This is a genomic window from Streptomyces sp. NPDC002104 (genome assembly GCF_053593795.1).
Genome location: NZ_JBSFDF010000009.1, coordinates 108897 through 164601 on the forward strand (window position 1 = coordinate 108897; position 55705 = coordinate 164601).

The 55705-nt window shown below is 73.1% G+C and carries 54 protein-coding genes (2 of these 54 only partly in view); 27 read left to right on the plus strand and 27 right to left on the minus strand.

The annotated features are described in order from the left end of the window. Positions 1–1528, minus strand: partial view of a C1 family peptidase gene (locus ACWCP2_RS11060; RefSeq protein WP_450908295.1) — the 5' portion only. Its footprint begins 425 nt before the window's first position; only the first 1528 of its 1953 coding nucleotides appear in the window; its start codon is at positions 1526–1528; its stop codon lies beyond the left edge, outside the window. Between the two features lie 317 nt (positions 1529–1845). On the opposite strand from ACWCP2_RS11060, the gene ACWCP2_RS11065 reads away from it, so the two are divergent. Then, complete coding sequence (locus ACWCP2_RS11065; RefSeq protein WP_450908296.1) at positions 1846–3534, plus strand: alpha/beta fold hydrolase; 1689 nt, start codon at positions 1846–1848, stop codon at positions 3532–3534. A gap of 67 nt (positions 3535–3601) precedes the next feature. Here the strand turns inward: ACWCP2_RS11065 and ACWCP2_RS11070 are convergent, their stop codons facing one another. The 5 genes from ACWCP2_RS11070 to ACWCP2_RS11090 all read right to left on the minus strand — a co-directional run bounded on the left by ACWCP2_RS11070 (position 3602) and on the right by ACWCP2_RS11090 (position 7455). Further along, positions 3602–4456: a hypothetical protein gene (locus ACWCP2_RS11070; RefSeq protein ID WP_450908297.1), complete on the minus strand. Its 855-nt coding sequence runs from the start codon at positions 4454–4456 to the stop codon at positions 3602–3604. A 242-nt stretch (positions 4457–4698) separates the two neighbouring features. Beyond that, positions 4699–5907, minus strand: coding sequence for an FAD-dependent monooxygenase (locus ACWCP2_RS11075; protein ID WP_450908298.1), 1209 nt, complete (start codon positions 5905–5907; stop codon positions 4699–4701). 9 nt (positions 5908–5916) lie between these two features. After that, a complete protein-coding gene (locus ACWCP2_RS11080; protein ID WP_450908373.1) occupies positions 5917–6348 on the minus strand; it encodes a GNAT family N-acetyltransferase in 432 nt (143 codons plus the stop codon). A gap of 56 nt (positions 6349–6404) precedes the next feature. Continuing rightward, positions 6405–6587, minus strand: coding sequence for a DUF397 domain-containing protein (locus ACWCP2_RS11085; RefSeq protein WP_450908299.1), 183 nt, complete (start codon positions 6585–6587; stop codon positions 6405–6407). Positions 6588–6591: 4 nt separating this feature from the next. Next, positions 6592–7455: a helix-turn-helix domain-containing protein gene (locus ACWCP2_RS11090; RefSeq protein ID WP_450908300.1), complete on the minus strand. Its 864-nt coding sequence runs from the start codon at positions 7453–7455 to the stop codon at positions 6592–6594. 222 nt (positions 7456–7677) lie between these two features. Here ACWCP2_RS11090 and ACWCP2_RS11095 point away from each other — a divergent pair, with 222 nt between their 5' ends. From ACWCP2_RS11095 to ACWCP2_RS11105, 3 genes are read left to right on the plus strand one after another with little or no spacing between them, the layout of a single operon-like run. Next, on the plus strand, positions 7678–8082 hold the full coding sequence (locus tag ACWCP2_RS11095) for an ATP-binding protein (RefSeq protein WP_450908301.1): 405 nt from the start codon (positions 7678–7680) through the stop codon (positions 8080–8082). A gap of 10 nt (positions 8083–8092) precedes the next feature. Further along, complete coding sequence (locus tag ACWCP2_RS11100) at positions 8093–9322, plus strand: DUF1266 domain-containing protein (protein ID WP_450908302.1); 1230 nt, start codon at positions 8093–8095, stop codon at positions 9320–9322. Beyond that, on the plus strand, positions 9319–9891 hold the full coding sequence (locus ACWCP2_RS11105; RefSeq protein ID WP_450908303.1) for a GNAT family N-acetyltransferase: 573 nt from the start codon (positions 9319–9321) through the stop codon (positions 9889–9891). The genes ACWCP2_RS11100 and ACWCP2_RS11105 overlap by 4 nt, the downstream gene beginning before the upstream one ends. Before the next feature lie 26 nt (positions 9892–9917). Here ACWCP2_RS11105 and ACWCP2_RS11110 read toward each other — a convergent pair whose 3' ends face one another. Both ACWCP2_RS11110 and ACWCP2_RS11115 read right to left on the minus strand, forming a co-directional pair. Then, complete coding sequence (locus ACWCP2_RS11110) at positions 9918–11114, minus strand: DUF418 domain-containing protein (RefSeq protein ID WP_450908304.1); 1197 nt, start codon at positions 11112–11114, stop codon at positions 9918–9920. Positions 11115–11142: 28 nt separating this feature from the next. Next, on the minus strand, positions 11143–12123 hold the full coding sequence (locus tag ACWCP2_RS11115; RefSeq protein ID WP_450908305.1) for a DMT family transporter: 981 nt from the start codon (positions 12121–12123) through the stop codon (positions 11143–11145). A gap of 122 nt (positions 12124–12245) precedes the next feature. Here ACWCP2_RS11115 and ACWCP2_RS11120 point away from each other — a divergent pair, with 122 nt between their 5' ends. Beyond that, entirely contained in the window at positions 12246–13280 is a 1035-nt protein-coding gene (locus tag ACWCP2_RS11120; RefSeq protein WP_450908306.1) for a LysR family transcriptional regulator, read from the plus strand. Positions 13281–13317: 37 nt separating this feature from the next. Here ACWCP2_RS11120 and ACWCP2_RS11125 read toward each other — a convergent pair whose 3' ends face one another. Further along, positions 13318–13968 (minus strand): FMN-dependent NADH-azoreductase, encoded by a 651-nt coding sequence (locus ACWCP2_RS11125; RefSeq protein WP_450908307.1) that lies wholly within the window; start codon positions 13966–13968, stop codon positions 13318–13320. Between the two features lie 98 nt (positions 13969–14066). Here ACWCP2_RS11125 and ACWCP2_RS11130 point away from each other — a divergent pair, with 98 nt between their 5' ends. Both ACWCP2_RS11130 and ACWCP2_RS11135 read left to right on the plus strand, forming a co-directional pair. Further along, positions 14067–14462, plus strand: coding sequence for a winged helix-turn-helix transcriptional regulator (locus ACWCP2_RS11130; protein WP_450908308.1), 396 nt, complete (start codon positions 14067–14069; stop codon positions 14460–14462). Between the two features lie 94 nt (positions 14463–14556). Further along, on the plus strand, positions 14557–14967 hold the full coding sequence (locus tag ACWCP2_RS11135) for a PPOX class F420-dependent oxidoreductase (protein WP_450908309.1): 411 nt from the start codon (positions 14557–14559) through the stop codon (positions 14965–14967). A gap of 6 nt (positions 14968–14973) precedes the next feature. On the opposite strand, the gene ACWCP2_RS11140 is transcribed toward ACWCP2_RS11135, so the two are convergent. From ACWCP2_RS11140 to pdhA (ACWCP2_RS11160), 5 genes are all read right to left on the minus strand, one after another. Then, positions 14974–15723 carry a hypothetical protein gene (locus tag ACWCP2_RS11140; protein WP_450908310.1) on the minus strand — a complete coding sequence of 250 codons (750 nt, stop codon included), beginning with the start codon at positions 15721–15723 and terminating at the stop codon, positions 14974–14976. A 130-nt stretch (positions 15724–15853) separates the two neighbouring features. Beyond that, positions 15854–16792, minus strand: a complete 939-nt coding sequence (locus tag ACWCP2_RS11145; RefSeq protein ID WP_450908311.1) for a GNAT family N-acetyltransferase — start codon at positions 16790–16792, stop codon at positions 15854–15856. A gap of 125 nt (positions 16793–16917) precedes the next feature. Then, positions 16918–18372, minus strand: a complete 1455-nt coding sequence (locus ACWCP2_RS11150; protein ID WP_450908312.1) for a dihydrolipoamide acetyltransferase family protein — start codon at positions 18370–18372, stop codon at positions 16918–16920. 13 nt (positions 18373–18385) lie between these two features. Continuing rightward, positions 18386–19366, minus strand: a complete 981-nt coding sequence (locus ACWCP2_RS11155) for an alpha-ketoacid dehydrogenase subunit beta (protein WP_399375922.1) — start codon at positions 19364–19366, stop codon at positions 18386–18388. A gap of 5 nt (positions 19367–19371) precedes the next feature. Continuing rightward, positions 19372–20577 (minus strand): pyruvate dehydrogenase (acetyl-transferring) E1 component subunit alpha, encoded by a 1206-nt coding sequence (gene pdhA, locus ACWCP2_RS11160; RefSeq protein WP_385367010.1) that lies wholly within the window; start codon positions 20575–20577, stop codon positions 19372–19374. Between the two features lie 325 nt (positions 20578–20902). On the opposite strand from pdhA (ACWCP2_RS11160), the gene ACWCP2_RS11165 reads away from it, so the two are divergent. After that, positions 20903–21565 carry a response regulator gene (locus ACWCP2_RS11165; protein WP_250738766.1) on the plus strand — a complete coding sequence of 221 codons (663 nt, stop codon included), beginning with the start codon at positions 20903–20905 and terminating at the stop codon, positions 21563–21565. Between the two features lie 137 nt (positions 21566–21702). After that, positions 21703–22119 (plus strand): pyridoxamine 5'-phosphate oxidase family protein, encoded by a 417-nt coding sequence (locus tag ACWCP2_RS11170; RefSeq protein ID WP_450908313.1) that lies wholly within the window; start codon positions 21703–21705, stop codon positions 22117–22119. A 91-nt stretch (positions 22120–22210) separates the two neighbouring features. Here ACWCP2_RS11170 and ACWCP2_RS11175 read toward each other — a convergent pair whose 3' ends face one another. After that, a complete protein-coding gene (locus tag ACWCP2_RS11175; protein ID WP_450908314.1) occupies positions 22211–23803 on the minus strand; it encodes a protein kinase domain-containing protein in 1593 nt (530 codons plus the stop codon). Between the two features lie 251 nt (positions 23804–24054). On the opposite strand from ACWCP2_RS11175, the gene ACWCP2_RS11180 reads away from it, so the two are divergent. The 10 genes from ACWCP2_RS11180 (at position 24055) to ACWCP2_RS11225 (ending at position 36461) form a co-directional block, all read left to right on the plus strand. After that, a complete protein-coding gene (locus tag ACWCP2_RS11180) occupies positions 24055–25791 on the plus strand; it encodes a protein kinase domain-containing protein (RefSeq protein WP_450908315.1) in 1737 nt (578 codons plus the stop codon). A 123-nt stretch (positions 25792–25914) separates the two neighbouring features. Continuing rightward, on the plus strand, positions 25915–26493 hold the full coding sequence (locus ACWCP2_RS11185) for a hypothetical protein (protein WP_450908316.1): 579 nt from the start codon (positions 25915–25917) through the stop codon (positions 26491–26493). 85 nt (positions 26494–26578) lie between these two features. After that, positions 26579–27283 (plus strand): PadR family transcriptional regulator, encoded by a 705-nt coding sequence (locus ACWCP2_RS11190; protein ID WP_450908317.1) that lies wholly within the window; start codon positions 26579–26581, stop codon positions 27281–27283. Positions 27284–27317: 34 nt separating this feature from the next. Beyond that, complete coding sequence (locus tag ACWCP2_RS11195) at positions 27318–28049, plus strand: ABC transporter ATP-binding protein (protein ID WP_450908318.1); 732 nt, start codon at positions 27318–27320, stop codon at positions 28047–28049. Beyond that, positions 28046–30895, plus strand: coding sequence for an FtsX-like permease family protein (locus ACWCP2_RS11200; protein WP_450908319.1), 2850 nt, complete (start codon positions 28046–28048; stop codon positions 30893–30895). The genes ACWCP2_RS11195 and ACWCP2_RS11200 overlap by 4 nt, the downstream gene beginning before the upstream one ends. Positions 30896–31001: 106 nt before the next feature. Then, entirely contained in the window at positions 31002–31541 is a 540-nt protein-coding gene (locus ACWCP2_RS11205) for a bacterial proteasome activator family protein (protein WP_243330999.1), read from the plus strand. A 372-nt stretch (positions 31542–31913) separates the two neighbouring features. Then, complete coding sequence (locus ACWCP2_RS11210; protein ID WP_450908320.1) at positions 31914–32846, plus strand: NTP transferase domain-containing protein; 933 nt, start codon at positions 31914–31916, stop codon at positions 32844–32846. Further along, positions 32843–34189, plus strand: coding sequence for a molybdopterin molybdotransferase MoeA (locus ACWCP2_RS11215; protein ID WP_450908321.1), 1347 nt, complete (start codon positions 32843–32845; stop codon positions 34187–34189). The genes ACWCP2_RS11210 and ACWCP2_RS11215 overlap by 4 nt, the downstream gene beginning before the upstream one ends. Next, complete coding sequence (locus ACWCP2_RS11220) at positions 34177–35277, plus strand: potassium channel family protein (protein WP_450908322.1); 1101 nt, start codon at positions 34177–34179, stop codon at positions 35275–35277. The genes ACWCP2_RS11215 and ACWCP2_RS11220 overlap by 13 nt, the downstream gene beginning before the upstream one ends. Before the next feature lie 206 nt (positions 35278–35483). After that, positions 35484–36461: an NAD(P)H-quinone oxidoreductase gene (locus tag ACWCP2_RS11225; protein WP_450908323.1), complete on the plus strand. Its 978-nt coding sequence runs from the start codon at positions 35484–35486 to the stop codon at positions 36459–36461. Between the two features lie 180 nt (positions 36462–36641). Here the strand turns inward: ACWCP2_RS11225 and ACWCP2_RS11230 are convergent, their stop codons facing one another. From ACWCP2_RS11230 to pdhA (ACWCP2_RS11240), 3 genes are read right to left on the minus strand one after another with little or no spacing between them, the layout of a single operon-like run. After that, positions 36642–38003: a dihydrolipoamide acetyltransferase family protein gene (locus tag ACWCP2_RS11230; protein ID WP_450908324.1), complete on the minus strand. Its 1362-nt coding sequence runs from the start codon at positions 38001–38003 to the stop codon at positions 36642–36644. Next, the gene (locus ACWCP2_RS11235; RefSeq protein ID WP_450908325.1) at positions 38003–39016 is read right to left on the minus strand and encodes an alpha-ketoacid dehydrogenase subunit beta; all 1014 of its coding nucleotides are present in this window, start codon (positions 39014–39016) and stop codon (positions 38003–38005) included. The genes ACWCP2_RS11230 and ACWCP2_RS11235 overlap by 1 nt, the downstream gene beginning before the upstream one ends. Next, entirely contained in the window at positions 39013–40164 is a 1152-nt protein-coding gene (pdhA, locus tag ACWCP2_RS11240; RefSeq protein WP_450908374.1) for a pyruvate dehydrogenase (acetyl-transferring) E1 component subunit alpha, read from the minus strand. The genes ACWCP2_RS11235 and pdhA (ACWCP2_RS11240) overlap by 4 nt, the downstream gene beginning before the upstream one ends. Before the next feature lie 177 nt (positions 40165–40341). On the opposite strand from pdhA (ACWCP2_RS11240), the gene ACWCP2_RS11245 reads away from it, so the two are divergent. After that, a complete protein-coding gene (locus ACWCP2_RS11245; protein WP_450908326.1) occupies positions 40342–40959 on the plus strand; it encodes an Lrp/AsnC family transcriptional regulator in 618 nt (205 codons plus the stop codon). Positions 40960–40988: 29 nt separating this feature from the next. Here ACWCP2_RS11245 and ACWCP2_RS11250 read toward each other — a convergent pair whose 3' ends face one another. Genes ACWCP2_RS11250 through ACWCP2_RS11260 form a run of 3 tightly spaced genes read right to left on the minus strand, consistent with a single transcriptional unit; the run spans position 40989 to position 43748 of the window. Further along, on the minus strand, positions 40989–41570 hold the full coding sequence (locus ACWCP2_RS11250) for a barstar family protein (protein ID WP_450908327.1): 582 nt from the start codon (positions 41568–41570) through the stop codon (positions 40989–40991). A gap of 40 nt (positions 41571–41610) precedes the next feature. Continuing rightward, positions 41611–42198 (minus strand): TetR/AcrR family transcriptional regulator, encoded by a 588-nt coding sequence (locus ACWCP2_RS11255; RefSeq protein WP_450908328.1) that lies wholly within the window; start codon positions 42196–42198, stop codon positions 41611–41613. Beyond that, positions 42195–43748 carry a 3-hydroxyacyl-CoA dehydrogenase gene (locus ACWCP2_RS11260; RefSeq protein ID WP_450908329.1) on the minus strand — a complete coding sequence of 518 codons (1554 nt, stop codon included), beginning with the start codon at positions 43746–43748 and terminating at the stop codon, positions 42195–42197. The genes ACWCP2_RS11255 and ACWCP2_RS11260 overlap by 4 nt, the downstream gene beginning before the upstream one ends. Before the next feature lie 157 nt (positions 43749–43905). Here ACWCP2_RS11260 and paaN point away from each other — a divergent pair, with 157 nt between their 5' ends. Continuing rightward, the gene (paaN, locus tag ACWCP2_RS11265; RefSeq protein ID WP_450908330.1) at positions 43906–45588 is read left to right on the plus strand and encodes a phenylacetic acid degradation protein PaaN; all 1683 of its coding nucleotides are present in this window, start codon (positions 43906–43908) and stop codon (positions 45586–45588) included. Positions 45589–45611: 23 nt separating this feature from the next. Here the strand turns inward: paaN and ACWCP2_RS11270 are convergent, their stop codons facing one another. The 3 genes from ACWCP2_RS11270 to ACWCP2_RS11280 form a co-directional block, all read right to left on the minus strand. Continuing rightward, entirely contained in the window at positions 45612–46373 is a 762-nt protein-coding gene (locus ACWCP2_RS11270; RefSeq protein WP_450908331.1) for a TrmH family RNA methyltransferase, read from the minus strand. Positions 46374–46525: 152 nt separating this feature from the next. After that, positions 46526–47698 carry an HTTM domain-containing protein gene (locus ACWCP2_RS11275; RefSeq protein WP_450908332.1) on the minus strand — a complete coding sequence of 391 codons (1173 nt, stop codon included), beginning with the start codon at positions 47696–47698 and terminating at the stop codon, positions 46526–46528. Then, positions 47695–48381, minus strand: coding sequence for a DUF5819 family protein (locus ACWCP2_RS11280; protein WP_450908333.1), 687 nt, complete (start codon positions 48379–48381; stop codon positions 47695–47697). The genes ACWCP2_RS11275 and ACWCP2_RS11280 overlap by 4 nt, the downstream gene beginning before the upstream one ends. 145 nt (positions 48382–48526) lie before the next feature. Between ACWCP2_RS11280 and paaA the strand changes: the two genes are divergently transcribed. From paaA to ACWCP2_RS11310, 6 genes are all read left to right on the plus strand, one after another. Then, positions 48527–49585, plus strand: a complete 1059-nt coding sequence (gene paaA, locus ACWCP2_RS11285; RefSeq protein ID WP_450908334.1) for a 1,2-phenylacetyl-CoA epoxidase subunit PaaA — start codon at positions 48527–48529, stop codon at positions 49583–49585. Further along, entirely contained in the window at positions 49582–49866 is a 285-nt protein-coding gene (gene paaB, locus ACWCP2_RS11290; RefSeq protein WP_243331024.1) for a 1,2-phenylacetyl-CoA epoxidase subunit PaaB, read from the plus strand. The genes paaA and paaB overlap by 4 nt, the downstream gene beginning before the upstream one ends. Before the next feature lie 11 nt (positions 49867–49877). Continuing rightward, positions 49878–50645 carry a 1,2-phenylacetyl-CoA epoxidase subunit PaaC gene (gene paaC, locus ACWCP2_RS11295; RefSeq protein ID WP_450908335.1) on the plus strand — a complete coding sequence of 256 codons (768 nt, stop codon included), beginning with the start codon at positions 49878–49880 and terminating at the stop codon, positions 50643–50645. Next, the gene (gene paaD, locus ACWCP2_RS11300) at positions 50642–51154 is read left to right on the plus strand and encodes a 1,2-phenylacetyl-CoA epoxidase subunit PaaD (protein ID WP_450908336.1); all 513 of its coding nucleotides are present in this window, start codon (positions 50642–50644) and stop codon (positions 51152–51154) included. The genes paaC and paaD overlap by 4 nt, the downstream gene beginning before the upstream one ends. Beyond that, positions 51155–52324 carry a 2Fe-2S iron-sulfur cluster-binding protein gene (locus ACWCP2_RS11305; protein WP_450908337.1) on the plus strand — a complete coding sequence of 390 codons (1170 nt, stop codon included), beginning with the start codon at positions 51155–51157 and terminating at the stop codon, positions 52322–52324. It abuts the gene before it with no gap. A 135-nt stretch (positions 52325–52459) separates the two neighbouring features. After that, positions 52460–53602 (plus strand): acyl-CoA dehydrogenase family protein, encoded by a 1143-nt coding sequence (locus ACWCP2_RS11310; RefSeq protein ID WP_450908338.1) that lies wholly within the window; start codon positions 52460–52462, stop codon positions 53600–53602. A 27-nt stretch (positions 53603–53629) separates the two neighbouring features. On the opposite strand, the gene ACWCP2_RS11315 is transcribed toward ACWCP2_RS11310, so the two are convergent. The 3 genes from ACWCP2_RS11315 to ACWCP2_RS11325 all read right to left on the minus strand — a co-directional run. Further along, on the minus strand, positions 53630–53974 hold the full coding sequence (locus ACWCP2_RS11315) for a rhodanese-like domain-containing protein (RefSeq protein ID WP_250738739.1): 345 nt from the start codon (positions 53972–53974) through the stop codon (positions 53630–53632). A 59-nt stretch (positions 53975–54033) separates the two neighbouring features. Then, entirely contained in the window at positions 54034–54879 is an 846-nt protein-coding gene (locus ACWCP2_RS11320) for a J domain-containing protein (protein ID WP_450908339.1), read from the minus strand. A gap of 96 nt (positions 54880–54975) precedes the next feature. Further along, on the minus strand, positions 54976–55705 hold the 3' portion of the coding sequence (locus ACWCP2_RS11325; RefSeq protein WP_450908340.1) for a DUF2252 domain-containing protein. The gene runs 716 nt beyond the window's last position; only the last 730 of its 1446 coding nucleotides appear in the window; its start codon lies off the right edge, out of view; the stop codon is at positions 54976–54978.

Genomic DNA, 55705 nt, shown 5'->3' on the forward strand with positions numbered 1-55705 from the left:
TCTGCACCAGGGCCGGGCCGAAGTGGGCGATGCCGGAGCCGAAGCGGCCGCCGTCGTTCCAGGTCCAGGGGGCGCCGTTGATCCGCCACCAGTGGTTGAGGCGGCCGTCGGCGGTGCGGACGACCACCTCGAAGTTGCCGGGCGCCCCGTAGTCGCTCTGGATGAAGGCCGGGGTCGAGCCGACCGCCGCGTCGCCGGGGCCGAAGGCGCCGCCGTCGCGCCAGGCGCCGCCGAAGTGCTCGTAGTACCAGTGGCGCAGCCGGCCGCCGGTGGTGACGTGCAGCGACTCCATGTTCCGGTTGTACGTGGTCCCCGTGAAGGCGGGCTGGCCCGAGGCGTCGGAGGCGAAGTCCTGGGCCCGGTTCCAGGCGTACGGGGCGTCGCCCTCGCGCCACCAGTGCCGCAGCGGGCCGCCCGCGGAGGCGGGATCGGCGAGCGCCGCCAGCTCGAAGTTGCGGTGGGCGCGGCCGTTGCCGCTCTCGTAGACGTTGCCGGTGTGCAGGCGGCGCTTGCTCCACGGGTCGATGTTGGTGCCCTGGAGCCCGCACTTGGCCCAGTCGTCGATGCGCACCTCGCCGTACGCGATCCGTCCGTGGCCGCCCACGTGGTAGCCGGTGCCCCAGGAGTTCTTGAACAGCCAGCAGCCGGCCGCGTCGTCGTAGCCGGTGATCAGGACGCAGTGCCCGCCCGCCAGGCGGTCGCTGGTGCGGTGGTAGACCCCGGAGCCCAGGCCGAAGAAGTCCTCGTAGACGTCGAAGCAGGCGGTGAGCGGGCCCACGGTGTCCAGCCACACCTTCTGCTGCTCCACGTCGCCGAGCCGGACGTGCTCCGGGATGCGGACCGTGCGCCCGGAGCGGTCCCAGCTCGGCGTGTACTCCGCCCGCCAGGCCTCCCGGCGGTCGACGGGGGTCCCGGGCGGGGGCGGCGAGTACGGCCAGCAGCCCGGGTCGGCGAGTCCGCCGTTGGTCCGGATCCAGTCGAGGGCGGCCTCGGGGCTGCCCGTCTGTCCGCAGGTGGCCCGCAGCCCGTCGTGCACGTCCCCCTCGGACCGCTCGGCCCACACGTGGTGCTCGATGCGGGCCATCGACTCCACCAGGGCGGTCGCCCCGAACGCCCAGCAGGAGCTGCACGGGTTCTGGTCCTTCACCTTGGTGAGCCAGGGCCAGCCCCACCGGCTGCGCCAGTCCACGGCGGACGGCCGGGCGGGCGCGGGCGCGGGGCCGGGGGCGGGCGCTGGGGCGCTCGCGCCGGTGTCCGCCCCCCGGAGGAATCCGTGCGCCGTCCTGCGCCGGGTGAGGTGCGGATTGCCGCTGGCGTGGCCCACGAGGCTGCGCAGATCCACCGCGGGCGCCGCCCCGGCAGGGGTGAGACCGGCTTCCGCCGTGGCCGCACCGAGCCCCAGGGCGGGTCTCGGCACGGGATCCCCGTCGGCCAGGTGCTCGCTCACCGACCACCGCGCCGCGCGCTCCGCGAGCAGGGCCCGCAGCTCTCCCGCCGTCTGGACACGCCCCTCCGACTGCTCCGGCATTCCGGCCCCCCAACGCACCGTACGGATCCGAGCCCGGGGAGCGTCCACCTGCGCGGAGGGCGCGTCAAGGGGGTCCGTACGGTCGCGCGGCGGCACGCGGGTCGCACGGGGCCGCCGCCTCCGGGAGGGGCGGGGTCACACCGGCACGGGGGCCGAACCCGTGGGCCGCAGCAGGTTTGAGAGGGGCCGTTCATTCGTTCGAGTGATGACCCCGGAGTGATCGTCCGGGGTGATCCCGCCGAGGAGAACATGTCCCCGGCACACATCCCCGGCACATCCCGGGCACCATCCACCGCAGACGAAGGGCGGGCACAGCCATGCCAGTTGACAGCACCCCCGAGCAGCCGTTCGCACCCAGCGCCGACTACCTCGCCCAGACCGAGGCGATCGGCCGGGCACTGAACGACCCGTCGCCGCGCTCCATCGGCGCCCTGGACCGGTGGGGTCTGGCCGACACCTACGAGTCGTACACGGAGACCGCCGCGTACGAGGAAGTCAAGATCACCCTGTCGGACGGGATCCAGCTCGACGCCGGGCTGAGCGTCCCGCGCAACCTCGGGGCCGGACAGACCTGTCCCACGATCGTCATGCCCGCCCCGCTGAGCGACCTCGGCCGGCGGGCCTACCTCGGCATGCTCCCGCGCTTAGCCCTGGGCGGCTACGCCGTCCTGGCCTACAGCCAGCGCGGGCTGGCCGGCTCGCAGGGCAAGATCCAGGTCGCCGGGCCGCAGGACGTGACCGACGCGACCGAGGTCATCGACTGGCTGGTCGCCCGGGACGGCGTCGACCCCGAGCGGATCGGCTTCTTCGGCGCCTCCTACGGGGCCGGGACGAGCCTCCTCGCGGCCGCGAAGGACCCCCGGATCAAGGCCGTCGCGGCGACCAGCGCCTGGGGCGACCTGTTCGCCTCGCTGTACGAGAACGGCACCCGCCACCTGAAGGCCTTCGAGGAGCTGGTGCGGCTGTTCAAGGAGGAGAACTGCTCGGAGGAGTTCCTCGGCGTCATCCAGAAGATCCGCGGCGACGTCATCGACGACGAGGTCCGGGAGTTCGCCCGCGTACGGTCGCCCCAGCACTACCTGGAGGCGTACAACGCCTCCGGGACGCCCCTCCTGATGACCACCTCCTGGCACGAGACGATCTTCTCGGTGCCCGCCGTCGTCGACCTGTTCACCGGCCTCCAGGGCGACAAGTCGCTGCTCGTCCAGGTCGGCGACCACGGCAACGCCGAACTTCCCGGCCTGATGGGCCTCATCTCCAAGCCCACCGAGATGACCTACCGCTGGATGGACCACTACCTCGGGGGCACGGCCGGCGACGGTGCGCAGCCGCGGTTCGGCATCCGCTCCGAATACATGCACAACCTCCTGTCCGACGTGCGCCAGCCCGACTGGGAGAGTTACGCACTGCCGCCCCGGCGCTTCCACCTCGGCGACGCACCCGCCGGAGAGCGCGACGCGCGGATGGCCGAGGGTCCGGCGCGGTCGGGCTGGACCCGGGCCATCAAGGTCGCCGAGGAGGACACCGAGGCGATCGTCGCCCCGAAGCTGATCCAGACCGGACTGGCCGAGCGCGCGGGCCTGCCCCACGTCTACCCGACCACCGACATCGACCGCGGGCGCGCGGCGATCTGGACCACCGAGCCGCTGGAGCGGGCGATGCAGGTCCGGGGCGACCTGGAGGCGCGGGTCACCGTGACCCCGCAGGACCGGAGCGCCACCATCGTGGCGTACCTGATGGACTGCGACGCGACCACGGGCAAGGCCGCCATCATCACGCACGCCCCGTACACCCTCACCCACGCGAAGGCGGGGCAGGCCACCACCGTGACCTTCGCCCTGCAACCCGCGCACTACGTCCTGCGCGCGGGGCGGCAGCTCCAGCTGATCATCGACACCCGGGACCCGTTCTTCTCCCACGCCAACAAGCCGGCGTCCGCGATCGAGCTCAGCTCGCCCGAGGGCTCCGAGTCGTACATCGACATTCCGCTCGGCACGGTGGACTGACGGGCACACCGTCGGGGGCGGGGTACCGGGGGATCCCCCGGCGCCCCGCCCTTCCGCGTGCCGGCCCCTACTCGACGGGGAGCGCCGGGGCCGGGACCGGCAGCTCGGGCGCCGGGACCGGGAGTCCGGGCAGCGCGGGCAGACCCGGCAGGCCGAGGCCGGTGAGCAGGGCGACGAGGGCGGCCACCAGGTCGGTCACCACGTCGGTGGCCTTGGCCTTGGCGTCCGTGGAGCAGCCGCAGGGACCGGCGGCCTTGGTGAGCCCGTCGACGGAGCCCTTGAGCTTGTCGATGGCGCCGGTGGCCAGGTCCAGCGGACCGAAGGCGCGCTTCGCCTTGTGGGCGGAGACGGGCAGCTTGGGCGCCGGGGCGGGCAGCGCGGGCGCGGGCAGCGCCGGGGCGGGCAGCGCGGGGGCGGCGACCGGGAGCTTCGGGGCCTCAACGGGCAGCTTCGGCGCCTCGACCGGCAGCGCCGGGGCCTCCACCGGCAGCTTCGGCGCCTCCACCGGCAGCGCCGGCGGGTCCACCGGGAGCTTCGGGGCGTCCACCGGCGGGACGGGGACCGGCAGGGCCGGGGCGGCGGGCAGGCTCTTCTTCAGCTCCGCGATCGCGGCGTCGATCTTCTCCTTGAAGGCGGCCAGGTCCGCGTCCGGGATCTTGCCGTCGGGGGACTTCAGGACGGCCGCCAGCAGATCGGTGACCGGTTTCAGCAGTCCGCCGACCCCTCCCAGGGACTGCACTTGGGCGAGCAGCGCCTCGGTTCCGGGGATGGCCTTCCCGGCGGGGACGGCCATCCCGGCCGGGGCGGAGACGAAGGCCGCGGCGGCCTGCGGCTTCGCGGCTGCCGACGCCAGACCGGGGGACGCGGTCAGCAGGGTCAGGCAGAGGGCGGCGGGGACGGTGTAGCGCGTGATGCGGTGCAACGGAGCTCTCCTGTCGGACTGTCACCTCGCGCCGCGGCAGGGGACGTGCCGCGGCGATGTGACATGGGACCTGTCCCAGCCCACTCACCGCCACCCCGTCGGACCCCGCAACCCGGGCCCCCGCACCGCCCACGGGGACACGCCGCGCAACCGGCCTACGTACGGCCGTGACCTGCACGGACACCGTCACCCTCGGGCGATGCCCCGTCAGGCGGGCGCGCCGCGCCGGGCAGCCTCCCCGGCTACGGGGTCATCGACTGCCCGCCGATCCCCGGCACCCCCGCGAGCTGACCCTGCCACCACGCCGCCACCGCGTCGGGGCTCATGTCCGCCCAGGCCGGGGTCCGCTCGACCTGGGCGCGCCCGAGCCGCCGCGCCAGGGCGACCAGCTCCCGCCCGGTCCCGCCGCGCACCCCCTCGTACCCGCGCAGCAGCTCCTCCACGGAGTCCGCCCGCCGCCAGCCTTCCGCGAAGGCGGTGGCGTCCTGGAGGGCCTTCGCGGCGCCGCTCGTGTTGTGCGGGCGTACGACACTGGCCGCGTCCCCGGCCAGCAGCAGGCGGCCGGCCGTGGTGCGCGCGGTCTCCAGGTCGTAGATGGGCTGGACGAAGGTGTCCCGCGGGTCCGTCGCCGCCAGCGCCCGTCCCCAGTACGGCGGGAACTCCCGCTCCAGCAGCGCCCCGAGGTGCTCCGTCAGCTCCGGGGTCAGCCCGCCGGGCGGGAAGCTCGTCGGGTCGTCGTAGCGGAGCTGCCCGTCCCGCGGCGGCGCGGCGTAGAGGACCCAGTTGACCCGGGGGCCGTCCGGGCCCGGGATGCGGTAGATGACGCAGGTGCCGCCGGGGAAGCAGACGGTGGTGACCGCCGCCGGATGCGGGTCCACGGCGTCCGCCGGCAGCAGTCCCGCGTCGAGGTTGCCGCGCCAGCACACGTACCCGGCGTAGTGCGGCCGGGACTCGGGGCAGACCGCCGCGCGCACCACGGACCGGTAGCCGTCCGCGCCGACGACCAGGTCGTAGCGCTCGGCCCCGCCGCCCGCGAGCCGCACCTCGCCGTCCCCGGTCACGCCGGTCACCGTCTCGCCCTGCCGGTAGACCACCGCGTCCGGGACCGCCTCCCGCAGCCCGCGCCAGAGCTGGCCCCAGTGGTACGAGTGGAACGGGAACGGCTGCTCCCAGATCAGCCGGCCCCCGTCCCCCTTCTCCGGGTCGCGCACCACCCACCGGCGGCGCTCCAGCCGGTGCGCGGGGATCCCTTCGGGGAGAGCGCCGCTCTCCCGCAGTTCGACGGCCCGGTCGTCGTGGACGCACAGGCCGACACCCCGGTCCGCGAGCCGCCCGCGCGTGCGCTCCAGCACCACCACCTCGGCCGCCCCGGCCCGCGCGGCCGCCGTGGCGAACGCACAGCCCGCGATGGAACCACCGACCACCGCGACCGAACCCGTACCGCTCCGCATGGCCGCACCCTACTGGCGTTGCGGGTGCTCCCACCTGACTTCGCCGTCGTGCCACCGGTCGGTGGGGGCGAGGCCGCACGCGCGGGCGACGGCCGCGGAGGCGGTGTGATCGGGGTGCACGTGAGCGATGACGGCGTGGACCGCCGCCTGCGTACGGAGCCACCCGACCAGCCCGGCTGCGGCCTCGGTGGCGATGCCGCGCCGCTGCCAGGGCGTGCCGATCACCCAGGCGACCTCGGCGACGCCGCCCTCGACGGTCGCCTGCACGGTGCCGACCAGGCAGTCCGCCTCGTCGAGCCGCACCACCCAGTTCCACCAGGTGACGGCGGGGTCCGGCGACCCGGCGGCGAGCCGCGCGTAGCGCGTGCGCAGCTCCGGCTCGGTGAGCGGGGCTCCGCCGATGAACCCGTGCAGCTCCGGGTCCCCGAGCACGGTGGCCATCTCCCCCGCATGCGCGGCCTCCAGCGGCAGCAGCGTGAGCCGCGCGGTCCGGATGATCACGCCGCCTGCGCCGCCGCGAAGTCAGCCCATGCGGTGGGGGCGACCCGGATGACCGGCCCGTCCCCCTGCTTGCTGTCCCGGACGGCGACCGTGCCGGCGATGTTGGTGGCCACCTCCACGCACTCCGTGTTGGCTTGGTCGCTGCTGTAGCTGGACTTGACGAACTCGTATTCGTTCACGGGCTTACATACCTTTGCTGATGGCATCTATCAGGCTCACGGAGTCGTGCGGCGCGAGACTCAGCCGTGACACCCGGGCGAAGGCCCGGCCGTACGCCTCGTTCGCCTCCGCCCCTTCTGCCCACAGGGTAGATCCGATGGTCTCGGCATAGCCGACGTCCAGCGCCCCGGGCTCCGAGAACGAGACGATGTTGAACGAGCCGTCGACGCCGTGGTGCCTTCCCGCCCGGAAGGGCAGGACCTGCACGTGGACATGCGGCAGCTTCGCCATCTGCACGAGGTGGTCCAACTGCGCCCGCATCACCTCGACGCCGCCGACCTGGTGGCGCAGAGCGGCTTCCCACAGCACCGCGTGGAACTCCAGTGGCGAGTCGCCCCGCAATCGTGCCTGTCGCTTGATCCGCGAGGTCACCAGGGCCTCGATCTCGTCAGGGTGCGACCAGTTGGACGTCACGCCCAACGCCCTTACGTATTCCGGGGTCTGAAGCAGTCCAGGGACCAGTGCGGGGTGCCAGGTACGGATGCGTGTGGCGACCTCCTCCATCGCGATGTACTCGCCCAGGCCACCCACGATGGGCATGTGATGCCACCAGCCCTTGGCCTTGCGACGCTCACGGTCCAGCTTGGCCAGTGACAGCAGGCTGCGAACCGTCGTCTCGTCCGTCACTCCGTAGAGCGTGCACAGGGCCACGATGTCCGGGTCCCGGAAAGGAACCCAGCCCCGCTCCATCTTGGCGACCTTGGCCGCCGTCGCACTCAGCACCTGAGCCGCCTGCGGCTGCGTGAGGCCCGCGGCGTCCCGCAGGCGCAGCAGTTCCCCGCCCAGCCGGCGCGCCAGCACCGTGGATACCCGATTGTCCGTGGGCACTTGATCCACCTCCTCGTACCCGGTGCAGTCTTCCCCGCCCGGCCCGAACCGCACAACTACTCCCTGGGGAGATATTTCCCCGGTTTAGCTTGCACCCCAAGCTCGACCCGCCCTACGGTCAGTGACGAAGTACTCACCGCACAGAGTCAGTTGGCGGAAGCGCACCGGGCTGTCCACGAGACGGCACCGGCATGCCACCGCCCGTACCGGAGGTGCACAGCCATGGAGCGTCAGGACGTACGGAACTACCCGCCCCGCCAGGACTCCGTGCCGAGGGCCCGCCGGCACTCCGCGTGGCTCGCCGTCGCCTGGGGGCAGCCCGAGCTCGCTTCGGACGTGGCGCTGCTGACGAGCGAGCTGCTGACCAACGCGCTGCTGCACGGCTCGCTGTGGGACCGGTACCTCCGGGTCGCGGTCCGCCTCACGGGAGCAGTGCTCCGCATCGAGGTCACCGATCCAAAAGGCGAGCGCCGCCCCGAACCGCGAGCGGTGTCCGACGACGACCAGTTCGGCCGCGGCCTGCACATCGTGAGCGCGCTCTCCGAGCGCTGGGGCTCCTGCGACCGGGTCGTCGGCAAGACCGTATGGGCCGAGCTGGCCCACGGGGGACACAGCAGCCCCCGTTAGGCTGACCCGCATGGATGGGTGGACGGCGCCGAGTTCCATCGAGCGCGAGCTGTACGAGGCCAAGGCGCGCGGCGACTGGCCGGGGTACCTCGACGCCCTCGCCCGCAGCGAGCTGTTCCTGGCGCAGTCCCGGGCCCAGGTCGACGCCGAGCCGACGCACGCGCGCTTCCACCCCACCCCCGACCGGCGCTGCCTCGTCGTCCACACCCGCGGGATGCTCCCCGTCCCCGACCCGCACACCGTGTACCTGCCCCGGTCCCTCGCCTGGTTCGCGAACGCCTGGGACTCCTCCGACCCCCCGCACCTCGCCGTGAATCCCGGCTCCCCCGCCGAGGCCTACCTCACCACCACCCCCGCCGACCTCGCCCGCTGGCGGGCCCACTGGGACGCCGCCGCCCCGGTGTGGGGGCTCGCCCCCGGAGCCGTGCACGCCCTGCACGTCGGCGGCCCGCTGCACGGGCCGGTCGCGCACGGGCTCGCCGTCGGGGCCCATCTCGCCGTCTCCAACGGGGAGTTCTGGAACGCACTGGCCTACCACGGCAACGGCTACACCCGGGAGCGCGAACGGCTGCGCAAGGGCTGGGGCATCACCACCGCCGCCGAGTGGCACGACACGCTGCGCCGTCTGCTCGACGCCGGGATGGTCAGCCCCGTCTGGGAGTTCGCGCTGCGCGTGCGCCGCCTCCTCGCCTCCGACTTCGCCGGGCCCGTGGACCCGGAGCACTGGCGGCACGCCGCGGCGACCGCCCTGCGCCGCAACGCCGAGCGGGCCGCCGAACCGCAGCTCACCCCCGAGGGGGTCACCCTCGCCGCGCCCCGGCCCAGCGCCGAGGTGGAGGGCGAGGTGGCGGGCGTACAGCGGCTGATCGGCCGCATCGCCCGCTACGAGCAGCGCTTCCGCGCCGACGGGCTGCTCCCCGAGGACGGCTGGGTCCGCTCCGTGGAGGGCTGGGACCACGGCCGGGCCTCGCAGATGGCCCGCTGGGGCCTCGGGACCCGCTACGGAACCCTCGCCGACGCGGAACACGGCGTACGGCAGGCCGGGGAGGCGGCCAGGGCCGCGTACCGCTCGTGGGAGGAGTTCTCCGCCGGGTACGCCCTGGGGCGCTGCCTGCACTTCGACGAGGAGGAGTTCGGCGACTGGTACACGGGCGTACTGGCCAACCACCTCACCCTGACCACCGACCCGGCGAGCCCCTGGCTCAACATCCCCTGGCGGACACCCGGAGGAACCGCATGACGCAGCAGCACAGCCTCACGACGGAGCGCATGGACGGCCCGGCCGCGCTCCGCGCCGCGGACGCCTTCGGCCTGGTCTACGCCGAGGCCTTCGCGGAGGCTCCGCACCACGAGACCGAGGAGGAGCTCGCCGCCGCCCGCCTCCGCTTCCCCGCCCAGACGCGCAGGCCCGCCTTCCGCGCGGCCCTGGCCCGTACCCCGGACGGCGAACCGGCCGGCATGGCCTACGGCTGGGCGCTCCCGCCCGACGCGGTGTGGTGGGACGAGCTCACCGAGCCCGTGTCCGCCGCGATGCGCCGGGAGGACGGCCGCCGCACCTTCGGGCTCATCGAGCTCGCCGTGCGCGGGCCGTGGCGCGGCCGGGGTGTAGCGCGGCGGCTGCACACGGCGCTGCTCGAAGGCATCCCGTCCGAGCGGGTGCTGCTGAAGGTCCACCAGGAGGCCGAAGCGGCCGCGGCCGCCTACCGCGCGTGGGGCTACCGCAAGATCGGCGAGGCCCGCCCCCCGACCACGGACGAAGCCACGGCCCCATACCTCCGCGACGTGATGCTGCTCGACCTGCGGAACTGACGGCGGGGCAGCCCTCGGCCGAGCCCTCAGCGCCTCGGGAGGCGGGCGAGGGTGGCCGTGCGCAGGAGCCATTCCACCGGGCCGTACCGGTGTCTGGCCATCAGGTGCTTGCTGAGGGCCAGTTGGGCGGCGTACAGGACGAGCGCGCCGCAGGCCACGGCGGCCGTGCCGAGGCGGTCGTAGAGGGCGAGGCCGTAGGCGGTGAAGACGAGGGCCATGACGAGGGACTGGCTCAGGTAGTTCGTCAGGGCCATCCGGCCGGCGGGGGCGAGCAGCCCCGCCGCCCGCCCGCCCCGGGGCGTCCCCATGAGGAGGAGCATCCCGCAGACGTACGCGGCGGTGAGCGCGGGCGCCGTGACCATGCCCACGATGGCCCCGAGGAGGCTCCACCGGGGACCGAGTGCGCCGCCTGCGGCCAGGGCCATGAAGAGGCTGCCGGGCAGGCCCGCGGCGACGCCGAGCACGCAGACGCGGCGCATCCGGTCCGCGTACCGCCCCGTGTCGGCGAGGAGGCGGCGCTTCCCGCAGGACATGCCGGTCAGGAAGGCGGCCAGGACGAAGCCACCCGTCATCGGTACGGCGAGGAGCGCGTCGGGCAACTGGCCGAGGTTGGCCCGTACGACGGAGGCCGGATCACCGCGGTAGTCGGCGGCCAGTGCGGCGAGCTCCGGTGGGAGCCGGGTCAGTTCGGCCGCCTCGGCGTCCGACATGAACACGGAGCCCAGCGCCAGCAGGAGCAGGAGGCCGGCCGCGCAGCCGTACACGATCCGGGCGGCGCGCAGGGCCGTCCGCGGCGTGCAGGTGCGTGCGGCGATGAGGATCAGGCCGAGCAGCGCGTAGGTCATGAGGATGTCGCCGGTGTACAGCAGCACGGCGTGCAGGAGGCCCAGGACGAGCAGGCCGAGCGAGCGGCGCAGCATGCGGGGGACGACGCTCGCTCCGTCGCGTGCGGCGGAGTCCTGCTGGAGGGTGAAGCTGTAGCCGAAGAGGAACGAGAACATCAGGTAGGACTTGCCGGCGAACAGGGTCTGCACGATCCCGTCGGCGGCCTTGTCGAGCGCCGTCGCGTCCGGGTCGACGGCGCCGCCGGGGGCGTACGGGCTCGCCATCATCGTCGCGTTGACCAGCAGGATGCCGAGGAGCGCGACACCGCGCAGGGCGTCGACCTCCGGTATCCGTGCGGACCGTTCCGTCCGTTCGTACGCAGCAGCCGTCGCGGGCACCGCTTCCCCCAAGGTGGTCGTGGGTGTGTCAGCCCCCGCACCCCGGCTGCCGGACGGCGGCCCGGGCCTGGAACCCGGCCAGGGCCGGGGCCTCTCGGAGCTCCGGCCGGTCCGGCCGGAGCGGGGAGCTCTTCGTTTCCGTGACGACCGTAGTCCGGCGCCGGGTCAGGGCCACGCCCAGCAGGACGACCGCCATGCCGGCGATCACGCGCGGGCTGAGCTCCTCGCCCAGGACGAGCGCTCCCAGCGCCACCGAGACGACCGGCAGGAGGTAGCCGACGGTGGCGGCGTTCGTCGCGCCCTCGTCGGCGATGATCCGGTACGTGAGGTGGAAGGTGACACCGGTGGCGAAGACGCCGAGGACCACGACGGCCAGCAGCGGCACCGCCTCGAACCGGACCGGGTGCGGGCCGCCGGCGGGCAGGGCCAGCGCCGTGAGCCCGGTGGCCGCCAGGAGCTGGGCGGTGGCGAGCGACAGGGTGGGCACGCCCTTGCCGACGAGGTGGCGGCCCATGTAGGTGAAGGCGAAGGCATAGCTCGCGGCGGCCCCCAGGATGGCGAGGGCTCCCCAGCCCACGTGCCCCGACCGCTGCCACGGGGCGAAGATCAGCGCGGTTCCGGCGAGCCCCACCAGCAGACCGGCCACCCGGATCGCGTGCGGGCGGCGCTCGGCGCGCGTGACGAGCCCGATCAGGAGCGACCAGAGCGGGGTCGTCGCGTTCAGCACCCCGGCGAGTCCCGAGTCGACGGACCGCTGGCCGATGGCGAACAGGGCGAACGGCAGCGCGTTGCAGAAGAAGGCCGCCACCAGAACGTGGCCCCACAACGCCCGCCCGCGCGGCAGGCGTTGCCGCGCGAACCGGCACGCCGACCCCAGGACGAGGGCGCCGAGCGCGCACCGGACCAGGGTGACCTGGACCGGGGTGAGCCCCTCCAGGGCGAGGTCGATCCACAAGAACGTCGAGCCCCACAGGAGGGCGAGCACGCCGACGCGTCCGGCACCGATCACGGTTGGTCTCCTCGGGTATCGGGCCGCCGGCCTGGGGGGCCGCGGTCTCCTCCTCCCACGGTGCGGGACCCGATACGACAGGACAAGCAAAGGGTTCTGCACCGACCGTTAACGTGTACTACATGCTCGATGTGCGAAGGATGCAGGTCCTGAGGGCGGTCGTCACCAGCGGATCGGTGACGGCCGCGGCGGCCCACCTGGGGTACACCCCCTCCGCGGTCAGCCAGCAGGTGGCGGCCCTGGAGCGGCAGGCCGGAATCCCCCTGCTCGAACGGGTCGGGAGGGGCGTACGGCCCACGGCGGCGGGCCGGCTGCTCGCCGAGCACGCCGCCGTCATCAGCCGCAACGTCGCCGAGGCGGAGACCGCGCTGGCCGACCTGCGGGCCGGCCGCACCGGGCGGCTCGCGGTCCGCTACTTCGCCACGGCCGGCGCGGCCCTGGTGGCCCCCGCCCTGGCGGGGCTGCGCCGCGAACACCCGGGCGTGCGGATCGACTTGCGGATGACCGACCCCGAGGATCCGCTGCTGGAGGTGGAGCAGGGCCGCGCGGACCTCGCCCTGGTCATCGCGCCCCGGACCCGGCCGCGCGAGGACGTGGAACTGATCCACCTGCTCGACGACGCGTACGACGCCGTGCTCCCGGCCGGGCACCGGCTCGCGTCCAGGGAGACGATCGCCCTCGTGGAACTCGCGGACGAGCAGTGGGTCGGCAGCGAGCCGCCCGGCCCCTGCCTGGAGCCGGTCCTCGACGCCTGCGCGGCGGCGGGCTTCAGCCCCGACTTCGTGGTGCAGAGCGAGGACTACCCGACGGCGCAGGGGTTCGTCGCGGCCGGGCTCGGCATCGGCCTGATGCCGCGCATGGGGCTGGGCCTGACCTCCGAGCCGGGCCCCGGGTCGGGTTCCGCGCCGGGATCCGAGCCGGGTTCCGCGCCGGGTTCCGAGCCGGGATCCGCGCCGGGATCCGCGCCGGGGCCGGGGACGGCGGCCGTGGCGGTCGGGCGCCATCCGGGGGTCGTCGTACGCCCGGTCCGCGATCCGCGCCCGGTCCGGGCGGTGTACGCGGCGGTCCGCAAGGTCTCCCTGGGCCGCCCGCCCGTACGCGCCCTGCTCGAAGCACTCCGGCAGGGCACGGCGCCGGCGGGGGAGGCTCCGGCCTGAGGCCTCAGGACACCTCGGGTCCGGGTACCGAGCCGTCTCAGGCGGCCGAACCGACGCGCACCGCGAGGGACTTGCCCTTGGACTCCGCGTCCGCGAGCGCCTGGGCGTACGAGGCCTCCGCGAGCGGGATCAGCCCGGCCATCGCCGGGACGGAGGAGGCCAGGGTCAGCTCGGGGACGATGAGGTCGACCTCGGCGCCGAACATCTCGGTCAGCACCCCGGTCAGGTAGTTCGTCGCGTACTCCATGCCCTCGCGCGGGGTGCCCGGCGCGTACGAGCCGCCGCGGCTGGCGACGACGGTGACCGGCAGGCCCTTGAGCGGCGACTCGGGGCCCGCGTTGCGGCCCATCACGATGACCTGGTCGAGCCAGGCCTTCAGCGTGGACGGAATCGTGAAGTTGTACATCGGGGCGCCGATCAGCACGGCGTCCGCATCCTCCAGCTCCTGCGCCAGCTTCAGCCGCGCGGCGAGGGCCGCGGCCTGCTCGGGGCTGTGGGTGGCGGGGTCGGCGTAGGCCGCGGACAGGGTGAGGCCGTCGAGGTGCGGGACGGGCTCGGCGGCCAGGTCGCGGTAGACGACGGCGCCCTCGGGGTGCTGCTCCTCCCAGGCCTTGCGGAACGCGGCGGTCACCGCACGCGAGGTACCGGCGGGGTTCAGGGACGTGTCCAGGTGCAGAAGGGTGACCATGGGAGCCTCCAAGGCGAGTGCATTTTCGTACGTCACTATTATTAGCACAGTCACTTACTTTTTCTCACCCCCTAAGTCGAGGGTAGTACCCTGATGCCATGGCGGAAGAGGCGGGCAAGGTCGGCAGGGCTGACAAGGCCGACAAGGCGAAGCAGCACGACACCGGGGTCTGCAGCCGGGTGAGCGACGGCATCACCCAGGTCTTCGGGCTCCTCGGGAAGCGCTGGACCGGCGTGATCGTGGCCTCGCTCATGGAGGGCCCCGTGCACTTCGCGGACCTGCGCAGGTCCATCGCCGGCATCAGCGAGCGCATGCTGTCCGACCGCCTGGTCGAGCTCGCCGCGGCCGGGCTCGTCCTGCGCGAGGTCGACGAGGGACCGCCCCTGCGGGTGGCCTACCGGCTGACGGACCGGGGCGCCGCGCTGAAGCCCGCGCTCACGGAGCTGGGCCAGTGGGCGGAGAAGTGCCTGGTCAAGGGCGAGGAAACCTGCTGATCAGCGGGGCCGAACCGGCCGACCTGCCCTAGTCGCGACGCCTCCGCGCGAAATCGACGGCGGGCCGGCGCCGGGCCCAACTACCGTTCCCCCCATGACTCCTGTGCTGAACGACACCGTACGCAAGCTCCTCGACGCCCCTCACCCGGCGGTGCTCGCCACGCTCAACCCCGATGGCAGCCCGCAGAGTTCGGTGGTCTGGGTGACCCGGGACGGGGACGAGGTCCTGATCTCCACCGAGCGCGGCCGCCGCAAGGAGCGCAACATCGTCCGCGACCCCCGGATCGGCCTCACCGTCTTCGATCTGGCCAACCCCTTCCTCTACGCCGAAATCCGCGGCACCGCCACCGTCACCGAGGACACCGGCCGGGCCGTGGCCGTCCGCATCGCGGAGGAGTACCAGGGTCCGGGCGCGGGAGAGGAGTACGCGAACGCCCCGGCCGAGGACGTACGGGTCGTCGTACGCCTCACCCCCACCAAGGTCGCGGGCAACGCGGCCCGCTGACCCCTCCTACGGCAGGCCCGGCCGCACCGCGGTCCAGGCGTCCACCGCCGCGGCCAGGGGGTCGGTCGCCGCGAGGTACGGCCGGGCCGGTTCCATACAGCAGATCAGCCCCTTGATGCGGCGCAGCCGCAGGATCTCGGGGCGCGGCAGCTCCCGCCAGACCCGGGCCCGCGCCGCCGCCCGGGCCGGGGTCAGCTCGAAGCCGGCCAGCACCTCCCGGCACAGGGCGGCGGGATCCCGGTCCGGGTCCCCGGCCTCACCGGGGCCCAGGTAACGGATCAAGTAGGCGTGCACGTACGGCCGTTCCTCCGGCCGGCCCAGCCGGTCGAGGGCGGCCAGCGCGATCCGGGCCCAGCGCAGCCGCACCGCTTCGGGCAGTTCCCCGTTCTGCATCCCGAACGTGGCCAGGCAGCGCAGCGTCTCCGAGTGCGGCTCCTCCGCCAAGGGCGGATCACCGGCCAGCCAGTCCTCCAGCTCGGCCAGCGCGTGCCCGTCCGGCGGCACGTAGGTCAGCACCTGCCCACCGGCGAGCAGCCCGACCACCGGTCCGGTGAGCCGCACCTTCGCCACGTGCCCCGCGGCGAAGGACCCGACCGGGCGCCCGTGCTGCTCTATTCCCCGCAGCCTGGTCCGCAGCCCGCCGGCCGCGAACACCTGCCCGGACCGGGCCACGCCGCCGATGCACCGCACCACGCACACGCCGCCCGTGACATCGGCCGCCTCGACGGCACACACCTGCAACTCCGCGAAGGACACCGCGTCCCCCCTCTCCCGGCGGGGAGGCTACCGCCCGGAAGGCGGGTGCGACACGGAGTCCGGTCACTTCCGCCTTCGGGCCGCCTCCGGCCGGGAAGGAGTCGCGGGCCGCCCGCACGGCCCCTCGCCCTCATGCCCCCGGCGCCGCCTCCAGGATCACGCGGTTCTCGGTGACCTCGTAGCCCGCGCGGGTGAAGGCGGCGGCCATCGGGGTGTTCACGGTGTCCGTGGTGGCGGTGATGCGGTCGGCGCCCTCTCCCGCGTGGAAGCGGGTGATCTCGGCGAGGATCTCGTCGATCAGCCCCTTGCCGCGCTGCTCGGGGACCACGCCGAGGTAGCCGACGTTGCGGTGGTACGGAGTCGCGGACGGGATCGCGAGGCCCGCGAGGGTGCCGTCGGGAAGGTGTGCCAGCCGCCACCAGGAGCGCTCTCCGGGGCAGTCGGTGTAGAACTCGATGTCGTCGCGCGCCAGCTCCTCGGCGTCCATCGTGCGGAGCTCGCTCTGCGTGTGCACGTCCAGGCTGCCCTGCGAGAGCCGGACGAAGGCGTCGAGGAACTCCTCGTCGGTGCCCTCCCGGAATACCAGCCGGCCCGTGGGTTCAACGGTCCCGGCGGCCGGGGTCCACTCGAAGCGCAGCCGCTCGATCTCGCGGGTCAGACCGGTCCTGGCCGCGGCCTCCTGCCGCCAGGCGACCGCGGCGGCCACATCGGGGGTGGTGCGCCAGTCGCGCGGCAGCATGATGTTGTAGTCGGGGACCTTGCCGAAGGCCTCGTGCCCGGCGGCGAGCAGCCCGGCGGCGACGGAGGCCGGGTCGGCCACCGCCTCGCGGACCTGGAGGCAGTCCAGGACGCCCGGGCGCTCGCTGTCGGCGCGGCCCCACCACAGGGCGCGGGCGAGGATCTCGCCGTTCTCGTCCTCGGCGATCCACGTCCACTCGGGACGCATCTGGTGCGCCGCGAGTTCCTCGCGGATCTTCTCGGGGGTGAGGGCGGGGACGGGGCCGTCGGCCGGGTAGGCGACGGCGCGGTCCAGGACGGTGGGGTCTGCTGTGGCAGCGCGGAAGTGCATGGACCGATGATCACACCGGCCGGATCCGTTCCCCAAGGCATTTCTGCACGTCAGGGGCGCATAGCTGCGGATGGATGCGGAAATCCGGCCTCCGGGTGGGACACCCGGAGGCCGGAACCGGGCCGTCAGGACCAGGTGATCAGACGGCGGGGGTGCTCCAGGACGGCGGCGATGTCCGCGAGGAAGCGGGAGCCGAGTTCGCCGTCGATGAGGCGGTGGTCGAAGGACAGCGCCAGGGTGGTGACGTGGCGGGCCTTGACCTTGCCCTTGTGGACCCACGGCTGGAGCTTGATCGCGCCGACCGCGAGGATCGCGGACTCTCCGGGGTTCAGGATGGGCGTGCCGGTGTCGACGCCGAAGACGCCGACGTTGGTGATGGTGATGGTGCCCTGCTGCATGTCGGCCGGGGAGGTCTTGCCCTCGCGGGCCGTGGCGACCAGTCCGGACAGGGCCTGCGACAGCTCGCCGAGCGTCTTGGCGTGGGCGTCCTTGATGTTCGGGACGATCAGCCCGCGCGGGGTGGCCGCCGCGATGCCCAGGTTGACGTAGTGCTTGAGCACGATCTCCTGGGCCGCCTCGTCCCAGGACGCGTTCACGTCCGGGTTGCGGCGGATCGCCACCAGCACGGCCTTCGCGATCAGGAGCAGCGGGTTGATCCGGAGCCCCGCGAGGTCCGGGTCGTCCTTGAGCTCCTGGACCAGCTTCATCGTGCGGGTCACGTCGAAGGTGATGAACTCGGTGACGTGCGGCGCGGTGAAGGCGGAGCCGACCATGGCCTGGGCGGTGACCTTGCGGACGCCCTTGACCGGGATACGGGTCTCGCGGGCGGACCCGGCCACCTCGGCCGGGGCCGGGGCGGAGACCGAGGCCGCAGCCTGGGCCTCCGCGGGAGCCGCCGCAGCCGCCTGGGCCACCGGGACCGCCGGGGACACGGCCTGCGGGGTGATGGCCGCCGCGGCCGCCGCGTGCACGTCCTCGCGGGTCACGACCCCGCCGTCGCCGGTGGGGACCACCGCCGCCAGGTCGATCCCGAGGTCCTTGGCGAGCTTGCGCACCGGCGGCTTCGCCAGCGCCCTGCCCGCGCCGCCCTGGGCGGGGACCGCGGCGGGGGCGGCCGGAGCCACCGGGGCCGGAGCCGCCGCGGCGGCCGCGGCCCGGGCCACGCCGGTGCCGTTCTGCGCGGCGACCGCGGGCTGCGGAGCCTTGCGCGGGCGGCGCTTCGTAGAGGCGGTGGAAACTCCGTAGCCCACCAGAACGGGCTGGCGGGCCGCCGGGGCCTCGGGCTCCGCCGCGACGGCGGCCGGTGCGGCGACGGCCGCGGCCGGGGCCTCGTCGCCGGGGGCGGTCTGCACCGAGATGATGACCTGGCCGACGTCGACCGTGACGCCCTCCTCGAAGAGGAGCGCGTGCACGACCCCGTCGAAGGGGATCGGCAGCTCGACGGCCGCCTTCGCCGTCTCCACCTCGCACACGACCTGGCCGTCGGTGACGGTGTCACCCGGCTGGACGTACCACTTGAGGATCTCGGCCTCGGTGAGGCCCTCGCCCACATCGGGCATCTTGAATTCGCGGATCGTCATCGCAGGGCTCTCCTCAGTACGCCAGCGAGCGGTCGACTGCGTCGAGCACCCTGTCCAGGCCCGGCAGGTACTCGTCCTCCAGGCGGGCCGGCGGGTACGGGGCGTGGTAGCCGCCCACGCGCAGCACGGGCGCCTCCAGGTGGTAGAAGCACCGCTCCGTGATGCGAGCGGCGATCTCCGAACCCACACCGAGGAACACCGGTGCCTCGTGGACCACCACGAGCCGGCGGGTCTTCTCCACCGACGCCTGGATCCCGTCGAAGTCGACCGGGGACATCGAGCGCAGGTCGACGACCTCCACCGACTTGCCCTCCTCGGCGGCGGCCGCCGCGGCCTCCAGACAGACCTTCACCATGGGCCCGTAGGCCGCGAGGGTGATGTCGGTGCCGCTGCGGGCCACCCGGGAGCCGTGCAGGGCGTCGGGGATGGCCTCGGTGTCGACCTCGCCCTTGTCCCAGTAGCGGCGCTTCGGCTCGAAGAAGATCACCGGGTCGTCGCTGAGGATCGCCTGCTGGAGCATCCAGTAGGCATCGCTCGCGTTGGACGGCGAGACCACCTTCAGGCCCGGGACGTGCGCGAACAGCGTCTCCGGGGACTCCGAGTGGTGCTCGACCGCGCCGATGCCGCCCGCGTACGGGATCCGGATGACGACCGGCATCTTGATGGTGCCGAGCGAGCGCGCGTGCATCTTGGCGAGCTGCGTGACGATCTGGTCGTACGCGGGGAAGACGAACCCGTCGAACTGGATCTCCACGACGGGCCGGTACCCGCGCAGGGCCAGGCCGATGGCGGTGCCGACGATGCCGGACTCGGCCAGCGGGGTGTCGATGACCCGCTCCTCGCCGAAGTCCTTCTGCAGTCCGTCGGTGATGCGGAAGACGCCGCCGAGCTTGCCGACGTCCTCGCCCATGATCAGGACCTTGGGGTCCTCTTCCAGGGCCTTGCGCAGGGAGTCGTTGAGCGCCTTGGCGATGGTGAGCTTCTGTACGGCCATGACGGTCACTCCCCGCCTTCGAAGGACGCGAGGTAGGCGGCGAACTGCGCGCGCTCCTCGTCGACGAGCGCGTGCCCGTCCGCGTAGACGTTCTCGAAGATCGCCATGGTGTCGGGGTCGGGCATCGAGCGCACGACCTCGCGCACCCGCTTGCCGAGCGCCTCGCTCTCCACCTCCAGCTGCTCGAAGTACGCCTCGTCGGCGCCTCCGGTGGCCAGCAGGTGGGCCTTCAGGCGCAGGATCGGGTCCTTGGCCTCCCAGGCCGCCGTCTCCTCGTCGCGCCGGTACTTCGTCGGGTCGTCGGAGGTGGTGTGCGCACCCATCCGGTACGTGAAGGCCTCCACCAGGGTGGGCCCCTCTCCCCGGCGGGCCCGCTCCAGTGCCCAGCGGGTGACCGCGAGGCAGGCCAGTACGTCGTTGCCGTCCACCCGGACGCCCGGGAAGCCGAAGCCCTGCGCGCGCTGGTAGAGCGGTACGCGCATCTGGCGCTCGGTGGGCTCGGAGATCGCCCACTGGTTGTTCTGGCAGAAGAACACCACGGGCGAGTTGTAGACCGCCGAGAAGGTGAAGGCCTCCGCCACGTCGCCCTGGCTGGACGCGCCGTCGCCGAAGTAGGCGATGACGGCCGAGTCGGCGCCGTCCTTGGCCACGCCCATGGCGTACCCGGTCGCGTGCAGCGTCTGGGAGCCGATGACGATCGTGTACAGGTGGAAGTTGTTGGTGGTCGGGTCCCAGCCACCGTGGTTCACGCCGCGGAACATGCCGAGGAGGTTGGTCGGGTCGACCCCGCGGCACCAGGCCACTCCGTGCTCGCGGTAGGTCGGGAAGACGTAGTCGTCGTCGCGCAGGGCCCGGCCGGAGCCGATCTGGGCGGCCTCCTGGCCGAGCAGCGAGGCCCACAGGCCCAGCTCGCCCTGGCGCTGGAGGGCGGTCGCCTCGCCGTCGAAACGGCGGGTCATGACCATGTCGCGGTAGAGACCGCGCAGGTCATCGGTGGTGATGTCGGCGACGAAGGGTGCGAATTCCGCGACGTCGGGATTTTCCGCGACGTCGACGCGCACCCCCTCGGGCGTCAGCAGCTGTACGAGCTGGGGCTCGGCGTCATGCGTCTTCGCGGTGGCAGCGGCGGGCTTGGCGGCGCTTGCCGCGCCGGCCGGCCGCTTGGTGCCGCTGCGGCGCGGCTTGCGCGCGGCAGTGCTCTCCACGGTCACGATTGCTCCTCCGTCGGTCCGGCACCCGGGTTCTCCGGGGACCAGTGCGGCTCACCTGGATCTCTGCCCGCGCACGGGGTGGGTGCGCTTCGGGTCTGGGATTCAGGCGTGACAGGTGCCCCGGCGAGTGCCCTGCGCAATGCACGTTACCCAGTGCGCCGCATAACTGCGAAACCCCGTTTGACCTGCGATTTTGCTTGGATTTCCAAGTAAATCGGCGGAACCGGGAACAACCACTGGTCACAGCCTTGCAGGGGGCCGGAACAACGGCACGTTATCCCGGCCGTCCCCGGCAGGGAAGGGGTGAGTGTGTGAAACTGAGTTCGTGCGCGAAAACGGAAAAATCAAGGTATTCCTCCTGGACGACCACGAAGTGGTACGCAGGGGTGTTCACGAGCTGTTGTCGATGGAATCGGACATCGAGGTCGTGGGTGAGGCCGGTACGGCCGCCGACGCACTGGTCCGGATCCCCGCCACCCGCCCCGACGTGGCCGTTCTCGACGTCCGGCTGCCCGACGGCAGCGGCGTGGAGGTGTGCCGCGAGGTGCGCTCCCAGAACGAGGACATCAAGTGCCTGATGCTGACCTCGTTCGCCGATGACGAGGCGCTGTTCGACGCGATCATGGCCGGCGCCTCGGGCTACGTGCTGAAGGCGATCCGCGGGAACGAGCTGCTCAACGCGGTGCGCGACGTGGCCGCCGGCAAGTCCCTGCTGGACCCCGTCGCCACCGCCCGGGTACTGGAGCGGCTGCGCGACGGCAAGAACGGCAAGGGCGACGACCGGCTGTCGAACCTCACCGAGCAGGAACGCAAGATCCTCGACCTGATCGGCGAGGGCCTGACGAACCGCGTGATCGGCGAGCGGCTGCACCTGGCCGAGAAGACCATCAAGAACTACGTCTCCAGCCTGCTGTCGAAGCTCGGCATGGAGCGCCGGTCCCAGGCCGCGGCGTACGTGGCCCGCCTGCAGGCCGAGAAGCGGAACTGACGTTTTCGTGACGCAGTGTGACGCCCCGTGGTCGCACGATTCCACGGGGCACACTGTTTAATTCGGGACCAACGTCCTTCATGTGCGGGGCAGGCTCCTCTTTTCCGGCACGGTGTCGGTACGCGACAGTGGATGACATGTCCCCTGAGGAACTCCACGCCATCGAACTGCTGCGCCGCGTGCCCTACGGCCGAGCCGCCACCAGCATGCGCGCGCTGCCCTTCCTCGCGATCGCGCGCCACATCGTGGTGAACGGCAGAGTCGTCCTGAGAATGCATTCCGGTTTCGGCTACCACCAGGCCTGCAACGGCAGTGTGGTCTCGTACGGGGCCGACAACTTCAATTCCGGTGAGTCCGAGCTGTGGTCGGTGCAGTTCACCGGTACGGCGAACCTCGTCGAACCCACCACGGCCGAACTGGAACTGTTCGGACCCGCTCCGCACTTCGTGGACGGCGCGGTCTTCGACCCCGTCTACATGCGCATCGAGCCGCACCTGGTCACCGTCCACACCTTCGCGGGCACCATGGACCGGCAGTACCAGCACGCGCTCTGAGCAGCGCCCTCCGGGACTTTGGTCCCGAAAGGAACGGCCCGGCGGCCACCTCGTCACGAGGGGCCGCCGGGCCGTTCTTCGTCACTCGGGGCTACTCCCCCACTTCCCCGCCGCCCTCTTCCTCGGGCGACTTCGACGGGCTCACCGGCGGCGACGGCTTCGACGGGGTCGGCGACGGCGTCGGGGTCGGGGTGGGCGTCGGCGTCGGCGACGGGGAGTACGACGGCGACGGGGAGTACGACGGCGAGTACGAGTAGCTCGGCGTCGAGGACCTGCTGCGGCTCGGGCCCGGCGTGTACGACTTCGACGGCGCCGACTCGGAGAAGGAGGTCTCCGGCGCCGGGGTGTTCTGCTCCGAGTTCCCCGACGAGGGCGGCGGGGTCACCGGCGAGCTGGTGCTCGTACCGGGGTCCTTCTTGTCGCCGCCGAAGTTGTTGACCGCGTACGCCACACCGCCCGCGACCGCGAGGACCGCGAGGAGGGCGAACAGCAGCATCTTCCAGCGGCCGCCGCCGGAGCGGTCGTCGTACCCGTCGTAGCCGCCGTTCCCGCCCTGGCCGTGGCCGTTGCCGCCGCCGCCCGGGTAGGCGGAGCCGTCGTCCGGGTTCAGCGGCGGCACCATCGGCTGCTGGAACTGCGAGGTGTTCGAGTGCGAGCCGTACGGCGGCTGGCCCTGGCCGGGCGCCGCCATCGCCGTGGTCTGCGCCGGGCCGCGCCCGTGCGGCAGCGCCATGGTGACGGGACCGGTGTTCCAGGTGCCGGTGTTGGCCCCCTGGTCGTGCAGCATCTGCAGGGCGTACTGGACCAGCCCGCGCATCTCCTCGGCGCTCTGGAACCGGTCGTCCGGGTCCTTGGCGAGGGAGCGCATGACGAGCCCGTCGAGCTCCTGCGGGATCTGGCCGCCCTCGGGCAACTGCGAGGGCGGGATCGGCGCGTCCTGCACGTGCTGGTAGACCACCGACAGCGGGGTCTCCCCGGTGAACGGGGGACGCAGCGAGAGGAGTTCGTAGAGCAGGCAGCCCGTCGCGTACAGGTCGGAGCGGTGGTCCACGGCCTTGCCGAGGGCCTGTTCGGGCGAGAGGTACTGCGGCGTGCCCATGACCATGCCGGTCTGGGTCATCGTCGACTGCGCGCCGTGCAGGGCGCGCGCGATGCCGAAGTCCATCACCTTGACCGCGCCGGTGTCCGTGATGATCACGTTGGCGGGCTTGATGTCACGGTGCACGATGCCGTGCTGGTGCGAGTACGCGAGCGCTTCGAGCACGCCGGAGGTGATGATCAGCGCCTGGTCGGGGCCCGGGGCCTCGGCGCTGATCAGCAGGTCGCGGATGGTGCGGCCCTCGACCAGTTCCATGACGATGTAGGGGACGACGTTCGGGCCGACCCGGTCCTCGCCCGAGTCGTACACGGCCACCACGGCATGGTGGTTGAGGCCGGCGACCGACTGCGCCTCGCGCGTGAAGCGGGCCTTGGACACCGGGTCCTCGGCCAGGTCGGGGCGCAGCAGCTTGACGGCGACGGTCCGGCCCAGCCGGACGTCCTCCGCCGCGAAGACCTCGGCCATGCCGCCCCGGCCCAGACGATGGGTCAGCCGGTAACGGCCGTCGCCCACCAGGCCGCCCGCGCCCCAGTGCTCAGGACCCTCTGCCATCCCGGCGCCGCTTCCCTCGGGTTCGGGTGCCATCAGTCCTCACCGTCGTCTGTCTCGGCCGCCGCTCAGCGGATGTGTCCTCATCGTGTGCTCCGACGAACGCTACAGCCTCGCAACCGGTCACCGTTCGGACAAGGACGCCCCGTGCGTCGGCTGTGGACCCCCTGTGGCCTTGTGGTCACGGAACGGGAACCTGGCTTGACGTGTGCTTGCCCTCCGGCAGACTGAGCCCGACATGCGCTCAGCCAGGGGCGTGGGGACCATCCCGAGGGGAAGCAACAGTCATGAGCCAGGACGGCACTCAGGGCCAGTACGCGGGCGGCTCTCTGGCCGGTGGCCGTTACCAGCTGCGGGACTTGCTCGGCGAGGGAGGCATGGCCTCCGTTTACCTGGCCTACGACTCGGCGCTCGACCGCCAGGTCGCCATCAAGACCCTGCACAGCGAGCTCGGGCGCGAACAGTCCTTCCGCGAACGGTTCCGGCGCGAGGCGCAGGCTGTAGCAAAACTGTCGCACACCAACATCGTCTCGGTCTTCGACACCGGTGAGGGAGTCGTCTCCTTCGCGGATCCCTCCGCCGCCGACGGCGCGGTCATGCCGTACATCGTCATGGAGTACGTCGAGGGACAGCCGCTCGGCTCCGTCCTGGACGGCGACATCAGGCAGTACGGGGCCATGCCGGCCGACAAGGCGCTGAAGGTGACGGCCGACGTGCTGGCGGCTCTGGAGAGCAGCCACGAGATGGGGCTGGTCCACCGCGACATCAAGCCGGGCAACGTCATGATGACGCGGCGCGGAGTGGTGAAGGTCATGGACTTCGGCATCGCGCGGGCCATGCAGTCGGGGGTCACCTCGATGACGCAGACCGGCATGGTCGTCGGCACCCCGCAGTACCTCTCCCCCGAGCAGGCGCTCGGGCGGGCCGTGGACGCCCGCTCCGACCTGTACTCGGTGGGCATCATGCTCTTCGAGCTGCTGACCGGGCGGGTCCCCTTCGTCGCCGACTCGGCGCTGGGCATGGCGTACGCGCACGTGCAGGAGGAGCCGGTCGCCCCGTCCTCCATCAACCGGTCGGTCACCCCGGCGATGGACGCGCTGGTGGCGCGCGCACTGAAGAAGAACCCGAACGAGCGTTTCCCCACCGCCGCCGCCATGCTCGACGAGGTCGCGCGGGTGGCGGGCGCCGGGCACACCGGGGCCCCGGTCATCGTCCCGGGTTCGCACCCGACCAACAGCGGCGCCGGCCTCGGCTCGGCCGTGTTCCCGCCGGTGGACTCCGCCCTGCAGGCGCCGCCGCACTCGGTGCAGCAGCCGTACCAGGCACCGCACACCCCGGTGCCCTCCGCGTACGCGCCGACGCCGCCTCCGGCGCCGCAGTCCGGGGCGTACGGGTACCCGCAGCAGCACCAGCCGCTGCACCAGCAGGCGCAGCACCCCCAGGCGCAGCACCAGCACCAGCAACCGCAGACCCCGGCTCCGTACTCGGCCTCGACCCCGCCGCCGTACGCGCTCTCGCCGCAGGGCGGGCACGGCGGTACGGGCGGCAGCGGCGCTTCCGGCGGGAGCGGCCGCAAGAAGAACAACGCGGTCGTGGTGGGGGCCGTCGTGGTGGCGCTGGTCGCCATCGGCGGGCTGATCGCCGTACTGAACATGGGCGGCGACAAGGACAAGGACAAGGCCGGGCCGTCGGCCCCCGGGACCTCCACCTCGGCGTCCTCCCCGGCGAAGCCCGGGCACAAGGGTCCGGACTCCTCGCGGACGATCGACCCGGTCAGGTGCACGAAGGCCACGAAGGACGACAAGGACCCGTCCAAGGTGATGGCACCGGACTTCCGGACCATCGACCAGGTCTCGGCGAAGGCGTGCATCCGGGCCGCCGGCTGGAAGTACGACCCCAAGCCCAAGGACGAGGCGGTCTACGGCGAGGGGACCGTGGTCCAGCAGTCGCCCGAGCCCCGCATCGCCTTCGACCCGAACACGACCACCATCACCCTGTGGATCTCGACGGGCGACCCGGAGTAGAGGCGGCGCAGTACCGGACCATCCGGCCTCCGAGCAACGGAGCATCCGGCCTTCCGGGCGGGACGGCATCGCGAACGGCCCGTACGGGATGCCGGTTTTGTCCGGTTATGTAAATCTGAGTCCGTGACCTACGCCCGCGCGCTGCGCTGGACCGCCGGGGCAGCGATGGCAACAGCCGCGCTGCTGGTCACGGCGCCCGCGCACGCCGCGGCGGCCACGGCGGCCACGGCGGTCCACGGCTTCGCCGCCTTCTCCGTCACCCCTGCCGTCACTCCTGCCGTCACCTCCGCCGTCACCCCTGCCTCGCCCTCCGCTCCTGCCTCACCCTCCGCCTCCACCCCTGTCTCCGCCTCGCCCTCCGCCTCGCCGTCGGGCGCAGCGGACCGGGCCTTCGAGGATCTCGCCGGAAGTTCCGCCGGCGCCGGGCGGGAGCGGCCCGGGCGGCCGGTGGGCGAACCCGCCAATCCCGAGACCGTGGTCGCCGCGCGCCCCGTCCCGGCGCGCCCGCGCACCGAGCCGGTACCGCAGCCGCCCGCGCTCCCGGCCGAGCCCACGGCGACCCCGCTGGTCGACGCCCTCGGCACCGAGCCGAACGAGCGGGCCGCCGATCTGGCCGCGCACATACTGCCGCTCGGAACGGGATTCGCCCTGATGGGACTGGGTCTCGGGTTCATGGGAATGCGGCTGCGCCGGGGCGTTTAGGCCCTGGTCCGAGGGGCGGGTCCCCCTTGGGACGTAGGCCTCAGGATGGTTGCGCAGACGTACATACTCGGTATACATACTGAGTATGTCGATCCGCCACGGCCTTCTCGCCCTCCTGGAACGGGGCCCCAGGTACGGCTCTCAGCTCCGCACCGAATTCGAATCCCGCACCGGTTCCACCTGGCCCCTCAACGTCGGGCAGGTGTACACGACGCTCGCCCGCCTGGAGCGTGACGGCCTCGTCGCCCCCGGCGGCGAAGACACCGCCGGGCACACCCTGTACGCCATCACCGAGACCGGCCGGGGCGAACTGCACGCCTGGTACGAGCGTCCCGTCGACCGGGCCAACCCGCCCCGGGACGAGCTCGCCATCAAGCTCGCCATGGCCGTCGGCGCACCCGGCGTGGACATCCGCGCCGTCATCCAGTCCCAGCGGCACGCCACCGTCCAGGCCATGCAGGACTACACCCGGCTGAAGGCCCAGGCGCTCGCCGCCATCGAGAGCGGGCGCTCCGGCGAGCGTGACGACATCGCCTGGCTGCTGGTCCTGGAACAGCTCATCTTCCAGACCGAGGCCGAGGCGCGCTGGCTCGACCACTGCGAGTCCCGGCTCGTCCGGCTGTCCGCGCGCGGGGAGCGCGCACCGGCCGAGGCCGAGCCGCCCGAGGGGCGCGGTACGGCCCCCGGCGACACGACCGCCCCGACCACACCCACGACGGCGTCCACGGCCGCACCCACGACCCACACCGACCGGTCTCTGTCCCGTACCGCCCGTACGCGGCGGGTCTGAAACCACCGCTCCACGTCCCAGGGGGGAACCCTTCATGCCCGACCAGCCCGTATTGCAGCTGGACCAGCTCGTCCGCATCCACGGCAGCGGCGCCACCGAGGTGCACGCCCTGCGCGGAATCGACCTCTCCGTGTACCCCGGCGAACTCGTCGCCGTCATGGGCCCCTCCGGGTCCGGCAAGTCCACGCTGCTCACCCTCGCCGGCGGACTCGACACCCCGAGCGGCGGCCGGGTGATCGTCGAGGGCACCGACATCACCACCGCGAGCCGCAAGCAACTGGCCGCCCTGCGCCGCCGCAGCATCGGGTACGTCTTCCAGGACTACAACCTCATCCCGGCGCTCACCGCCGCCGAGAACGTCTCCCTGCCGCTCGAACTCGACGGCGTCTCCGCCCGCAAGGCCCGCGTCTCGGCGCTCGCGGCCCTGGAGGAGATGAACCTCGGGCAGCTCGCCGACCGCTTCCCCGACGAGATGTCAGGCGGCCAGCAGCAGCGCGTGGCCATCGCCCGCGCGCTGGTCGGAGACCGCCGCCTGGTCCTCGCCGACGAGCCGACCGGCGCCCTCGACTCCGAGACCGGTGAGTCCGTACTCGCCCTGCTGCGCTCGCGCTGCGACGCCGGCGCGGCCGGAATCCTGGTCACCCACGAGCCGCGCTTCGCCGCGTGGGCCGACCGCGTGGTGTTCCTGCGCGACGGCAGCGTCGTCGACGAGACCCTGCGCAGCCACGCCGACTCCCTGCTCTCCGGGCAGGCGGCCGCTCAGTGATCTCCACGTACCACTCCTGGATCGCGGCGATCCGCATAGCCCGCCGCGACGCCTGGCGCTCCAAGGGCCGCAGCGCCCTCGTCCTGGCCATGATCGCCCTGCCGATCGTCGGTGTGAGCGCCGTCGACCTCACCATCCGCAGCTCGGAGCTCTCCGCCGAGCAGCGCGTCGACCGGGTGCTCGGCGCCGCCGACGCCAAGGTGACCTCGCCGCACATGGACGCGGCCATCTACCAGAGCCCCGACGCGCAGAACTACGCCCCGGTCGGCGGCTACGACAAGTACAACCAGGGCCTGGGCGGCCGGGACGAGCCCGCCGCCGCGCCGGAGTTCCCGGCCGGAGCCCAGTCCGTCAAGGACAGCAAGTCCTACGCCAAGGTCCGCACCCGCTACGGGATCCTGGACACCGAGCTCCGCGAGGTGGACCCGGCGAGCCCACTGGTCAAGGGCCTGTGGACGCTGGAGCGCGGCCAACTGCCGCGGGCGCCCGGCGAGATCCTCGCCACCGGCGCCTTCCTGAAGGAGTCCGGGTACTTCCTCGGCTCCAGCGTGACCCCGCGCGACGCGACCACCTCGTACAAGATCGTCGGCGTCTACGAGATGCCCGACGACCTGCACAACGCGCAGCTCCTGGCCCCTCCGGGAACCCTGCTGGCCCCGCTCGACCGGGACCGCAAGGCCGCCGGCGACACGGCCGTGGAACCCCAGGTCGAGTACCTGGTGAAGGTCGGCGGCGAAGGTTTCACGTGGAACATGGTCAAGGAGGCCAACGCCAAGCAGCACCTCCTCGTCGAATCGCGCGTCGTCCTGCTCGACCCGCCGGCCGACTCCGAAGTGCCGCTCTACACACAGGAACCCAAGAACCTTTGGCAGCCCGGGGCCGTCCTCGGCGCCACCGAACTCGCCATCGTCTCCACCGTCGTGGGCCTCGCCATGCTGGAGATCTGCCTGCTGGCCGGCCCCGCCTTCGCGGTCGGCGCCCGGCGCTCGCGCCGCCAGCTCGGCCTGGTCGGCGCCAACGGCGGTGACCGGCGGCACATCCGGGCCATCGTGCTCTCCGGCGGCCTCGTCATCGGCGCCGCGGCGGCCGTCATCGGCACCGCCATCGGCATCGCCCTCACCCTGGGGCTCCAGCCGGTGCTGGAGGACACGATCGGCAAGCGGTTCGGCAGCTTCGACGTCCGCCCGCTGGAACTCCTCGGCATCGGCCTGCTCGCCGTCCTGACCGGGCTGCTGGCCGCCATCGTGCCGGCCGTCAACGCCTCCCGGCAGTCCGTGCTGGCCTCCCTCACCGGCCGTCGCGGCGTGCGCCGTGCCAACCGGGTGCTGCCCGTCCTCGGCCTGATCGCCATCGCGGGCGGGGCCGCCATCGCCCTGTTCGGCTCCGTCTCCAAGATGGGCGCCACCGTCGTCGCGGGCGGCAGCGCCCTCGCCGAACTCGGCGTCGTCGCCCTCACCCCCACCCTGGTCGGCCTGTTCGGCCGGGCCGGCCGATGGCTGCCGCTGTCGCCCCGCCTCGCGCTGCGCGACGCCGTCCGCAACCGGGGGCGTACGGCGCCCGCCGTGGCCGCCGTCCTGGCCGCCGTCGCCGGCACCGTCGCCGTGGCCACGTACCAGCACAGCCGGGAGATCGAGGCGCGGCACGACTACGTCGCCCAGCTCCCGTACGGCGCGGGCCTGATCGAGAGCAACGAGTTCACCGCGTTCCGGGACGTGCCCGCGATGCGCGAGACCCTGTCGAAGGAACTCCCGGTGGCCGTACGGGCCGACGTGAACCGGCTCGTCGTCGGCAAGCCGGGCTGCTCCCCGTACGGGGACGACGCGGAGTGCGGGCAGGCCGAGGTCGTCATCCCGAAGGAACAGCGCTGCCCCCTCTACGCGACCGAGAAGGGACCGGAATCCTTCTCGCTGGACGAGCGCAAGAAGCTGCGGGCCGACTGGCGGTGCCAGTACGACCGCTTCGGCGTCCAGTACTCCCTGGTCGTCGCCGACGAGAAGCTGATGTCCGTCCTGGCCGTCGACGACCCGGGCGCCGCGGCCGCCCTGAAGGCGGGCAAGGCCGTCTCCTTCAAGAAGCAGAACGTGCGCGACGGCAAGGTCACGGTCCGGCTCATCAAGGGCAGCGGCGAACGCGCACCCGGCGCCGCGCCCGATGAGCCGGCGCCGGGCAAGGACAAGGTCTTCGCCGCCTACCAGGTGCCCGAGTCGGTGAAGGGCTACGGGCTGCACCTGGTGCTGCCGCCGGCGGCGGCGAAGAGCGCCGGCATCGCCACCGTCCCCTTCGGCTCGTACTTCACCCTCGACGGGGGCGCGAGCTCCGAGCAGCGCCAGCGCCTCGACGGGGCCCTGGACAAGCTGGGCCTGGACACGAACGTACGGATCGAGAAGGGCTACGAGGGCAACGACAGCCTGGTCATGCTCGTCCTGACCGTCTTCGCCGGCCTGGTCACCATCGGCGCGGCCGGCATCGCGACCGGCCTGGCCCAGGCGGACGCCGAGGGCGACCTGAAGACCCTGGCCGCGGTCGGCGCACCGCCGCGGGTGCGGCGCACGCTCAGCGGCTTCCAGTGCGGGGTGGTCGCCTTCATGGGCGTGGTCCTCGGCTCGGCGGCCGGCATCCTGCCCGCTGTCGGGCTCCGGCTCACCGAACGGCGGGCCGCGGCCGACATGGTCCGCGCCGGCATCGAGAACGGCTACGAGGCGGCCGGCGAAGCCCTCCCGTACATCCCGATCGCGGTGCCGTGGACCACGCTGGCCGGCCTGCTGATCGTCGTTCCGGTGGGCGCGGCGCTGCTGGCGGCCCTGGTGACCCGTTCGAGCGGAGCACTGGCCCGCCGCGAGGCCTGAGGCATCCGGAGCCCATCCGGTGCCATCTGGTGCCCCCGCGCAGGGTGGATCACGCCCGTGCGGGGGCACACCGTGTGAATACGAAGGTGTGCGAGACAATGACGGCATGGAGATGCCGAGGAGTGAACGGTCGCAGGACAGCCCCCCGCACGGCCTGATCGTGGGGCAGGACGGGATGCCGGTCGGCGGCGCCGATGACGAGTCGCGCGAGGTCCCGGTGACGGAGATGGTCGAACAGCCCGCCAAGGTCATGCGGATCGGCAGCATGATCAAGCAACTCCTGGAAGAGGTACGCGCCGCACCTCTGGACGAGGCCAGCCGGGTCCGTCTCAAGGACATTCACGCGGCGTCCGTGAAGGAGCTGGAAGACGGCCTGGCTCCCGAGCTGGTGGAGGAACTGGAGCGGCTCTCCCTTCCCTTCACGGAGGAGGCCATCCCCTCCGAGGCGGAACTGCGGATCGCCCAGGCCCAGTTGGTGGGCTGGCTGGAGGGCCTGTTCCACGGCATCCAGACGGCCCTGTTCGCGCAGCAGATGGCGGCGCGGGCCCAGCTGGAGCAGATGCGGCGCGCCCTCCCGCCGGGCTCCTCGCACGAGGACGACGAGGACGGCCCCCACGGCGCGATCCGCTCGGGCCCGTACCTCTAACCCACCCCGCCCCACCCCACCGGGGCCGCCATCCGGCGGCCCCGCAGCCATACCCACCCGCGCCCGTCCAACTACCAGGCACTCGAGAACCGAGGTCCGGGGCGCAGCCCCAGGGGGTCCGGGGCGCAGCCCCGAGGGGGGCCGGGGCGCAGCCCCGCGGGGGTCCGGGGCGGGCCCCGGGGCTCTTTGCTTCTCAGCCCGTCCGGCGTTTGAGGACCGGGGTCCGGGCAGCGCCCGGGGAACGGTGGAAGGGCGGGTAGGGGACTTTGCCCCGCAGGGCCCACCCACCCGCAGCCACACCGCGGACAACCGGGTTAAGAACCGGATAAGCGCCCCCGCCCATCCAGCCCCTGACCCCCTCATACTCGGGGAATGATCTATGACGCCATCGTCCTGGCAGGCGGCGCCGCACGGCGACTGGGCGGAGCCGACAAGCCCGGCCTCCTCGTCGGCGGCCGCCCCCTCCTCGACCGCGTCCTCGACGCCTGCGCCGACGCCGCCACCACCGTCGTCGTAGCCGGCCGCAGGCCCACCGCCCGGCCCGTGACCTGGGCCCGCGAGGATCCCCCCGGCGGCGGCCCCCTCGCCGCGCTGGACGCCGGGCTGCGGCACACCACCGCCCCGCTGGTCCTCGTACTCTCCGCCGATCTGCCGTTCCTGGACCGGGACACCGTCGGCTCCCTCCTGCGGGCCCTCGTCGCGCCCGGGCGGCCCGCCCGGGACGGAGCCCTGCTCCGGGACCCCGGCGGCCGCGACCAGCCCCTGGTCGCCGCGTACCGCGCCGAGCCCCTGCGCAGGGAAATCGCCCTGCTGGCCACCGAACACGGCTCGGTGAACGGCCTCCCGCTGCGCGCCCTCACCGCCGAACTCGACCTCGCCCCGGTCACCGCGGCTGCGCCACTCGCCTCCTTCGACTGCGACACCTGGGACGATCTCGCCACCGCCCGCGCCCGAATCAGAGAGCATGGAACCGTGCTGGAGCAATGGATCACCGCCGTCAAGAACGAGCTGGGCATCGACGTCGCCGTCGACACCAAGACCCTGCTCGACCTCGCCCGTGACGCCGCGCACGGCGTCGCCCGGCCCGCCGCCCCGCTGACGACCTTCCTCGTCGGCTACGCGGCGGCCCACGCCGAAGCCACCGGCGCCGACCCCGCGCAGGCCGTCGCCGAGGCCTCCCGCAAGGCCGCCGCACTGGCCCTGCGCTGGGCCGCCGAGGGCGAGGGGGCCGAGGCCCCGGGGGCGACCGGCGCCGAAGCCACGGGCCCCGAAGCCACCGGCCCCGAAGCGACCGGCTCCGGATGACCGCCAACCCCGCCGCCGACGCCGACCGCGACCTCGACCAGGCCCTCGCACTGGTCAGCCGCGCACCGCGGGCCGACGCCGCCGGAACCACCTCGGGCGGTGGCGGTGGCGGCGGCGGTGGCCACCGCGCCGCGACCTGGCTCCGGGCCCGGGAGACCGCCACCCGCGCCGGCTCGGCCGTCCGCGGCCGGACCCACCGGGTCCCCCTGGCGGCCGCCCTCGGCGAGGTACTGGCCGCCCCCCTCGACGCCCTGGGCGACCTGCCGTCCTTCGACACCTCCGCGATGGACGGCTGGGCCGTGGCCGGGCCCGGCCCCTGGACCGTCCGCCCCGGCGAGAGCGCGCTGGCCGGCAGCGAGCGCCCCGCGCCCCTCGCGGACGGCGAGGCCGTACGGATCGCCACCGGCGCCCGGATCCCTGCGGACACCACCGCCGTGATCCGCAGCGAGCACTCCCGCGAGGCCGGCACCCTGCTGTACGCCGAGCGGCCCGTCGCCACCGGGCAGGACATCCGGCCGCGCGGCCAGGAGTGCCGCTCCGGGGACCTGCTGCTGCCCGCCGGATCCCTGGTGACCCCGGCCGTCCTCGGCCTCGCCGCGGCCGCCGGGTACGACGAGCTCACCACCCGGCCCCGGCCACGCGTGGAGATCCTGGTCCTCGGCGACGAGCTGCTCACCGAAGGCCTCCCGCACGACGGCCTCATCCGCGACGCCCTGAGCCCCATGCTGGGGCCCTGGCTGACCCGGCTCGGCGCCGAGGTCGTCTCCGTCCGGCGGCTCGGCGACGACCCGGCGGGCGCCGCAGCACTGCTGGCGGCCGTCACCGGCTCCGCCGCCGACGTGGTCATCACCACCGGCGGCACCGCCTCCGGCCCCGTCGACCACGTCCACCCCGTGCTCGCCAAGGCCGGCGCCGAACTGCTCGTCGACGGGGTGGCCGTACGCCCCGGGCACCCGATGCTGCTGGCCCGCACCGGCGGCGCCGCTGCCGGCCAGGACCCGGTCCGCCACCTGGTGGGGCTGCCCGGCAACCCGCTGGCCGCCGTCTCGGGGCTGCTCACCCTCGCCGATCCGCTGCTGCGCGCCCTCGCCGGGCGGCGCCCGCGCCCCCGGTACGCGGTGCCCGTGGAGGGCGACGTACCGGGTCACCCGCACGACACCCGGCTCGTACCGGTCCTGCTGACCGAGGACATCGCCGTACCGCTGCGCTACAACGGGCCGGCGATGCTGCGCGGGGTGGCCGCCGCGGACGCGCTGGCCGTCGTACCCCCGAACGGGGCCCGTTCCGGGCAGGAGTTGGAGATCCTCGATCTCCCGTGGGCCTCTGGGGGATGTTTCACGTGAAACTTCACGGATCCGACGCGATGGCACGCGGCGCGGACGAGAAACTCGTCTCGCGCCGCATCAAACTACCCAAGCGCGTCATCGAGAAGCCGCTCCGCCAGGTCACGCGCCGTCTGCTGATGGCGCTGTTCGTCATGGCGCTGACGGTCCTGATCGTGTGGATCGACCGCGAGGGCTACCACGACAACGCCAACAACAAGGTCGACTTCCTCGACTGCGTCTACTACGCGACCGTCACCCTGTCGACGACCGGCTACGGCGACATCGTCCCGTACAGCGACAGTGCGCGGCTGGTCAACGTCCTGCTGATCACCCCGCTGCGCGTGCTGTTCCTGATCATCCTGGTCGGCACCACCCTGGAGGTGCTCACCGAACGCACCCGGGAAGAGTGGCGGCTCAGCCGCTGGAGGAAGAACTTGCGAGACCACACGGTCGTCGTCGGCTTCGGCACGAAGGGCCGCTCCGCCCTGCAGACCCTGCTGTCGACCGGCCTCAGCAAGGAGCAGGTCGTCATCGTCGACCCCAGCGCCAAGGTGATCGACATCGCCAACGCGGAGGGGTTCACCGGGGTCGTCGGCGATGCCACGCGCTCCGACGTCCTGCTGCGGGCCGAGATCCAGAAGGCCCGTCAGATCGTCATCGCCACCCAGCGCGACGACACGGCGGTCCTGGTCACCCTGACGGCCCGCCAGCTCAACCGGGGCGCGAAGATCGTGGCGGCCGTCCGGGAAGAGGAGAACGCCCCGCTGCTGAAGCAGTCGGGCGCGGACGCGGTCATCACCAGCGCGAGCGCGGCGGGCCGGCTGCTCGGGCTCTCGGTGCTCAGCCCCAGCGCGGGCACGGTGATGGAGGACCTCATCCAGCAGGGCAGCGGCCTCGATCTGATCGAGCGTCCGGTCAACCGCGGGGAGGTCGGCAAATCCGTCCGGGACACCGACGACCTGGTCGTCAGCGTCCTGCGCGGCCACCGCCTGCTCCCGTACGACGATCCGCACGCGAGCCCGCTCCAGCTGACGGACCGGGTGATCACCATCGTCCGCGCGTCCCCGTCGGCCACGCCCCCGGTGGTCCTGGGCTCGGCCGACTAGGTCGTCTCTTTCGGTGCCCCCTAGGCCGTCTCTTTCGGATCTTGCCGGGCCCGCGACGCCTGGCACCACGCCTGGCCGCACTGCCGAGGCGACCACGTACGCCCAGTACGCGAACGCCCCGACAGCACGCCCAGGAACGGCACCAGACGCCGCGGGCTTACGCCGACAAGATCCGAAAGAGACGGCCTAGGCGATAGCCTCCGGCCATGCATGCGATCACGATCGAACAGCCCGGCGGCCCCGAGGCCCTGGTGTGGGCCGAGGCACCCGACCCGGTGGCCGGCGACGGCGAGGTCCTCGTCGAGGTCGCGGCGAGCGCCGTGAACCGCGCCGACGTCCTGCAGCGGCAGGGTTTCTACAACCCGCCGCCCGGCGCCTCGCCCCATCCCGGCCTGGAGTGCTCCGGGCGGATCTCCGCGATCGGGGCCGGGGTCTCCGGCTGGTCGGTCGGCGACGAGGTGTGCGCGCTGCTCTCCGGCGGCGGCTACGCGCAACGGGTGGCCGTCCCGGCGGGCCAGCTGCTGCCGGTCCCGGCGGGCGTGGACCTGGTGACCGCGGCGGCCCTCCCGGAGGTCGTCGCGACGGTCTGGTCGAACGTGTTCATGGTGGCCGGCCTGCGCCCGGGCGAGACCCTGCTGGTGCACGGCGGATCGAGCGGCATCGGGACGATGGCGATCCAGCTCGCGAAGGCCGTGGGCGCGCGGGTCGCGGTCACGGCGGGCGGCAAGGAGAAGCTGGCGCGCTGCGCCGAGCTCGGCGCCGACATCCTGATCGACTACCGCGAGCAGGACTTCGTGGAGGAGGTCCGTGCGGCCACGGGCGGCGCCGGGGCGGACGTGATCCTGGACATCATGGGCGCGAAGTACCTGACCCGGAACGTGGATGCGCTGGCCGTGAACGGCCGCCTCGCGATCATCGGGCTCCAGGGCGGGGTCAAGGCGGAGCTCAACCTGTCCGCCCTACTGGCGAAGCGCGCGGCCATCACCGCCACCACGCTGCGCGCACGCCCCCTGGAGGAGAAGGCGGCGATCGTCGCGGCCGTACGCGAACACGTGTGGCCCCTGGTCGCCTCGGGCCGCATCCACCCGGTGGTGCACGGCACGTTCCCGATGCACGAGGCCGCCCAGGCCCACCGAGTCCTGGAATCCAGCACCCACGTGGGCAAACTCCTCCTGACCACCTGAGCCGGTGCCCCGGGGCACCGCTGCGCGGGAGAATTTGCCGCGCGCGGCGCCGTTCCCGGGGCGCAGCCCCGGGGGGTCCGGGGCGCAGCCCCGGGGAACGGGCGAAGGGTGGGTAGGGGACTCCGCCCCGCAGGGCCACCCACCCACCCACCCACCCGCACCCGCCCGCCCACCCGGGAGCTACAGGCTGCGCAGCAGCACCGAGGGCGACTCGACGCAGTCGGCGACGTAGCGCAGGAAACCGCCCGCGGTCCCCCCATCGCACACCCGGTGATCGAACGTCAGAGACAACTGCACGACCTGCCGAACCGCCAGCTCCCCCCGATGCACCCAGGGCTTCGCGATGATCCGCCCCACCCCGAGCATCGCCGCCTCCGGATGGTTGATGATCGGCGTGGAGCCGTCGACCCCGAACACCCCGTAGTTGTTCAGGGTGAAGGTGCCGCCGGTCAGATCGGCCGGGGCCAGCTTCCCCGCCCGGGCCAGCTCGGTGAGCCGGGCGAACTCCGCGGACAGCGACTCCGCGCTGCGCGCCTGCGCGTCCCGGACCACCGGAACCATCAGCCCCCGCTCCGTCTGCGCGGCGAAGCCCAGGTGGACGGCCGGCAGCCGGACGATCTCGTTCGCCGCGAGGTCCACCGTGGAGTTGAGCTCCGGGTGGCGGGCCAGCGCGGCCGTGCAGATCCGGGCGAGCAGCGCGAGCACCGAGATCTTGGGACCGCCCGCGGCGTTCATCGCGGCCCGGGCCGCCATCAGTTCGGTGGCGTCCGCGTCCACCCAGCAGGTGGCGTCCGGAATCTCGCGCCGGCTGCGCGACAGCTTCTCCGCGACCGCCCCGCGCACTCCCTTGAGGGGAATCCGCGTGGCACCCTCCGGCGTGGCCGCGACGGCGGATGCAACGGCCGGGGCCACTGCTTCCGGTGCGCGCAGGGCCGTCTCGACGTCCGCGCGCAGGATCAGGCCCTCGGGCCCCGATCCGCGCAGGGCCCGCAGGTCCACCCCGTGGTCCCGGGCGAGCTTGCGCACCAGCGGCGAGATGACCGGCACCGGCCCGGCGACGACGGCCGGTGCGGCGGCCGCCGGTGCCCGGACGGCAGATGCCGTGGCGGCAGGTGCCGTGACCGCCGCAGGGGCGGCCCCCGGCGCGGCGGAGCCGGGTCGCACCCGCCTCCGACGCGCCGGACGTGAATCGTCCGAGCCGTAACCGATCAACGGCCGGGGTGCGTTCGCGGAGCCCTGGGCCCCCTCGGAGGCGACGGCGCCGGCGCCGGCAACGGCGTCGGCCGGCGCGCACTTCGCGCCCACCGCCACCGTGATCAGCGGAGCGCCGACGGGAAGTTCCGTCCCCTCCTCGCCGAAGCGGGCGGTGACCACGCCCCCGTACGGGCAGGGGACCTCCACCATCGCCTTGGCCGTCTCGACCTCGACGACGGGCTGGTCGATGGCGACGACGTCGCCGACCGCCACCAGCCAGCGGACGATCTCCGCCTCGGTCAGCCCCTCGCCCAGGTCCGGCAGCTTGAACTCCATGACCTGCGGCATCAGTTCTCCCACTGCAGACGGGCCACGGTGTCCAGGATCCGGTCCACGCCGGGCAGGTGGTGCTTCTCCAGCATCGGCGGCGGATACGGGATGTCGAAGCCGGTGACGCGCAGCACGGGCGCCTCCAGGTGGTGGAAGCACCGCTCCGTGATCCGGGCGGCTATCTCCGCGCCCGGTCCGCCGAAGCCGCCGGACTCGTGGACCACCACCGCGCGCCCGGTCCGGCGTACGGAGGCCACGACGGTCTCCTCGTCGAAGGGGACCAGCGAGCGCAGGTCCACGACCTCCAGGTCCCAGCCCTCCTCGCGGGCCGCCTCGGCCGCCTCCAGGCACACCGGCAGGGAGGGCCCGTAGGTGATCAGGGTCGCGCTCGTGCCGGTACGCCGGACGAGTGCCTCGCCGATGCCGGGGACCGCCGCGGGCGTCTCGGGCGACCAGTCGGCCTTGGACCAGTACAGCCGCTTGGGCTCCAGGAAGATCACCGGGTCGTCGCTGGCTATGGAGGCGCGCAGCAGTCCGTAGGCGTCCTCGACCGTCGCCGGGGTGACCACGGTGAGGCCGGGCGTGGCCACGTAGTACGCCTCGGAGGAGTCGCAGTGGTGCTCCACGCCGCCGATCCCGCCGCCGTACGGCACCCGGATGGTGATCGGGAGCGGCATCGCGCCGCGGGTGCGGTTGCGCATCTTCGCCACGTGCGAGATGAGCTGCTCGAAGGCGGGGTACGCGAAGGCGTCGAACTGCATCTCCACGACCGGCCGCAGCCCGTACATGGCCATGCCGACGGCCGCGCCGAGTATCCCGGCCTCGGCGAGCGGGGTGTCCGTGCAGCGGTCCTCGCCGAACTCCTTCGCGAGGCCGTCGGTGATGCGGAAGACCCCGCCGAGCGCCCCGACGTCCTCGCCCATGACGTGGACCGTCGGGTCCTCGGCCATCGCGTCGCGCATCGCGCGGTTCAGGGCCTGCGCCATGGTCGCCGGCTTCACGGCCGCCGGCTTCACCGCCACCGTGGTCATGATCCGTCCCCCTCTTCCTGCTCGGCCGCGTCCAGCTCGGCACGGAGCATGGCCGCCTGTTCGCGCAGCCGGCCGGTCTGCTGCGCGTAGACGTTTTCGAAGAGGTCCATCGGGTCGAGGACGGGCTCGGCGTTCATCCCGTCGCGGAGCGCCGCGGCCATCGCCTCGGCGGCGTCCTTGGCGGCCTGGATGCCCGCCCCGTCCAGCAGTCCGCGTCCGGTCAGCTCGCGCTCCAGCAGCTCGATGGGGTCGTGCGCCTTCCAGGCCTCGACCTCGGCGTCGCCCCGGTAGCGGGTGGCGTCGTCGGCGTTGGTGTGGGCCTCTATGCGGTACGTGACGGCCTCGATCATGGTCGGTCCGCCGCCGGACCGGGCCCGCCGCACGGCCTCGGAGAGCACCTCGTGCATGGCGGCGATGTCGTTCCCGTCGACGAGACGGCCGGGCATCCCGTACCCCACGGCCTTGTGGGCCAGGGTCGGGGCGGCGGTCTGCTTGGCGAGGGGGACGGAGATCGCGAAGCCGTTGTTCTGGACGAGGAAGACCACCGGCGCCTGCCAGACGGCGGCGAAGTTCATGGCCTCGTGGAAGTCTCCCTCGCTGGTGCCGCCGTCGCCGACCATGGCGAGGGCGACCACGTCGTCCCCGCGCAGCCGGGCGGCGTGCGCCAGGCCGACGGCGTGCGGGAGCTGGGTGGCCAGCGGGGTCGAGAGGGGCGCTATCCGGTGCTCGCGCGGATCGTACCCGGTGTGCCAGTCCCCGCGCAGCAGGGTCAGGGCCTGTACGGGATCCAGTCCGCGCGCCACGGCCGCGAGGGTGTCGCGGTAGCTCGGGAAGAGCCAGTCCCGCTCCTCCAGGACCATGGCTGCGGCGATCTCGCACGCCTCCTGCCCGACGGTGGAGGGGTATACGGCCAGACGGCCCTGCCGGGTGAGGGCGGTGGCCTGGGCGTTGTAGCGGCGGCCGCGCACCAGCTCGGCGTAGCACCGGCGCATCAGCTCGGGGTCGAGCCGGTCGGCGGCCGGGGTGCCCAGCACCCGGTACGGCTCGGGGTCCGGGAGCAGCGGGGCGGCATCCGTACGGGGCCTCCAGGCGGGCGGCGGGGTGGAGCGGTGGGACGCACCGGCACCGGGCAGCTCTTGGACCGTCATGGCGGCGTACACCTCCTCGTGGGAAGCGGGCAGGGAGGCCTCGGGTGTGAGGCCCCTCACCTACCGATTGTTCGGTTGCCCGGGCAATTTGGCTACAGGCGGCGCCAGGCTGTGGACAAAGTGGCGCCGACGCCCTGGTATGGGTGCAGGACGTCCAGGAGAGGCAGGCATCGGGCGATGACGGATGAACAAATGGCCGGAGCGGGTTCCGGGGCGGCCCCGGGGGCGGCCACCCCGGCGGGGGGCGCACCCGGGGGCGCGCCCGTACCGCCGGTATCCCCCGGGACGCCGGTATCCCCCGGACCGCCCGCGGCGCCGCCCCGCCCCCTCGACCCGATCGACCGGTCGATCGTCCGGCTGCTCCAGGCGGACGGCCGCGCCTCCATACGCTCCGTCGCCGAGCAGGTCCACGTCTCCCGGGCCAATGCCTACGCCCGGATCAACCGGCTCATCGACGACGGGGTGATCCGCGGCTTCACCGCCCGCGTCAATCACGAACGCGCGGGCCAGGGCGCCTCCGCCTACATCACCCTGAAGATCGTCCAGAACTCCTGGCGCACGGTCCGCGAACAGCTCCGCGAACTCCCCGGCGCGGCCCACATCGCCCTGGTCAGCGGCGATTTCGACGTCCTGCTCCTGGTCCACACCCCGGACAACCGCACCCTGCGCGAACTGGTCCTGACCCGCCTCCAGTCCATCCCGGAGGTCCTCTCCACCCGCACCCTGCTGGTCTTCGAGGAAACGGACCTCCTGGCCCGCGACCAGCCCGCCGGCCCGACGATCACGGAGGACTGAAGCGGGACTGGGCACCCGCCCCAGGAGCTCTAGGCGGCCCCGGCCGGCGGCCAGACCGCGTCCCCGCCCCAGGTGTCGTCGGCGTTCAGCGTCAGGAGCAGCCTCCCGCCTACCACCGCCCCGGACACATCGGCGTGCCCGGCCGCCCGCTCCGCGAACGCGGCGGCCGGTGCGTGGTCGAGGAGGAGGACGAAGTGCAGCCCGAAGGGCGTCCAGCCCTCGTGCGGGTCGCCATCGGCGTCGACCATGAAGTTGGCCCGCCACGCCCCCGCGCACAGGGCCCAGACGAGCACCGCCAGGAAGTCGGCACGCAGCAGCGGATCGGCGCCGTCGATGACGACGGCGACGTCCTGGTCGCCGTCACCCTGTCCGAACCAGTCGCCCAGGCAGTCCACGAGGGCGTCCCAGTTGTAGCCGAAGTATCCGCCGCCCAGGTCCCGCGCGAAGGTCCGGAACAGGCGGGCTTCCGTGTCCAGCTCCGCCCCGGCCACCCGGAACACCAGCCCGCCCCGCGCCCGCAGTTCGGCCTCGGCCGCCCACGGGTCCTCACGGGAGGTGAAGGTGACCCAGGGGGACCGCCGCTCGGTCAGGGTGGGGAGGAAGTCGCTCAAGCGGCATGCTCGCACCCGCCCCGGCCCGCGCGCACGGAATTCAGCGCTGCGTGCGCAGGCCGTCCAGAGCCATGGTGACCACCGCGTCCGCGAGCTGGTCGGGGGTGGTGCCGGGGTGCGGGCGGTACCACTCGACCAGGGAGTTGACCATGCCGAAGAGGAGGCGGGTGGCCAGGCGGATGTCCACGTCCGCCCGCAGGTCGCCCTCGGCCGCCGCGGCCTTCAGGAGCTCCGCGACCTGGTGGTCGAACTCGCGGCGGCGCTCCAGGGCCCAGCGCTCGGTGCGGGTGTTGCCCCGGACCCGCAGCAGCAGGGTCACGTAGGGCAGCTCCGCGACCAGGACCTCGACCGTGCGGCGCGTGACGTACTCGACGCGTTCGACCGCGCGGCCCCGTATCGCCCCCGGCTCCGCCAGGACGGCGAAGAGCTCGTCCAGGGCCCGGCTGACGGCGCGGTGGAGCAGTTCCTCCTTGCCGGCGACGTGGTGGTAGATCGAGGACTTCGAGATGCCGGCCGCCTTGGAGAGGTGCTCCATCGAGGTGCCGTCGTAGCCGCGCTCGTTGAAGACCTGGACGGCGACGGACAGGAGCGTCTCGGGCGTGTACGTGTCCCGCTTGGCCGTGGTCATTGCGACTCCCCCTCGTCCTCGGCGTCCCCGCCGTCCTCGGCGTCCCCGCCGTCCTCGTCGTCCGCCGCGTAGCCCAGCTTGTACAGGGCCAGCGACGGCGCGTACCGGCCGCCGGGACACCGCTCGTCGAGGTGGTGCAGCAGGTCGTACGCCCAGTCGCGGCCGAGCCGCTCGTGCCATGCGGACGGGCCCACCGGGTAGTTGACCCCGAGCCGCATCGCCGTGTCGATGTCCTCGGCCCCCGCCACCCCGCGCGCGACGGCGTCGGCCGTGAGGTCGATCAGCATCGCGACCGTCCGGGCGACGATCATGCCCGGGACGTCGCCGATGACGGAGACGTTCTTGCCGAGCTTCTGGAACAGCCCGACGGCCTCCGAGAGCGTCCGCTCGCTGGTGTCCTCGCTGACGGAGAGCGCGATCCGGGTGGCGTCGCGGTAGTCGAAGGCGAGGTCGAAGTAGACGACGTCGGCGAACTCGATCGCCGTCTTGCCGTCGGCGAGCACGAGCTGTCCCTCGCCGGGCAGCTGGATGTACGGCCCCCCGTGCTCCACGGCCGTGACCGCGATCCCCGACTCCTCGAAGAGGTCGAGGAGCCCGGCCGCCGGTCCGAGGTCACCGACGACGGTCACCTTCGCGGGCGCCTCCTCGGGGCTGGCCGTGTGCGGGGCCGGGACCTGCGCGTCCGGGCCGTACGGGTACCAGCCGTGGCCCGACTTGCGGCCGAGGCGGCCCGACTGGACCAGCCGGCGCTGCGCGAGGGACGGGGTGAACTTGGGGCTGCGGAAGAAGGACTCCCACACGGAGCGGGTGACGGCCTCGTTGACGTCCTGGCCGATCAGGTCGGTCAGCGCGAAGGGGCCCATCTTGAAGCCGCCGCTCTCGCGGAGCACGGCGTCGATGGTGGCCGGGTCGGCGCCCTGCTCCTCGTACACCGCGAAGGCCTCGGCGTAGAAGGGGCGGGCGATCCGGTTGACGATGAACCCCGGGGTGTCGGCGCAGCGCACCGGCGTCTTGCCCCAGTCCCGGACGGTGGCGTACGCGCGGTCCGCGGCGGCCGGGTCGGTGGCGAACCCGGAGACCACCTCGACCAGCGGGAGCAGCGGGGCCGGGTTGAAGAAGTGCAGGCCCAGGAAACGGCCCGGGTGGGCGAGTCCGGCGGCGAGCTCGGTGACGGAGAGGGACGAGGTGTTGGTGGCCAGCAGTGCGTCCGGCGAAACCACCTCTTCGAGCGCCGCGAACAGCGCCCGCTTGACGGTGACGTCCTCGACGACCGCCTCCACGACGAGGGCGGCCCCGGCCAGCTCGGAGAGACCGGCCGCGGCGCCGATCCGGCCGATCGCGGCCTCGGCCCCGGCCCGGTCCAGCCGGCCCTTCGCGGCCATCCGCTCGACCCGGTCCTGGACGAACCCGACCGCGTCGGAGGCGAGCGCGGCGTTGATGTCGTAGATCAGCACGCGGTGACCTGCAAGGAGGGCGACCTGGGCGATGCCCTGCCCCATGGTGCCGGCGCCGACGACCGCCACTGTGCGGGACCGCTCGATTGCTGTCATGCCCAGATCCTCCCGCACCGACTTGTCCACAGGTCTGCCGGGCCCTCTTGTCCCGACCGATCGTTCGGTTACTCTAACTCCAGTCTGCTCTTGTTCATCCCTTCTTGCCTGCCCCGATCGCCTGATCCCGCCCGGCTCAAAGAGGAGTTGGTCCCTGATGGCCGCCGAGCTCACCGTCCCCCAGCTGTCCGCCAAGCACCGGCCCACTCTGGACCAGGCGCTGGCCACCATCCGCAGCCGCGCCTACTGGTCCCCGCACCCCGAGCACCCCAAGGCGTACGGCGAGACCGCGCCGGCCGACGGCCTCGCCGCCTTCGAGGCGCTGCGCGGGACCCGGCTCGACCTCGGACAGCCCGGCACCGACGGCTGGACGGGCGCGGAGACCTCCCCGTACGGCGTGGAGCTCGGCGTCGAGTACCCGCACGTGGACCCGGAGGTGCTGCTGCCCGCGATGCGGGCCGGCATGGGCGCCTGGCGGGACGCCGGGCCCGAGGTGCGCGCCCTGGTCTGCATCGAGATCCTGGCCCGGATCTCGGCGCGGACGCACGAGTTCGCGCACGCCGTCATGCACACCAGTGGCCAGGCCTTCATGATGGCGTTCCAGGCGGGCGGCCCGCACGCGCAGGACCGCGGTCTGGAAGCGGTGGCCTACGCCTACGAGGAGCAGACCCGCGTCCCGGGGCAGGCCGACTGGTCGAAGCCGCAGGGCAAGAAGGACCCCCTGGAGCTGGGCAAGACCTTCACGGCCGTCCCGCGCGGCATCTCCCTGATGATCGGCTGCAACACCTTCCCCACCTGGAACGGCTACCCGGGCATCTTCGCCTCCCTGGCCACGGGCAACCCGGTGCTGGTCAAGCCGCACCCGCGCGCCGTGCTCCCGCTGGCGCTGACCGTCCAGGTGGCCCGCGAGGTGCTCGCCGACGCCGGTTTCGACCCGAACCTGGTCGCGCTGGCCGTCGAGCGGCCCGGCGAGGGCATCGCCAAGGAGCTCGCCGTCCGGCCCGAGATCAAGGTCATCGACTACACCGGGTCCACCGAGTTCGGCGACTGGCTGGAGACCAACGCCCGCCAGGCGCAGGTCTACACGGAGAAGGCCGGCGTCAACACCGTCGTCCTGGACTCCACCGACAACTACAAGGGCATGCTGTCCAACCTGGCGTTCTCCCTCTCGCTCTACAGCGGCCAGATGTGCACCACCCCGCAGAACCTGCTGATCCCGCGCGACGGCATCGAGACCGACGCCGGGCACAAGTCCTACGACGAGGTCGTCTCCGACCTCGCGGGCGCGGTCGGCGGCCTCCTCGGCGACGACGCGCGGGCCAACGCCCTGCTCGGCGCCCTGGTCAACCCGGACGTGAAGGCCCGCCTGGAGGCCGCCGCCGGGCTCGGCGAGGTCGCGCTGGCCTCGCGCGAGGTCGCGCACCCCGACTTCCCCGGAGCGGTCGTGCGCACGCCGGTGATGGTGAAGCTGGACTCGGCCAAGCCGGACGACTCCGCCCCCTACCTCTCGGAGTGCTTCGGCCCGGTCTCCTTCGCGGTGGCCGTCGACTCCACGCAGGGCGCCCTCGACCTGCTGCGGCGCACGGTCCGCGAGAAGGGCGCCATGACGGTCGGCGCCTACACCACGTCCGCGGACACCGAGCGGGCCATCGAGGAGGTCTGCCTGGAGGAGTCGGCGCAGCTCTCGCTGAACCTGACGGGCGGGGTCTATGTGAACCAGACCGCGGCCTTCTCCGACTTCCACGGCTCCGGCGGCAACCCGGCGGCGAACGCCGCGCTGTGCGACGGGGCGTTCGTGTCGAACCGCTTCCGCGTGGTGGAGGTCCGCCGCCAGGGCTAGGCCGTCCGGGCCGTCCGGGCCGTCTAGGCCGTCCTGGGGCCGCCCCAGTGGAAGAGGGCCATGGCCACGCTGGTGGCCAGGTTGTAGCTGGAGACCTGCGGCCGCATCGGCAGGGACACCAGGTGATCGGCGCGGGCGCGCAGCTCGGGCGAGATCCCGTGGCGTTCCGAGCCGAAGGCGAGCAGGGCCTCGTCCGGGAGGGTGAGGGCGCGGATGTCCTCGCCCTCCGGGTCGAGGGCGTACAGCGGGCCGGACGGCAGCTCGGCCAGCTCCACCCGGTCGACGGTCGTGGCGTAGTGCAGACCCGCCCCGGCCCGGACCACGTTGGGGTGCCAGGGGTCCAGGTCGCCCCGGGTGAGCACGCCGGTGGCGCCGAAGCCGGCGGCGAGCCGGACGACGGCTCCGACGTTGCCCAGGTTGCGCGGGTTGTCGAGGAGCACGATCGGGGCCGTCCTGGGCCGCGCGTCGAGCCGGGCCCGCCCCTCGGCCCGGCTCGGCCGGACCGCGAGGGCCGCCACTCCGGTGGGGTGCACCCGCGCCAGCAGCCCCTTGAGCGGAGCCTGCCGCACGAGCCGCACGACGTCCGCCTCCACGTCCCCGGCCAGCTCGCGCGCGAGGCCCCGTACGGCTTCGGGGTCGTCGGCGACGGCCATCCGCACGTCCGCCCCGAAGCGCAGGGCGTGCTTCAGCGCGTGGAACCCGTCGAGGAGGACCAGGTCCTCCCGCGCGGCAGCCTCCCGCCACTCCCGCTCGGTGTCGTCGAACGTCCCGGTCTGCTCACTCATACCCGCGACCCTACGGCCCGGGCACCGCCGCCCGAATCCAGCCCCTCCGGCCCGATCCAGCCTCGCCGGCGTGTGAGGCGCGGGGTCTTGGGCGGAGCCCCGGGGAACGGAGGAAGTGCGGGTGGGGGACAGCCCCGCAGGGCGCCCGGGCCTCAGCGGGGGACGGAGCCGGGGAGCGCGGGCTCCGGGTCCGCGAAAGGCTCCGGATCCGGCCCCGGGGCCACAACGGCCCGCCGCGCGGCGACCCGCGCGCCGAGCCAGACCAGGAACCCGGTCGGCAGGAACACCGCGTCGGCGGCGATCATCGCCAGCGAGAAGAACGGCAACCCCAGCAGCACCGCGATCCCCGCGTGCTCCAGCATCATCAGCGCCAGCAGCACGTTCTTGATCCGCCGGTTGAACAGCGTGAACGGAAAGGCCACCTGGACCGCGACCGTCCCGTAGGACAGCAGCATGACCAGCGTGCCGCTGCTCCCGAGGAAGGCCGAGAGCCCGGGCCACGGGGTGAAGTAGTCCAGGTTCAGCGGGTAGTACAGCGCGGTGCCGTCCTGCCAGCGCGAACCCTGGATCTTGTACCACCCGGCCGTCGCGTAGATCAGGCAGACCTCCGCCATGATCACCAGCATCCCGGCGTTGTGCAGCAGGTTGGCCAGGACGTCGAGGACGGCCCGCCCGTCCCCCTCGGGTTCGTAGCGGTCGACCATCCACCACAGCGCGGTGAGCACCCACAGGGCCGCGAAGATCACCAGCCAGTTGGTGCTGAACCCCCCGGTCACGGCCCCGTACGCGAACACCGCGCCGAGCACGCCCCACAGCACCGGCCCCGCCCGCCCGGCGGTGGCCGCGCCGAGGCGGCGGGCGCGGCGGGCGTCCAGCGACCAGACCTGCGCGCAGCGGGTCAGCACGAGGTAGATCGCCATCAGGTGGATGACGTTGTCCCCGCCGTCGCCCATGAAGACGCTGCGGTTCTGCAGGGACAGCACGCCGACCATGAACACCACGGAGGTCGCCCGGGTGCGCCAGCCCAGCACGAGCAGGGCGGACGACAGCACGGCGACGGCGTAGACGATCTCGAACCAGAGCGCCGAGTCCGACCACATCAGCACCGTGAAGGCGTGGTTCGAGTCGATCAGGCGCCGCGCCAGCTCCCAGCTCCACGGTCCGTCCGGCCCGTACAGCTCGTGGCGGTGGGGGAACTCCCGCAGCAGGAAGAACAGCCAGGTCGCGCTGAATCCGATGCGCACCACGGCGCTCTGGTACGGCCCCAGCGCCTGCCCGCTGACCCGGGCCAGCGCCCGCCCGGCGGAGGCCCGGAGCCCCCTCACGCCGTCCACCACGGCAGCTCCCGGTAGGAGGTCCGGGTGTCGGCCTTCTCGTCGGACCACGGGGGCGCGGCGACCTCCGTCGTGGCTCCGCGCAGCTGGATCCGTACGATCCGGCTCTCCGCCGGCCGGCCGGCCCCGTGGGCCCCGTCAGTCGTCTTCAGCCGGTCCAGGGCGATCCGCCGCAGGTACTGCTCGGCGAGTTCGCCGCGATCGCCGGTGGACTTGTTGTCCTCGTCGTGGGAGCCGGTGAAGAAGTCCCAGGCCCGGCGGAGCTCGTTCTGCTCGGTGTGGCTCGGCAGCAGGCTGTGGCGGATGGCCGCTCCGTCCTCGGCGGACAGGTCGCGCCAGTCGCCCGTCACCAGCCGGCCGTCGTCCGTCCGCATTTCCGCTCGGACCTCCACGGCGATGTTCTGCTGGAGCGGGTTGGGGGCGAAGAGCTTCCAGTTCTGTTCGAGCTCGGGATAGATCCACCGGTCGATCACGCGCGCGTGCCGCTTGCTGACCGTGTTGGAGGGGGCCACGTGCAGGAAGACGAAGGCCAGGTGTCCGCAGGCCGCCACCGCCATCGCCCCCAGGGCCAGAGCCGTCACGACGCGGTACGGGGCGGGCAGACCGGCGATTCCCGGGGCCCTGGGCGGGGGCGGAGCCGCTTCTGCGAGCGGTTCGCGCGCGTTCGAATCCATCCCGCCCCGATCATCCGGTGTCCACAGGGTTGACCACAGAGGTTGACACCCTACGGGCCCTCGTCCCACCATTGAAGAGCATGAACCGAACGATCGGTCGGTCGGGCGGGACGAGGCGGGAAAAGACCTCTGACAGGGGGCCGTGATGGTGGCAGTGACCCCGGCAGCGACATCGGGGACCGGGGGCCTGGACGCGCAGGACGCCGTGCGGGACGCGGGGATCGGCGTGAGCGCCGACCTCGGTGCGCAGCTCGCGGCCGCCTTCGACGCGGCCGTGGCGGCCGACGAGCGGGTGGAACCGCGCGACTGGATGCCCGACGAGTACCGCGCCTCCCTGGTCCGCCAGATGGCCCAGCACGCCCATTCCGAGATCATCGGCATGCAGCCCGAGGCGAACTGGATCACCCGCGCGCCCTCGCTGCGCCGCAAGGCCATCCTGATGGCGAAGGTCCAGGACGAGGCCGGCCACGGCCTGTACCTGTACAGCGCCGCCGAGACCCTGGGCACCAGCCGCGACGAGCTCCTCGACAAGCTCCACGCCGGGAAGCAGAAGTACTCCTCGATCTTCAACTACCCCACGCTGACCTGGGCCGACGTCGGCGCGATCGGCTGGCTCGTGGACGGCGCGGCGATCACCAACCAGGTCCCGATCTGCCGCTGCTCGTACGGGCCGTACGCGCGGGCCATGGTCCGGATCTGCAAGGAGGAGTCCTTCCACCAGCGCCAGGGGTACGAGCTGCTCCTCGCCCTCTCCCGGGGCACCGAGGCCCAGCACGCGATGGCGCAGGACGCCGTGGACCGCTGGTGGTGGCCCTCGCTGATGATGTTCGGCCCGCCGGACGGCGAGTCGGCCCACTCCGCGCAGTCGATGGCCTGGCGGATCAAGCGCCACACCAATGACGACCTGCGCCAGCGCTTCGTGGACATCGCCGTCCCGCAGGCCGAGTCGCTGGGGCTGACCCTGCCCGACCCGGACCTGAAGTGGAACGAGGAGCGCGGGCACCACGACTTCGGCGCCATCGACTGGACGGAGTTCTGGGAGGTCCTCAAGGGCAACGGCCCGTGCAACGAGGAGCGGATAGGACAGCGCCGCGCGGCGCACGAGGAAGGCGCCTGGGTGCGCGACGCGGCCGCGGCGTACGCGGAGAAGCAGGCGGCGGCCACGGCCGCTGCGGCGACCATCGGAAGCGAGGCTCGGGTATGACGCAGAACTGGCCCCTGTGGGAGGTGTTCGTCCGCTCGCGGCGCGGCCTCTCGCACACGCACGCGGGCAGCCTGCACGCCCCCGACGCGGAGATGGCCCTGCGCAACGCCCGCGATCTCTACACCCGGCGCGGCGAGGGCATCTCCATCTGGGTGGTGCCCTCCACGGAGATCACCGCCTCCTCCCCGGACGAGCGGGACCCGTTCTTCGCCCCGTCCGCCGACAAGCCCTACCGCCACCCCACCTTCTACGAGATCCCCGAGGGGGTGCAGCACCTGTGACGAGCACCGAGATGAGCGCTGGGACGAGCGCCGGCACGAGCGCCGGGACGGACACCGCACCGGGGAGCGCCGCCGTGGTGGCCGCGCTGGCCCTCGGCGACGACGCGCTGATCCTTTCGCACCGCCTCGCCGAGTGGGCGGGCCACGCGCCCGTCCTGGAGGAGGAGGTCGCCCTGGCCAACATCGCCCTCGACCTGCTCGGCCAGGCCCGCGTCCTGCTGTCGACCGCCGGCGACGAGGACGAGCTGGCCTACCTCCGCGAGGAGCGGTCCTTCCGCAACCTCCAGCTGGTCGAGCAGCCGAACGGCGACTTCGCCCACACCATCGCGCGCCAGCTCTACTTCTCGCTCTACCAGCACGAGCTCTACGGGGAACTGGCCCTCGGCGACGGCCCGTTCGCGCCGCTCGCCGCCAAGGCGGTCAAGGAGACCGCCTACCACCGCGACCACGCCGAGCAGTGGACACTGCGGCTCGGCGACGGCACCGAGGAGAGCCGGCGCCGGATGCGGGCCGGCCTGGACGGTCTGTGGAAGTACACCGGGGAGATGTTCCGCCCGGTGGACGGGATCGACGGGCTCGACTGGGCCGCCCTGGAAGGCCGTTGGCTGGCCGCGCTGGGCGGCGTACTGGAGCGGGCCGGACTGGAGCTGCCCCAGGGGCCGCGGTACGGCGCCTGGACGGCCGGAGCCGGCCGGCAGGGACTGCACACGGAGTCCTTCGGCCGGCTGCTCGCGGAGATGCAGCACCTGCACCGCAGCCATCCGGGGGCATCGTGGTGACCGGCGCCGGTGCCTGCACCGAGCAGACCCGGCTGGAGGTGGAGCTGGCCGAGCTGGCCGGCTCCGTCCCCGACCCCGAACTGCCCGTGCTCACCCTCGCGGAGCTCGGCGTGATGCGCGGGGTGCGGATGCACGAGGACGGCCACGTGGAGGTCACCCTGACCCCCACCTACACCGGCTGCCCGGCCATCGAGGCCATGTCCGCCGACATCGAGCGGATCCTGACCGACCACGGCATACGGGAGGTCCGGGTGCGGACCGTACTGGCCCCCGCCTGGTCCACCGACGACATCAGCGCCGAAGGCCGCCGCAAGCTCGCGGAGTTCGGCATCGCCCCGCCGCGGCCGCACGCCGCCGGCGGACCGGTCCCGCTCACCCTGTCCGTCCGCTGCCCGAACTGCGGATCGACCGACACCGAGCTGCTCAGCCGGTTCTCCTCCACCGCATGCAAGGCGCTGCGCCGCTGCACCGCCTGCCGCGAACCGTTCGACCACTTCAAGGAGCTCTAGATGGCCGTGTCACCGCCGTCGCCCACACCGGTGGTGCCCGCCGGCCCGGCGGGCACCGCGCCGGCGCGCCCCGCGCGCCACGGCGCGTTCCACACCTTGACGGTGACGGCGGTCGACCGGCTCACCGAGGACTCCGTGGCCCTGACCCTGGCCGTCCCGCCGGAGCTGCGCGCGGAGTACCGGCACTCCCCCGGCCAGCACCTCACCCTGCGCCGCGCCGGCTCCGCCGCGGCCGGGACGGGCGAGGTGCGGCGCACCTACTCGATCTGCTCCCCGGCCCCGGCCGCGGACGGGCCCGGTCCCGCCGCGCTGCGGGTCGGGGTGCGGCTGGTGGAGGGCGGGGAGTTCTCCTCCTTCGCCCACAAGGAGATCTCCGCCGGGGACGCCCTGGACGTGATGGTCCCGGCCGGCCGGTTCGTCCTGGACCCCGCGGCGGCGCCGCCCGCCGCGCACTACGCCGCGATCGTCGGCGGCAGCGGCATCACCCCGGTGCTGTCGATCGCCGCCACCCTCCTCGCCGCCCGCCCCGACGCCCGGTTCTGCCTGGTGCGCAGCGACCGCAGCGCGGCCTCGACGATGTTCCTGGAGGAGGTCGCCGACCTCAAGGACCGCCATCCCGACCGGTTCCAGCTCGTCACCGTGCTGTCCCGGGAGGAGCAGGAGGCCGGACTGCCCTCCGGCCGGCTCGGCGAGGAGCGCCTGACGGAGCTGCTGCCCGCCCTGCTGCCGGTCACCGAGGTGACGGGCTGGTTCCTGTGCGGGCCGTACGGACTGGTGACGGGAGCGGAGCGGGCGCTGGCCGCGCTCGGTGTGCTGCGGACCCGGGTCCACGAGGAGGTCTTCCACGTCGAGGACACCGCCGCCCCCGCGCGCACCGCTTCGGCCGAGGTCACCCGCGGCCGGGTCACCGCGCGCCTCGACGGCCGCTCGGGCACCTGGCCGGTGCGCGACGGGGAGTCCCTGCTGGAGGCGGTGCTCAGGGCCCGGGCGGACGCCCCGTACGCCTGCAAGGGCGGGGTGTGCGGCACCTGCCGGGCGTTCGTCGTCTCGGGCGAGGTGCGGATGGACCGCAACTTCGCGCTGGAGGAGCGGGAGACGGAGGCCGGGTTCGTGCTGGCCTGCCAGTCGCACCCGGTGTCGGAGGACGTGGAGATCGACTTCGACCGCTGAGCGGCCCGCCGCCGCCTCCCGCCGCAGCCCCCGCCACCGGCCCCCGCTGCCGCCCCCCTGTCAAATTTCCAGAACGTGTTCTATCTTGACGCACCGTCAGGCAGAGCGCGATCCGGGTACGCGGGAGGACAGGCAGTGGACTTCACCTTCACCGAGGAGCAGCAGGCCGCCGTCGAGGCGGCCAAGGCCGTGTTCGCGGACGTGGCCCCCGACAGCGTGCCCAGCCCCGCACTCACCCCGCGGGCGGTGGCCGAGGAGTTCGACCGCGCACTGTGGGCCAAGCTCGCGGACTCCGACCTGCTGAGCCTCGTGCTCGCCGAGGAGCACGGCGGCTCCGGGCTCGACGCCATCGCCCTGTGCCTGGTGCTGCGCGAGGCGGCGCGGGTCCTGGCCCGGGTGCCCTTGCTGGAGCACTGCGCCACCGCCATGGCCGTCCAGGCCCACGGCAGCCCCGAGCTGGCCGGCGCCCTGCTGCCCGGCGCCGGGAGCGGCGGCCTCGTCCTCACCGTCGCCGCGCACGGCCGCAGCGGCCACGACCCGGCCGAACTGGCCGTCACCGCGCGGCGGGACGGGGACGGCTGGGTCCTGGAAGGCCTCCAGACGGCCGTCGCCTGGGCGCACAGCGCCGACTGGACCGCCGTACCGGCCCACACTGGGGAGGGCGAGGCGGTCCTCGCGTTCGTCCCCCGGGACGCGCAAGGCCTGTCCCTCGCAGCGCAGTACTCCACCAGCGGGGAGAAGCTCGCCGAGCTCACCCTCGACGGGGTACGGGTCCCGGCCGCGCACCTGATCGAGGCGCCCGGCGCCTGGGACCACCTGCGCCAGCTCCTGGCCACCGGGACCTGCGCCCTCGCCCTGGGCCTCGGCGAGAACGTGCTCACCATGACCAGCCAGTACACGAGCAAGCGCGAGCAGTTCGGCTTCCCGGTGGCCAGTTTCCAGGCCGTCGCCGTCCAGGCCGCCGACCGCTACATCGATCTGCGCGCCATGGAGGTCACGCTCTGGCAGGCCGCCTGGCGGCTCGACGCCGCCACGGGCGGAGCGGGCGGACCGCTGCCCAGCTCCGGTGACGTGGCCGTGGCCAAGATCTGGGCCTCCGAGGGCGTACGCCGCGTCGTGCAGACCGCCCAGCACCTGCACGGCGGCTTCGGCGCCGACACCGACTACCCGCTGCACCGCTACCACGCCTGGGCCAAGCAGCTGGAGCTCCAGCTCGGCCCGGCCGCGGCCCACGAGGAGGCACTGGGCGACCTGCTGGCCGCCCACCCGCTCGCCTAGGCCGCGCCCGGCGCGCAGCCGGCGCCTCTAGACGACGAAGCCCGGGGTGCCCGCGTCGGTGACGACCGGGCGGCCCGCGGCCTCCCAGTCCTGCATGCCGCCGGCCACGTTCACGGCGTCGATGTCCTGGCCCCGGAGGTACTGGGCCACCTGGGCCGAGCGTCCGCCGACCCGGCACATCACGTACACCGGACGCTCGTCCTCGATCTTCTCGGTCAGCTCACCGATGCGCGCCACGAACTCGCTCATCGGGATGTGCAGGGCGCCCTCGGCATGGCCGGCCGCCCATTCGTCGTTCTCGCGAACGTCGAGGACAAAGGCTTCGGAGGGCAGCGCGGAGGCGGCCACCGAGGGAAGCGGTCCGGAGTTCATGTCTGTCGCCTTCTCTCGTCACGGATAGCTGAGCCAACCTATCCGACCCGGCCGCGGCCTCACTCTGCGGCGAGGGCCGCCAGCTCCGCCTCACGCTTCTCGACATCGCCGAGCAGCTGCTCGGCGATCTCCTCCAGCAGCCGGTCGGGGTCCTCCGGCGCCATCCGCAGCATCGACCCGATCGCGCTCTCCTCCAGGTCCCGGGCCACCACCGACAGCAGCTCCTTGCGGCGCGAGAGCCATTCCAGGCGCTCGTACAGCTCCTCGCTCTCGCTCAGCCGCTGCTCGGCGGGCGCCGGACCGGCCGCCCACTCCTCGGCCAGCTCGCGCAGCACCTGCTCCTCGCCGCGCCCGTACGCCGCGTTGACCCGCGCGATGAACTCGTCGCGGCGCTCGCGCTCGGCCTCGTCCTGGGCCAGGTCGGGGTGCGCCTGGCGGACCAGCTCGCGGTAGAGGCGGCGCACCTCCTCCGAGGGGCGCACCCGCTCCGGCGGCCGCACCGCGCGGTCCGTGAGCATCGCGGAGGCGTCGTCGGACATCCCGTCCGAGTCCAGCCAGTCGTGGAACAGCTCGTCCACCCCGGGCATCGGCATCACCAGCGAGCGGGCCTCGCGCGCACGGCGCAGATCCTCCGCGTCACCGGTCTTCGCCGCCTTCGCCTCGGCGATCAGGGCGTCCAGCTCGTCGAGCCGCGAGTACATCGGCCCGAGCTTCTGGTGGTGCAGCCGGGAGAAGTTCTCCACCTCCACCCGGAAGGTCTCCACCGCGATCTCGAACTCGATCAGTGCCTGCTCGGCGGCCCGCACGGCGCGCTCCAGGCGCGCCTCGGGCCGCTCGTCGGCAGCGGGGCCGGGGCCTTCGCCGGAGCCGGGCTCGGACGCTTCGGGAACTGTCTGCTCGCTCACCCGGCCAGCCTAAGGCCCCCGGGCGCGGGTGTTTCACGTGAAACATCCACCGGTTTCACGTGAAACATCCCGCGCGGGGGCTCGGCCTCCAGCCGATCAGACCCCGGACTCCGCCGCGATCCGCCCGGACCGCACCGCCGCCACCAGCACCTCGTGGTCGGCCTCGCTCCGGTCGGCGTAGGCCACGGCGAAGCCGGCCACGGCCTCGTCCAGCTCGTCGCTCTTGCCGCAGTACCCGGACAGCAGCCGCGGATCCGCGCTGTGCGCGTGCGCCCGCGCCAGCAGGGCGCCGGTCATCCGCCCGTAGTCGTCGAACTGGTCGGCGGCCAGCGCCGCCGGGTCCACGCTGCCCTTGCGGTTGCGGAACTGGCGGACCTGGAAGGGCCGCCCCTCCACCGTCGTCCAGCCCAGCAGGATGTCGGAGACCACCTGCATCCGCTTCTGCCCGGCCACCACCCGGCGCCCCTCGTGCTCCTCCGGCGGGGAGACGAAGCCGAGCCCGGGCAGGTGGGGCAGCAGCGCGGAGGGCCTGGCCTCCTTCACCTGGAGGACCAGTGCCTCACCCCGGTGATCCAGCAGCAGCACCACGTACGAGCGGGTGCCGACGCTGCCCGTGCCCACCACCCGGAAGGCCACATCGTGGATCGCGTACCGGGCCAGCAGCGGCAGCCGGTCGCCCTGGAGGGTCTCCAGGTACGGGCCCAGCGCGGCCGCCACCGCCGCCGCCTCCTCGTCCCCGACCCGGCGCAGCACGGGCAGCGCGTCCACGAAGGCCCGGCCCCCGTCGGGCGTGGGCTCGGTGGACTTGGACGCGAACCGGGCGGAG

Bases quoted from the DNA above. Each gene is read 5' to 3' on its own strand.
- ACWCP2_RS11065 (WP_450908296.1), top strand. From the start codon at position 1,846: ATGCCAGTTGACAGCACCCCCGAGCAGCCGTTCGCACCCAGCGCCGAC.
- ACWCP2_RS11075 (WP_450908298.1), bottom strand. From the start codon at position 5,907: ATGCGGAGCGGTACGGGTTCGGTCGCGGTGGTCGGTGGTTCCATCGCG.
- ACWCP2_RS11080 (WP_450908373.1), bottom strand. From the start codon at position 6,348: ATGGCCACCGTGCTCGGGGACCCGGAGCTGCACGGGTTCATCGGCGGA.
- ACWCP2_RS11095 (WP_450908301.1), top strand. From the start codon at position 7,678: ATGGAGCGTCAGGACGTACGGAACTACCCGCCCCGCCAGGACTCCGTG.
- ACWCP2_RS11100 (WP_450908302.1), top strand. From the start codon at position 8,093: ATGGATGGGTGGACGGCGCCGAGTTCCATCGAGCGCGAGCTGTACGAG.
- ACWCP2_RS11105 (WP_450908303.1), top strand. From the start codon at position 9,319: ATGACGCAGCAGCACAGCCTCACGACGGAGCGCATGGACGGCCCGGCC.
- ACWCP2_RS11120 (WP_450908306.1), top strand. From the start codon at position 12,246: ATGCTCGATGTGCGAAGGATGCAGGTCCTGAGGGCGGTCGTCACCAGC.
- ACWCP2_RS11125 (WP_450908307.1), bottom strand. From the start codon at position 13,968: ATGGTCACCCTTCTGCACCTGGACACGTCCCTGAACCCCGCCGGTACC.
- ACWCP2_RS11130 (WP_450908308.1), top strand. From the start codon at position 14,067: ATGGCGGAAGAGGCGGGCAAGGTCGGCAGGGCTGACAAGGCCGACAAG.
- ACWCP2_RS11135 (WP_450908309.1), top strand. From the start codon at position 14,557: ATGACTCCTGTGCTGAACGACACCGTACGCAAGCTCCTCGACGCCCCT.
- ACWCP2_RS11145 (WP_450908311.1), bottom strand. From the start codon at position 16,792: ATGCACTTCCGCGCTGCCACAGCAGACCCCACCGTCCTGGACCGCGCC.
- ACWCP2_RS11150 (WP_450908312.1), bottom strand. From the start codon at position 18,372: ATGACGATCCGCGAATTCAAGATGCCCGATGTGGGCGAGGGCCTCACC.
- ACWCP2_RS11155 (WP_399375922.1), bottom strand. From the start codon at position 19,366: ATGGCCGTACAGAAGCTCACCATCGCCAAGGCGCTCAACGACTCCCTG.
- ACWCP2_RS11170 (WP_450908313.1), top strand. From the start codon at position 21,703: ATGTCCCCTGAGGAACTCCACGCCATCGAACTGCTGCGCCGCGTGCCC.
- ACWCP2_RS11175 (WP_450908314.1), bottom strand. From the start codon at position 23,803: ATGGCACCCGAACCCGAGGGAAGCGGCGCCGGGATGGCAGAGGGTCCT.
- ACWCP2_RS11180 (WP_450908315.1), top strand. From the start codon at position 24,055: ATGAGCCAGGACGGCACTCAGGGCCAGTACGCGGGCGGCTCTCTGGCC.
- ACWCP2_RS11190 (WP_450908317.1), top strand. From the start codon at position 26,579: ATGTCGATCCGCCACGGCCTTCTCGCCCTCCTGGAACGGGGCCCCAGG.
- ACWCP2_RS11195 (WP_450908318.1), top strand. From the start codon at position 27,318: ATGCCCGACCAGCCCGTATTGCAGCTGGACCAGCTCGTCCGCATCCAC.
- ACWCP2_RS11205 (WP_243330999.1), top strand. From the start codon at position 31,002: ATGGAGATGCCGAGGAGTGAACGGTCGCAGGACAGCCCCCCGCACGGC.
- ACWCP2_RS11210 (WP_450908320.1), top strand. From the start codon at position 31,914: ATGATCTATGACGCCATCGTCCTGGCAGGCGGCGCCGCACGGCGACTG.
- ACWCP2_RS11215 (WP_450908321.1), top strand. From the start codon at position 32,843: ATGACCGCCAACCCCGCCGCCGACGCCGACCGCGACCTCGACCAGGCC.
- ACWCP2_RS11220 (WP_450908322.1), top strand. From the start codon at position 34,177: ATGTTTCACGTGAAACTTCACGGATCCGACGCGATGGCACGCGGCGCG.
- ACWCP2_RS11225 (WP_450908323.1), top strand. From the start codon at position 35,484: ATGCATGCGATCACGATCGAACAGCCCGGCGGCCCCGAGGCCCTGGTG.
- ACWCP2_RS11230 (WP_450908324.1), bottom strand. From the start codon at position 38,003: ATGCCGCAGGTCATGGAGTTCAAGCTGCCGGACCTGGGCGAGGGGCTG.
- ACWCP2_RS11235 (WP_450908325.1), bottom strand. From the start codon at position 39,016: ATGACCACGGTGGCGGTGAAGCCGGCGGCCGTGAAGCCGGCGACCATG.
- pdhA (WP_450908374.1), bottom strand. From the start codon at position 40,164: ATGACGGTCCAAGAGCTGCCCGGTGCCGGTGCGTCCCACCGCTCCACC.
- ACWCP2_RS11245 (WP_450908326.1), top strand. From the start codon at position 40,342: ATGACGGATGAACAAATGGCCGGAGCGGGTTCCGGGGCGGCCCCGGGG.
- ACWCP2_RS11255 (WP_450908328.1), bottom strand. From the start codon at position 42,198: ATGACCACGGCCAAGCGGGACACGTACACGCCCGAGACGCTCCTGTCC.
- ACWCP2_RS11260 (WP_450908329.1), bottom strand. From the start codon at position 43,748: ATGACAGCAATCGAGCGGTCCCGCACAGTGGCGGTCGTCGGCGCCGGC.
- paaN (WP_450908330.1), top strand. From the start codon at position 43,906: ATGGCCGCCGAGCTCACCGTCCCCCAGCTGTCCGCCAAGCACCGGCCC.
- ACWCP2_RS11270 (WP_450908331.1), bottom strand. From the start codon at position 46,373: ATGAGTGAGCAGACCGGGACGTTCGACGACACCGAGCGGGAGTGGCGG.
- ACWCP2_RS11280 (WP_450908333.1), bottom strand. From the start codon at position 48,381: ATGGATTCGAACGCGCGCGAACCGCTCGCAGAAGCGGCTCCGCCCCCG.
- paaA (WP_450908334.1), top strand. From the start codon at position 48,527: ATGGTGGCAGTGACCCCGGCAGCGACATCGGGGACCGGGGGCCTGGAC.
- paaB (WP_243331024.1), top strand. From the start codon at position 49,582: ATGACGCAGAACTGGCCCCTGTGGGAGGTGTTCGTCCGCTCGCGGCGC.
- paaC (WP_450908335.1), top strand. From the start codon at position 49,878: ATGAGCGCTGGGACGAGCGCCGGCACGAGCGCCGGGACGGACACCGCA.
- ACWCP2_RS11305 (WP_450908337.1), top strand. From the start codon at position 51,155: ATGGCCGTGTCACCGCCGTCGCCCACACCGGTGGTGCCCGCCGGCCCG.
- ACWCP2_RS11315 (WP_250738739.1), bottom strand. From the start codon at position 53,974: ATGAACTCCGGACCGCTTCCCTCGGTGGCCGCCTCCGCGCTGCCCTCC.